The sequence below is a fragment of the Kitasatospora hibisci genome (assembly GCF_043950205.1).
GTDB classification, from domain to species: Bacteria; Actinomycetota; Actinomycetes; order Streptomycetales; family Streptomycetaceae; genus Kitasatospora; species Kitasatospora hibisci.
Map to the genome: position 1 here is coordinate 2,635,001 of NZ_CP171642.1, position 57,671 is coordinate 2,692,671.

General features: G+C 73.9%; 47 protein-coding genes (2 of these 47 running past the window's edge). 14 read left to right on the forward strand and 33 right to left on the reverse strand.

The features are described from left to right. A protein-coding gene (locus tag ACF9IK_RS11245) for a PaaI family thioesterase (protein ID WP_395298539.1) crosses the window boundary here: on the reverse strand, nt 1-567 show its 5' portion. It extends 6 nt beyond the left edge of the window; 567 of the gene's 573 nt are visible here — the first part of the coding sequence; its start codon is at nt 565-567; its stop codon lies beyond the left edge, outside the window. Between the two features lie 141 nt (nt 568-708). Between ACF9IK_RS11245 and ACF9IK_RS11250 the strand changes: the two genes are divergently transcribed. Beyond that, a complete protein-coding gene (locus ACF9IK_RS11250) occupies nt 709-1,158 on the forward strand; it encodes a DUF3093 domain-containing protein (RefSeq protein ID WP_395294097.1) in 450 nt (149 codons plus the stop codon). 295 nt (nt 1,159-1,453) lie between these two features. On the opposite strand, the gene ACF9IK_RS11255 is transcribed toward ACF9IK_RS11250, so the two are convergent. The 4 genes from ACF9IK_RS11255 to ACF9IK_RS11270 form a co-directional block, all read right to left on the reverse strand. Beyond that, on the reverse strand, nt 1,454-1,753 hold the full coding sequence (locus ACF9IK_RS11255; protein WP_148642658.1) for a DUF4193 domain-containing protein: 300 nt from the start codon (nt 1,751-1,753) through the stop codon (nt 1,454-1,456). A gap of 567 nt (nt 1,754-2,320) precedes the next feature. Continuing rightward, nucleotides 2,321-3,304: an acyl-ACP desaturase gene (locus ACF9IK_RS11260; protein ID WP_395294098.1), complete on the reverse strand. Its 984-nt coding sequence runs from the start codon at nt 3,302-3,304 to the stop codon at nt 2,321-2,323. A gap of 254 nt (nt 3,305-3,558) precedes the next feature. Next, on the reverse strand, nt 3,559-4,890 hold the full coding sequence (locus ACF9IK_RS11265) for a sensor histidine kinase (RefSeq protein WP_395294099.1): 1,332 nt from the start codon (nt 4,888-4,890) through the stop codon (nt 3,559-3,561). Between the two features lie 65 nt (nt 4,891-4,955). Next, nucleotides 4,956-5,609 (reverse strand): response regulator transcription factor, encoded by a 654-nt coding sequence (locus ACF9IK_RS11270; protein WP_238863910.1) that lies wholly within the window; start codon nt 5,607-5,609, stop codon nt 4,956-4,958. 462 nt (nt 5,610-6,071) lie between these two features. On the opposite strand from ACF9IK_RS11270, the gene ACF9IK_RS11275 reads away from it, so the two are divergent. Next, nucleotides 6,072-6,257 carry a hypothetical protein gene (locus tag ACF9IK_RS11275; RefSeq protein ID WP_030301315.1) on the forward strand — a complete coding sequence of 62 codons (186 nt, stop codon included), beginning with the start codon at nt 6,072-6,074 and terminating at the stop codon, nt 6,255-6,257. A 156-nt stretch (nt 6,258-6,413) separates the two neighbouring features. Here ACF9IK_RS11275 and ACF9IK_RS11280 read toward each other — a convergent pair whose 3' ends face one another. Both ACF9IK_RS11280 and ACF9IK_RS11285 read right to left on the reverse strand, forming a co-directional pair. Then, nucleotides 6,414-7,250: an inositol monophosphatase family protein gene (locus tag ACF9IK_RS11280; protein ID WP_395294100.1), complete on the reverse strand. Its 837-nt coding sequence runs from the start codon at nt 7,248-7,250 to the stop codon at nt 6,414-6,416. A gap of 43 nt (nt 7,251-7,293) precedes the next feature. Next, nucleotides 7,294-8,451 carry a ferrochelatase gene (locus tag ACF9IK_RS11285; RefSeq protein WP_395294101.1) on the reverse strand — a complete coding sequence of 386 codons (1,158 nt, stop codon included), beginning with the start codon at nt 8,449-8,451 and terminating at the stop codon, nt 7,294-7,296. A gap of 130 nt (nt 8,452-8,581) precedes the next feature. Between ACF9IK_RS11285 and ACF9IK_RS11290 the strand changes: the two genes are divergently transcribed. Further along, a complete protein-coding gene (locus tag ACF9IK_RS11290) occupies nt 8,582-9,838 on the forward strand; it encodes an MFS transporter (RefSeq protein WP_395294102.1) in 1,257 nt (418 codons plus the stop codon). A 115-nt stretch (nt 9,839-9,953) separates the two neighbouring features. After that, a complete protein-coding gene (locus ACF9IK_RS11295; protein WP_395294103.1) occupies nt 9,954-11,276 on the forward strand; it encodes a D-arabinono-1,4-lactone oxidase in 1,323 nt (440 codons plus the stop codon). A 6-nt stretch (nt 11,277-11,282) separates the two neighbouring features. On the opposite strand, the gene ACF9IK_RS11300 is transcribed toward ACF9IK_RS11295, so the two are convergent. Continuing rightward, nucleotides 11,283-12,224, reverse strand: coding sequence for a hypothetical protein (locus ACF9IK_RS11300; protein WP_395294104.1), 942 nt, complete (start codon nt 12,222-12,224; stop codon nt 11,283-11,285). Between the two features lie 516 nt (nt 12,225-12,740). Between ACF9IK_RS11300 and sepH the strand changes: the two genes are divergently transcribed. Then, a complete protein-coding gene (sepH, locus tag ACF9IK_RS11305) occupies nt 12,741-13,829 on the forward strand; it encodes a septation protein SepH (protein WP_395294105.1) in 1,089 nt (362 codons plus the stop codon). A gap of 27 nt (nt 13,830-13,856) precedes the next feature. Here the strand turns inward: sepH and ACF9IK_RS11310 are convergent, their stop codons facing one another. After that, complete coding sequence (locus ACF9IK_RS11310) at nt 13,857-14,717, reverse strand: sulfurtransferase (RefSeq protein WP_395294106.1); 861 nt, start codon at nt 14,715-14,717, stop codon at nt 13,857-13,859. A gap of 158 nt (nt 14,718-14,875) precedes the next feature. Between ACF9IK_RS11310 and ACF9IK_RS11315 the strand changes: the two genes are divergently transcribed. Continuing rightward, entirely contained in the window at nt 14,876-15,622 is a 747-nt protein-coding gene (locus ACF9IK_RS11315; protein WP_395294107.1) for a VOC family protein, read from the forward strand. A 19-nt stretch (nt 15,623-15,641) separates the two neighbouring features. On the opposite strand, the gene ACF9IK_RS11320 is transcribed toward ACF9IK_RS11315, so the two are convergent. The 4 genes from ACF9IK_RS11320 to ACF9IK_RS11335 form a co-directional block, all read right to left on the reverse strand. Then, nucleotides 15,642-16,298, reverse strand: a complete 657-nt coding sequence (locus ACF9IK_RS11320; protein WP_395294108.1) for a thymidine kinase — start codon at nt 16,296-16,298, stop codon at nt 15,642-15,644. Between the two features lie 34 nt (nt 16,299-16,332). Next, the gene (locus ACF9IK_RS11325; protein ID WP_395294109.1) at nt 16,333-17,517 is read right to left on the reverse strand and encodes an alkaline phosphatase family protein; all 1,185 of its coding nucleotides are present in this window, start codon (nt 17,515-17,517) and stop codon (nt 16,333-16,335) included. 82 nt (nt 17,518-17,599) lie between these two features. Next, nucleotides 17,600-18,199, reverse strand: coding sequence for a DUF5998 family protein (locus tag ACF9IK_RS11330; protein ID WP_238863920.1), 600 nt, complete (start codon nt 18,197-18,199; stop codon nt 17,600-17,602). Nucleotides 18,200-18,293: 94 nt separating this feature from the next. Beyond that, nucleotides 18,294-21,179 (reverse strand): GNAT family N-acetyltransferase, encoded by a 2,886-nt coding sequence (locus ACF9IK_RS11335; RefSeq protein WP_395294110.1) that lies wholly within the window; start codon nt 21,177-21,179, stop codon nt 18,294-18,296. A 241-nt stretch (nt 21,180-21,420) separates the two neighbouring features. Here ACF9IK_RS11335 and ACF9IK_RS11340 point away from each other — a divergent pair, with 241 nt between their 5' ends. Beyond that, nucleotides 21,421-21,702, forward strand: coding sequence for an HPr family phosphocarrier protein (locus ACF9IK_RS11340; RefSeq protein ID WP_395294111.1), 282 nt, complete (start codon nt 21,421-21,423; stop codon nt 21,700-21,702). Nucleotides 21,703-21,818: 116 nt separating this feature from the next. Further along, entirely contained in the window at nt 21,819-22,250 is a 432-nt protein-coding gene (locus ACF9IK_RS11345) for a hypothetical protein (protein ID WP_395294112.1), read from the forward strand. Nucleotides 22,251-22,306: 56 nt separating this feature from the next. Here ACF9IK_RS11345 and ACF9IK_RS11350 read toward each other — a convergent pair whose 3' ends face one another. The 3 genes from ACF9IK_RS11350 to ACF9IK_RS11360 form a co-directional block, all read right to left on the reverse strand. Then, on the reverse strand, nt 22,307-23,500 hold the full coding sequence (locus tag ACF9IK_RS11350) for an RtcB family protein (protein WP_395294113.1): 1,194 nt from the start codon (nt 23,498-23,500) through the stop codon (nt 22,307-22,309). Between the two features lie 322 nt (nt 23,501-23,822). Further along, on the reverse strand, nt 23,823-25,190 hold the full coding sequence (locus ACF9IK_RS11355; protein WP_395298540.1) for a M16 family metallopeptidase: 1,368 nt from the start codon (nt 25,188-25,190) through the stop codon (nt 23,823-23,825). 20 nt (nt 25,191-25,210) lie between these two features. After that, nucleotides 25,211-26,554: a M16 family metallopeptidase gene (locus tag ACF9IK_RS11360; protein ID WP_395294114.1), complete on the reverse strand. Its 1,344-nt coding sequence runs from the start codon at nt 26,552-26,554 to the stop codon at nt 25,211-25,213. 230 nt (nt 26,555-26,784) lie between these two features. Here ACF9IK_RS11360 and ACF9IK_RS11365 point away from each other — a divergent pair, with 230 nt between their 5' ends. Both ACF9IK_RS11365 and ACF9IK_RS11370 read left to right on the forward strand, forming a co-directional pair. Then, nucleotides 26,785-29,235, forward strand: a complete 2,451-nt coding sequence (locus ACF9IK_RS11365; protein ID WP_395294115.1) for a DNA gyrase/topoisomerase IV subunit A — start codon at nt 26,785-26,787, stop codon at nt 29,233-29,235. Nucleotides 29,236-29,321: 86 nt separating this feature from the next. Further along, complete coding sequence (locus ACF9IK_RS11370) at nt 29,322-30,227, forward strand: sucrase ferredoxin (RefSeq protein WP_395294116.1); 906 nt, start codon at nt 29,322-29,324, stop codon at nt 30,225-30,227. Nucleotides 30,228-30,433: 206 nt separating this feature from the next. Here ACF9IK_RS11370 and ACF9IK_RS11375 read toward each other — a convergent pair whose 3' ends face one another. The 3 genes from ACF9IK_RS11375 to ACF9IK_RS11385 all read right to left on the reverse strand — a co-directional run bounded on the left by ACF9IK_RS11375 (nt 30,434) and on the right by ACF9IK_RS11385 (nt 33,292). Further along, entirely contained in the window at nt 30,434-31,510 is a 1,077-nt protein-coding gene (locus tag ACF9IK_RS11375) for an ABC transporter substrate-binding protein (RefSeq protein ID WP_395294117.1), read from the reverse strand. Between the two features lie 86 nt (nt 31,511-31,596). Then, nucleotides 31,597-32,469, reverse strand: coding sequence for an ABC transporter permease (locus tag ACF9IK_RS11380; RefSeq protein ID WP_395294118.1), 873 nt, complete (start codon nt 32,467-32,469; stop codon nt 31,597-31,599). Next, nucleotides 32,459-33,292 (reverse strand): ABC transporter ATP-binding protein, encoded by an 834-nt coding sequence (locus tag ACF9IK_RS11385; RefSeq protein WP_395294119.1) that lies wholly within the window; start codon nt 33,290-33,292, stop codon nt 32,459-32,461. Before ACF9IK_RS11385 ends, ACF9IK_RS11380 begins: the two co-directional genes overlap by 11 nt. 209 nt (nt 33,293-33,501) lie before the next feature. Between ACF9IK_RS11385 and ACF9IK_RS11390 the strand changes: the two genes are divergently transcribed. Together ACF9IK_RS11390 and ACF9IK_RS11395 are read left to right on the forward strand one after the other, a co-directional pair. Next, nucleotides 33,502-35,145 carry an ATP-binding protein gene (locus ACF9IK_RS11390; RefSeq protein WP_395294120.1) on the forward strand — a complete coding sequence of 548 codons (1,644 nt, stop codon included), beginning with the start codon at nt 33,502-33,504 and terminating at the stop codon, nt 35,143-35,145. Beyond that, nucleotides 35,145-35,834, forward strand: coding sequence for a response regulator (locus tag ACF9IK_RS11395; protein WP_313765782.1), 690 nt, complete (start codon nt 35,145-35,147; stop codon nt 35,832-35,834). The genes ACF9IK_RS11390 and ACF9IK_RS11395 overlap by 1 nt, the downstream gene beginning before the upstream one ends. 135 nt (nt 35,835-35,969) lie before the next feature. Here the strand turns inward: ACF9IK_RS11395 and ACF9IK_RS11400 are convergent, their stop codons facing one another. From ACF9IK_RS11400 to ACF9IK_RS11425, 6 genes are all read right to left on the reverse strand, one after another. After that, nucleotides 35,970-37,676, reverse strand: coding sequence for a solute symporter family protein (locus ACF9IK_RS11400; RefSeq protein WP_395294121.1), 1,707 nt, complete (start codon nt 37,674-37,676; stop codon nt 35,970-35,972). After that, nucleotides 37,673-38,266: a DUF485 domain-containing protein gene (locus ACF9IK_RS11405; protein ID WP_395294122.1), complete on the reverse strand. Its 594-nt coding sequence runs from the start codon at nt 38,264-38,266 to the stop codon at nt 37,673-37,675. Before ACF9IK_RS11405 ends, ACF9IK_RS11400 begins: the two co-directional genes overlap by 4 nt. 124 nt (nt 38,267-38,390) lie before the next feature. Beyond that, on the reverse strand, nt 38,391-39,044 hold the full coding sequence (locus ACF9IK_RS11410; protein WP_395298541.1) for a response regulator: 654 nt from the start codon (nt 39,042-39,044) through the stop codon (nt 38,391-38,393). Between the two features lie 74 nt (nt 39,045-39,118). After that, nucleotides 39,119-40,276: a sensor histidine kinase gene (locus ACF9IK_RS11415; protein WP_395294123.1), complete on the reverse strand. Its 1,158-nt coding sequence runs from the start codon at nt 40,274-40,276 to the stop codon at nt 39,119-39,121. 78 nt (nt 40,277-40,354) lie between these two features. Further along, nucleotides 40,355-40,840 carry a DUF1453 domain-containing protein gene (locus tag ACF9IK_RS11420; RefSeq protein ID WP_395294124.1) on the reverse strand — a complete coding sequence of 162 codons (486 nt, stop codon included), beginning with the start codon at nt 40,838-40,840 and terminating at the stop codon, nt 40,355-40,357. 168 nt (nt 40,841-41,008) lie between these two features. Continuing rightward, a complete protein-coding gene (locus tag ACF9IK_RS11425) occupies nt 41,009-43,120 on the reverse strand; it encodes a DNA gyrase/topoisomerase IV subunit B (protein ID WP_395294125.1) in 2,112 nt (703 codons plus the stop codon). A 537-nt stretch (nt 43,121-43,657) separates the two neighbouring features. On the opposite strand from ACF9IK_RS11425, the gene ACF9IK_RS11430 reads away from it, so the two are divergent. Continuing rightward, entirely contained in the window at nt 43,658-43,888 is a 231-nt protein-coding gene (locus ACF9IK_RS11430; RefSeq protein WP_395294126.1) for a DUF7455 domain-containing protein, read from the forward strand. Nucleotides 43,889-44,096: 208 nt separating this feature from the next. On the opposite strand, the gene ACF9IK_RS11435 is transcribed toward ACF9IK_RS11430, so the two are convergent. From ACF9IK_RS11435 to ACF9IK_RS11465, 7 genes are all read right to left on the reverse strand, one after another. Then, nucleotides 44,097-45,050, reverse strand: a complete 954-nt coding sequence (locus tag ACF9IK_RS11435; protein WP_395294127.1) for a S1 family peptidase — start codon at nt 45,048-45,050, stop codon at nt 44,097-44,099. A 189-nt stretch (nt 45,051-45,239) separates the two neighbouring features. After that, nucleotides 45,240-46,895 (reverse strand): RNA polymerase sigma factor, encoded by a 1,656-nt coding sequence (locus tag ACF9IK_RS11440; protein ID WP_395294128.1) that lies wholly within the window; start codon nt 46,893-46,895, stop codon nt 45,240-45,242. A 533-nt stretch (nt 46,896-47,428) separates the two neighbouring features. Then, complete coding sequence (locus tag ACF9IK_RS11445) at nt 47,429-48,361, reverse strand: FadR/GntR family transcriptional regulator (protein WP_395294129.1); 933 nt, start codon at nt 48,359-48,361, stop codon at nt 47,429-47,431. 115 nt (nt 48,362-48,476) lie between these two features. Then, nucleotides 48,477-49,382 carry a hypothetical protein gene (locus tag ACF9IK_RS11450; RefSeq protein ID WP_395294130.1) on the reverse strand — a complete coding sequence of 302 codons (906 nt, stop codon included), beginning with the start codon at nt 49,380-49,382 and terminating at the stop codon, nt 48,477-48,479. A gap of 3 nt (nt 49,383-49,385) precedes the next feature. Continuing rightward, entirely contained in the window at nt 49,386-51,071 is a 1,686-nt protein-coding gene (locus ACF9IK_RS11455) for an ATP-binding cassette domain-containing protein (protein WP_395294131.1), read from the reverse strand. Nucleotides 51,072-51,274: 203 nt separating this feature from the next. Continuing rightward, nucleotides 51,275-52,033, reverse strand: a complete 759-nt coding sequence (locus tag ACF9IK_RS11460; protein WP_395294132.1) for an NUDIX hydrolase — start codon at nt 52,031-52,033, stop codon at nt 51,275-51,277. A gap of 231 nt (nt 52,034-52,264) precedes the next feature. Further along, nucleotides 52,265-54,406 carry a glycogen debranching N-terminal domain-containing protein gene (locus ACF9IK_RS11465; protein ID WP_395298542.1) on the reverse strand — a complete coding sequence of 714 codons (2,142 nt, stop codon included), beginning with the start codon at nt 54,404-54,406 and terminating at the stop codon, nt 52,265-52,267. A gap of 773 nt (nt 54,407-55,179) precedes the next feature. Here ACF9IK_RS11465 and ACF9IK_RS11470 point away from each other — a divergent pair. Beyond that, a complete protein-coding gene (locus ACF9IK_RS11470; RefSeq protein WP_395294133.1) occupies nt 55,180-56,490 on the forward strand; it encodes an alpha/beta fold hydrolase in 1,311 nt (436 codons plus the stop codon). 170 nt (nt 56,491-56,660) lie between these two features. On the opposite strand, the gene ACF9IK_RS11475 is transcribed toward ACF9IK_RS11470, so the two are convergent. Continuing rightward, on the reverse strand, nt 56,661-57,671 hold the 3' portion of the coding sequence (locus tag ACF9IK_RS11475; RefSeq protein ID WP_395294134.1) for a DUF4192 domain-containing protein. Its footprint extends 714 nt past the window's final position; 1,011 of the gene's 1,725 nt are visible here — the last part of the coding sequence; its start codon lies beyond the right edge, outside the window; it ends in the stop codon at nt 56,661-56,663.

A 57,671-nucleotide genomic window follows, 5' to 3' on the forward strand; every position in this document is an offset into this window, starting at 1 on the left:
GTTCACCTCAAAGGCTCGGGCGCGCTTCATCAGATCCGGATCGTCGAGGACCTTGTCGATGTCCTCGGGACGACCGTGCTTGGTGAAGTGTTCCAGCTTCACCTGGATGAAGAGTGCCTGCGCGCGCACGGCGACCGGCCCGTCCGGCCCGCCGATGCGCGCCTCGCCGGCGCTGTAGATCTTGCGGCCGTGCACGCCGGTGACCCAGGCGCGCAGGTGCAGCACCGAGTCGACGGGGACGGGGCAGAGGAAGTCGGTCTCCAGCCGGCCGGTGACGGCCGGGGCGTGCAGCAGCCAGTTCAGCGTGCCGAGCGTCTCGTCCATCGCCGTGGTGAGCAGGCCGCCGTGGGCGAGGCCGGGGCCGCCCTGGTGTACCGAGCGCACGGTGAGCTCGGCGGTGACGTCGAGCCCCTCTCCGGCAACGGCGTCGATCCGGAGACCGCCGGGGTGCTGCGGCCCGCAGCCGAAGCAGTGTTCGTAGTGCGAGCCGAGTCTGGTACCCGGCGCGGGGGCCTCCGGGGCGCGCGGCGGCAGCACGGCGTCCGGCGGGGGCGTGGTCGGCGACAGCGGCTGGGTCGGCGCCGGCTGCGCGGTGGGGGTGGTGGGGGCTATGGAACCGGTCACGGCGGACAACCCTACCGACCGGTAGGTGGCTTGGTTCCGGGGGTGGCGTCCCGGGCCGGCCGTAACGGCGCCCACAATGGGGGCATGTACGACGAACGCCTCACCGTGCCGCGCTCCTGGTGGCTGCTCCCGGTCGCGATCGGGCTCACGCTCGCGTTGATCATGCTGCGTCTCACCGCCGTGGGCGCGCTGGTCGGCCTGGTGGTCGGCATCGCCGCCGGCGCCGCCGCGATCAGCAGCTACGGCTCCGCCCGGATCCGCGTGGTGCAGGGCTCGCTGGTCGCGGGCACGGCCCGGATCCCGGTCGACGCCCTCGGCACCGCGCAGCCGCTCGGCCCCGCCGAGGCGGTGGCCTGGCGCGGGCCGAAGTCCGACCCGCGCGCCTTCATGCTGCTGCGCAGCTACGTGCCGACCGCCCTGCGGGTCGAGGTCAGCGATCCGGCCGACCCCACGCCGTACCTCTATCTCTCCACCCGTTCGCCGATGAAGCTGGCCGAGGCACTGGAGGAGGCCCGGCGCGGCGCCCGCACCTGAGCGGACGGCGGGCCCGAGCGGCACCGGCCGGAAGCCGGACAGCCGGAGAACGGAGAAGGGACGGTCCCGCGGTGCGGGACCGTCCCTTCGATTTCGGTAGCGCCCGGGGTGCCGCCCGAGGGGGCACCCGGTGCGGGACGCGGTACTGCGCTGGTACTACCCGGCTCCGTACTGCTGGTGCGTCCGCCTCGACGGCCGCCGAAACTGCCTTCCGGCCCCGCTGCCCGGGGCCGGAAGGGGCGGTGTGCCGGTCTCGCGGCAGGCCGCGAGGACCGGACCATGGCCGCCCTCGCGCTCAGGCGCCGCAGTCCCGGCAGATCGGGTTGCCGTTCTTCTCGCTGTACAGCTGGCTGCGGTGGTGCACCAGGAAGCAGCTCATGCAGGTGAACTCGTCGGCCTGGCGCGGCAGCACCCGGACGGAGAGCTCCTCGTTCGAGAGGTCGGCGCCCGGGAGTTCCAGGCCCTCGGCCGCCTCGAACTCGTCGACGTCGACCGAGCTGCCGGTCTTCTCGTTCCGCCGAGCCTTCAGTTCCTCGATGCTGTCCTCGTTGAGGTCGTCATCGGTCTTGCGTGGGGTGTCGTAGTCCGTTGCCATTGTTCGCTCTCCCCCTCCGGGTTGTGCGGTGTGCGGTATCTCCAGCGCACGTAACGCATGGGGGGTCGGTCTTGTGCCCGACCCGAGGCGGAGATTTTGCCTTACTTCAAGCCCTGTTACTCAATCGACACTCAGCCAGGGGTCCGTTGGGGTGATCCACTCGGGCTCGGGAGGCCTCACGCTGGGCCATCGTCGACCGGCGAGGAGGCCCGCCCGCCGGATACGCACAGTGATCATCGACCGCGCCGGCGTCCGCCAACTCCCTTGCCCACCAGCCATGAGAGTCGATCCGGCCGGACAGGGGCCGCCCGGGATTCCCTCACGCACGGCAACCTTGGGACCACCCACCATGATCACGCTCCGGGGTCGGGTCGACTCGCGGAGCGACACGGTGTGAGCTTGGTCACGTTCCGAATCTTCCGGGGCAAACCGCGGAAAATCCCCCCAAGCGGAACAGCCGGATCCCGGGCCCGCGGCACCCCGCGGTTCGTGTCCGGCCGCTCCTGCGGTCGGGGCCCCCGGACGGGCCCGCCGGGGGCCCGTCCGGCCCGCCGCCGGCGGCGCCCGCTACCGGCCGCCGGCCCGCGCGGCACGGCGGGCCAGCAGGGCGGCCTGACGCTCCTCGAACTTGCGCGCCTGCTCGTCCAGGCCGCCGAGGAAGGCGCCGAGCTCGTCCTGGGCCTGCTGCCCCGTCGGCCCCAGGTCGGCGACCTCCATCACCTTGAGGTGGCGCAGCACCGGCTGCAGCACGTCGTCGTGGTGGATGCGCAGGTTGTAGACGCCGCCGATGGCGATCTGGGCGGCGGCCCGCTCGAAGCCGGGGATGCCGTGGCCGGGCATCCGGAAGTCGGTGACCACGTCGGCGATGGCGCGCATGGCCTGGTCGGGCGCGATCTCCAGGGCCGCCTTCAGCAGGTTCCGGTAGAAGACCATGTGCAGGTTCTCGTCGTTGGCGATCTTCGCGAGCAGCTGGTCGCAGAGCGGGTCGCCGGCGAAGTGCCCGGTGTTGCGGTGCGAGATGCGGGTGGCCAGCTCCTGGAAGGCCACGTAGGCGACCGAGTGCAGCATGCTGTGGGAGTTGTCGGACTCGAAGCCCTCCGACATGTGGGCCATCCGGGCCCGCTCCAGCTCGTTCGGGTCGACGGCGCGGGTGGCGATCAGGTAGTCCCGGATGGCTATGCCGTGCCGGCCCTCCTCCGCGGTCCAGCGGTGCACCCAGGTGCCCCAGGCGCCCTCGCGGCCGAACATGGTGGCGATCTCGTGGTGGTAGCTGGGGAGGTTGTCCTCGGTCAGCAGGTTGACCACGAGCGAGACCCGCCCGAGCGGGGTCACCTTGGACTGCTCCACCGACCAGGCCTCGCCGCCCAGCACGCCGTCGAAGTCGCGGCCCTGGCTCCACGGGATGAACTCGTGCGGCATCCAGTCCTTGGCGACCTTCAGGTGGCGGTTGAGCTCCTTCTCCACCACCTCTTCGAGGGCCATGATCAGTCGCGCGTCGGTCCAGGCGCTCGAACCGAGCGAGGCGGTGCGCTGCACGGGGGCGATGGTCACGAGTCTTGCTCCTGGGGGACGGCACGCACGGGGACGGGCGCGTTGGGGGCGGGCGCGGGACGCGCTCTGTCGGGACGCACTTACGGTTGCGTAGGTTACGACACCGTAAGTTGCCCGGACCGGAAATGACAAGCCGCCCCCGCCAGGCCTTATGTCGTCTTGACAGGCCTGACGGGGGCGGCGGAATCGGTCGGCGCACGGAGCGCGGCACACCCGGACGGCGTAACGGGCCCAGGAGGGCCCTGCGGCGGCGGTCAGGCTCCCGGGATACGCACCCGCATGGTGAGGCCGCCACCGGCGCGCGGAGTGGCGTCGACGGTGCCTCCGTGCGCGCGGACGACCGAGCGGACGATGGAGAGGCCGAGACCGACCCCCTTGTCGCTGCGGGTCCGGTCGGCGCCCTTCACCCGGCGGAACGGCTCGAAGATGTGCTCCAGCTCGTAGCCGGGCACGACCGGCCCGGTGTTGGACACCACCAGCTCGCCGCCGCCACCGGGCACGCCGGCGGTGGTGATCTCCACCCAGCCGCCGGCGGTGTTGTAGCGCACGGCGTTCTGCAGCAGGTTGAGGGCCAGGCGCTCCAGCAGCACGCCGTTGCCGGCGACCACGGCCGGGCCGAGCTCGGAGCGCAGCTCCACATCGCGTTTGCCGGCCTCGGCCCGGGTCTGCTCCAGCGCCCGGGTGGCCACCTCGGAGAGCTCCACCGCACGGCGGTCGGTCAGCTCGTTCTCGCTGCGCGCGAGCAGCAGCAGGCCCTCGACCAGCTGCTCGCTGCGCTCGTTGGTGGCCAGGAGGGTCTTGCCGAGCTGCTGAAGGTCGGGGGAGGCGGCCGGGTCGGAGAGCTGGACCTCCAGCAGGGTGCGGTTGATCGCCAGCGGAGTGCGCAGCTCGTGCGAGGCGTTGGCGACGAAGCGGCGCTGGGAGTCGAACGAGCGGTCCAGGCGGTCCAGCATGTCGTCGAAGGTGTCGGCGAGCTCCTTGAGCTCGTCGTCCGGCCCGTCCAGCTCGATCCTGCGGTGCAGGTCGGAGGAGGCCACCTCGCGGGCGGTGCGGGTGATCCGCCCGAGCGGGCGCAGCACCCGGCCGGCCATCGCGTAGCCGGCCGCGAAGGCGATCACGGCCAGGCAGACCAGCACCGTGAGGGACTTGCGCAGCAGGGTGTTGAGGGCCGAGTTGGACGCCAGGTCGTGCCGGTTGGCGAGGTACTGGTTGAACTGCTCGCTGGTCATCGGCACGCCGTTGACGGTGATGTCCTTGCCGAACACGAAGGACGGCGGTGCGACGTCGTGCAGTGCCTGCCGGACGAAGAAGTACATCAGGAGCAGCAGCACCACCCCCGCCATCAGGAACATCCCGCCGTAGAGCAGGGTGAGCCGCATCCGGATGGTGGGGCGGAAGGGCAGCCAGGCGAGCATGCCGTCGCCGGGGACGTAGGTCTCGCGTGACGCGGAGTGCAGCCGGGGCACCCGTGGCAGGTGCGCGGGCTTGGGCGGGACCGGCTTGGGCTGGACCGGCTTCGGCGGAACGGCGCGCGAGCCGCCGGCGGGCGCGCCGGAGGGCCCGCCGGCCGGGGGCGGGGTCGTCATGGTGTTCCTCTCGGGACGTCCGCCGGGCGGCGGGAGCGGTGGGTCCGGCGCGGCGGCCGGAGGGGTCAGATCCGGTAGCCGGATCCGGGGACGGTGACGATCACCGGCGGGTCGCCGAGCTTGCGGCGCAGGGTCATCACGGTGACCCGGACGACGTTGGTGAACGGGTCGGTGTGCTCGTCCCAGGCCTTCTCCAGCAGCTGCTCGGCGGAGACGACGGCACCGCCGGCCCGCATCAGCACCTCCAGGACGGCGAACTCCTTGGGGGCCAGCTGGACGGTCCGCCCGTCGCGGATCACCTCGCGGCGACCGGGGTCGAGCGAGATGCCGGCGCGCTCCAGCACCGGCGGCAGCGGGACGGTCGCGCGGCGGCCCAGCGCCCTGACCCGGGCGACGAGCTCGCTGAAGGCGAACGGTTTCGGGAGGTAGTCGTCGGCGCCGATCTCCAGGCCCTCGACCCGGTCGCTGATGTCGCCGGAGGCGGTCAGCATGATCACGCGGGTGGCCAGGCCCTGGTCGACCACGCTGCGGCAGACGTCGTCCCCGTGGACCAGCGGCAGGTCGCGGTCGAGTACCACCACGTCGTAGTCGTTGACCGCGATGCGCTGGAGCGCGGCCTCCCCGTCGTACACCACGTCGACGGCCATCGCCTCGCGGCGCAGGCCGGTCGCGACGGCCTCGGCAAGCAGCTGCTCGTCCTCGACGACGAGAACCCGCACGGTCGTTGTCCCTTCTCCAGGCCGGCCCCGGAAGCGGACGCACGGCTCCGACGGTGCCTCCATCCTGCCTGGTCCCGCGGTAAAGCAGCGATAAGCTGCCCCGGAGGCAGGGACGCCGCTCCGACGTCGACCGCCGTGATCACCGCCCGGGGCCCGATTCGCACCCGGAGCACTCCGCTTGGCCTGTGACACAGGCAACTTTCTCGCGGCGGTAGGTTTCCCCGGGCCGGGGGCGGGGAGGACAGGTGCACACCCGCGATCTGGCTATTGGCCGATCGCACCCACCCGCCGTGCGTTCATCCGCGCCGGCCCTGGGGTTGGGGCGTCACCGGGAGCGGCCGAGGGCCGTCTCCGCGCCCGTCCGGAGCTCACCACCGACCGGACCGGGCGCTTCCGCTGGCCACCACGACCCTGGGGCGGGGGACGCACAACGTGCACGTCCGACACAGTAAGGGGGCCCGCATGGACGCCTTCACCGCCGGAATCCTGCAGCGCATAGCCAACGCCGAGCAGGATCTGCACCGCGCGATCGAGGCCGGGGACGAGTTCCTGGCCGAGGTGGAGCAGTCCGAGCTGGACGATCTCCGCCGGCTCGCCGCCGAACACGGCGTCGACACGGTGCTGGAACGCCACCGCACCGCGGCCTGAACCGCCCGACCCGCCCGACCCGACGCCGGTCCTCCGGCACCAGCGGCCCTGTGGGGGCCGTGCGAGATCCCAAGCCCTGGCATCCCCCGTATGCCAGGGCTCTTCGTTCGCCCGCGGGGCACCCGTCACCGGGTGTCCCGCGGTGACGGCCCGGACTCATTCCCGCCCGGGCTCAAGTCCACCCGGGCCCTGGTCCGCCCAGGCGCGGAGCTCGGCCAGGCGTTCCCGGAGCGGCTCGTAGACGCCCGGCGCGGCCGCGACGGTGAGGTCGCCGTCGGGGCCGTGCCCCGGGCGGCCGCCGACCAGGGCACCGGCCTCGGCGGCGATCAGGCAGCCCGCGGCGCGGTCCCAGGGGGCGAGCCCTCGCTCGTAGTAGCCGTCCAGGCGGCCCGCGGCCACGTCGCACAGGTCCACGGCGGCGGCCCCGCCCCGGCGGATGTCGCGGACCTCCGGCATCAGCGCGAGCAGGATCGCGGCCTGACGGGCCCGCACCTCGCGGACGTAGTTGAAGCCGGTGGCGATCAGTGCCTGCCCCCACGGCGGGGCCGGGCGGGCCGCAACCGGGCGGCCGTCCAGGAGGGCGCCACGGCCGAGGACGGCCTGGAACAGCTCGCCGCGCGCCGGCGCGTACACCACGCCGACGACCGCCCGGCCGTCGATCTCGGCGGCCACGCTGACGGCCCAGGAGGGCAGCCCGTACAGGTAGTTGACGGTTCCGTCGAGCGGGTCGACGACCCAGCGGACCCCGCTGGTGCCGGGCCGCTCGGCGCCCTCCTCGCCGAGGTAGCCGTCCGCCGGGCGGCGGTCGCCGATCAGCTCGACGATCAGCTTCTCGGAGGCGAGGTCCATCTCGGTGACCACGTCGACCGGGCTGCTCTTGGTCCCCGCCACGCTCAGGTCGGCGGGCCGGCCGTCGCGCAGCAGGGTGCCCGCCTGCCGGGCGGCGTCCAGGGCGACGTCGAGCAGTTCGTCGAGCAGTTCGGGGCTGGGCACGGGGTCCTCCTCGGGACGGGGTCGTCGGCTCGGGACGGGATCGTCAGCGCTCGGCGGCGGCCGGGCGCGGTGCGCGCGGGTTGGGGCAGCAGGCCACCGCGCAGACGTCGTGGCTGGGACCGAGCCTGCCGGTCGCGCACCGGGTCACGGCCTCGCCGCGTTCGGCGGCGGCCCGCTCCAGGACGAGCTCGCGCACCGCGGCGGTGAACCGCGGGTCGGCACCGACGGTGGCCGCACGCGCGACCGGCAGGCCCAGCTCCGCGGCCTTCGCCGCCGCCTCGGTGTCCAGGTCGTACTTGACCTCCATGTGGTCGGAGACGAAGCCGATCGGGACCATCACCACGGCGGGCGCGCCGTCGGCGTGCTGCGCCTCCAGGTGGTCGCAGATGTCGGGCTCCAGCCACGGGATGTGCGGGGCTCCGCTGCGGCTCTGGAACACCAGCTCGCAGCGCCGGTCGGCGACGCCGGTGCGCTCGGCGACGGCCTCGGCGATCAGCCGGGCGACGTCCCGGTGCTGGGCGACGTAGGCGCCGCCGGGCCGGCCGCGGGCCGGGTCCTCCGGGTCACCGGAGCTCTCCGCCATGGTCTCCGGGATGGAGTGGGTGGTGAACGCCAGCCGGGCGCCGTCGCGGACCTCCGCGGGCAGCCCCTCCAGCGCGGCCATGGTGGCGTCGATCATCGGCTCGACGAAGCCGGGGTGGTTGTAGAAGTGGCGCAGCTTGTCGACCGTCAGGGCGGGCAGCCCCTCCTCGGCGAGCGTCGTCAGGGCGTCCGCGAGGTTCTCCCGGTACTGGCGGCAGCCGGAGTAGCCGGCGTAGGCGCTGGTGGCGAGGACGGCGACGCGGCGGTGCCCGTCGGCGGCGATCTCCCGCAGGGTGTCGACCAGGTACGGCGTCCAGTTGCGGTTGCCCCAGTAGACCGGCAGGTCCAGGCCGTGCTCGGCGAAGTCCTTGCGCAGCGCGGCCAGCAGGTCCCGGTTCTGCTCGTTGATCGGGCTCACACCGCCGAACATGAAGTAGTGCTTGCCCACCTCCTTGAGCCGCTCCTTGGGGATGCCCCGGCCCCGGGTGACGTTCTCCAGGAAGGGCACCACGTCCTCCGGGGCCTCGGGCCCGCCGAAGGAGAGCAGCAGCAGGGCGTCGTACGGCGGGGCCGCGACCGGAGCGGCGCCGGAGGGCGAGGGATTGCGCACGTCGGACATGGGACCGATCCTGCCATTGAGGGGCCGGGCCGCGCGGACAGGGCCGCGTCAGGCGTCCGGAATATACCGATTGCCAAGGTACGTAAGCTGTGTTGACCAGCCTCGTTCCTTACTCCCGCGGAGCTCCCCCGTGCTGTCCAGCTACCGCCAGATCTTCGCCGCACCCGGCAGTCTGGCCTTCTCGTCCGCCGGCTTCCTAGCCCGGCTGCCGATATCGATGACCGGCATCGGCATCGTGACCATGCTCTCCGAGCAGAGAGGGTCGTTCGGCGTGGCGGGCGCGGTGTCGGCCACGCTGGCGATCGCCGCCGGCGTGCTGGGCCCGGCGGTCTCCTGGCTGATCGACCGCCACGGGCAGCGCCGGGTCGCCCTCCCCGCCGCCGCGCTCACCGTGGCCGCCGCGATCGGGCTGCTGCTCTGCGCACACTTCGAGGCACCGGCCTGGACGCTGTTCCTCTTCGCCGTCGGCATGGGCGTGATGCCCAGCGCCGGCGCGATGGTCCGCGCCCGCTGGGCCCACCTCTACCGGGACGAACCGGCCAAGCTGCACACCGCCTACTCCCTCGAAGCGGTGGTCGACGAGTTCTGCTTCATGGTCGGCCCCATCGTCGCCGTCAGCCTGGCCACCAACGCCTTCCCCGAGTCCGGCGTGCTCGCGGCCGTCGTCGCGTTCACCGTCGGCGTCGCCCTGTTCACCGCCCAGCGCCGCACCGAACCGCCGGTCCACCCGGCCTCCGCCCACAGCAGCAGCAGCGCCATCCGCAACGGCGGCCTGGCCGTCCTGGTGCTGACCTTCATCGCCACCGGCGCGATCTTCGGCTCGGTCGAGATCGTCACCGTCGCGTTCGCCAAGGCCCAGGGCCACGAGGGGCTCGCCGGCACGGTCCTCGCCGTGTGGGCGCTCGGCTCCGGCCTGGCCGGCATGGTCTACGGCACCCTCAAGCCGAAGGGCTCGCTGGCGAACCGTTTCTTCGCCGGGGTGCTGATGATGGCGCTCAGCATGATCCCGGTCCTGCTCGTCGCCTCGACCGTGCAGGGCATGACCGGCCTGCTCGCCGTCGGCGCCGCCCTGCTGATCGCCGGTGTCGCCATCTCCCCCACCCTGATCTCCGCGATGGCCCTGGTCGAACGCCTCGTCCCGGCCTCCCAGCTGACCGAGGGCATGGCCTGGACCACCACCGGGCTCGCCCTCGGGGTCGCGTTCGGCTCCGCGGCCGGCGGCTGGGTGGTCGACGCCGCCGGCGCGGCCGGCGGATACTGGGTGCCCCTGGTCGCCGGGGCGTTCGGCGTCCTCGCCGCCCTCACCGGGCTGCGCCGCCTGCAGTCCGGCATCGCCGCTCCCGAAGCCCCCGAGCCGGCCGGACAGACCGTAGACCTCGAACGGTGAACTGACTACTCTCTCCCTACCCGCGGCCCTACCCGCGGGTAGGGAGACCGCAGGGCGGGCCGACCGCCCCGGAGCGAGCCGACGCCGTTCGGCCACGGAGCAGGAGGCAACCGCAATGCCCCAGGCCAGTACCGCACCCCGCACCCGCTGGACCAACTGGGCCGGCAACCAGAGCGCCCACCCGTCCCGGGTGGTCACCCCCGGGACGGCGGAGGAGCTGGCCAAGGAGATCCTGCGCGCCGCCGACCAGGGCCGTACCGTCAAGGCGGTCGGTTCCGGCCATTCCTTCACCTCCATCGCTTCGGCCGGCGACGGCATCCTCGTCCGCCCGCACGCGATGACCGCCGTCCGGGCGGTCGACCGCGAGGCCGGCACCGTCACCGTCGAGGCCGGACTCCCGCTGGCCCGGCTCAACCGGCTGCTCACCACCGCCGGGCTCTCGCTCACCAACATGGGCGACATCGAGGTGCAGACCGTCGCCGGCGCGACCAGCACCGGCACCCACGGCACCGGCCGGGACTCCGGCTCGCTCGCCGCCCAGATCCGGTCACTGGAGATCGTCCTCGCCGACGGCGACATCCGGCACTGCTCCCCCACCGAGAACCCGCGGCTCTTCCAGGGCGCCCGGCTCGGCCTCGGCGCCCTCGGCGTGATCACCGCGCTCACCTTCGCGGTCGAACCGGCTTTCCTGCTCACCGCGCACGAACAGCCGATGAGCTTCGACGAGGTGCTCGACCGGCTCGACGACCTCACGGCCGTCAACGAGCACTTCGAGTTCTACTGGTTCCCGCACACGGACCGCTGCTCGACCAAGCGGAACAACCGCAGCCAGGGCCCGGCCGCCCCGCTCCCCCGGTTCAAGGAATGGCTGGAGGACGACTTCCTCTCGAACACCGTCTGGGAGGGTGCCTGCCGGATCGGCCGACGCTTCCCCGCCACCGTTCCCACGATCGCCTCGCTGGCCAGCCGCGCCTGGTCGGACCGCAGCTACACCGACACCGCGTACAAGGTGTACACCAGCCCGCGGAAGGTCCGCTTCACGGAGATGGAGTACGCGGTGCCGCGCGAGGCCGTCGGCGAGGTGCTGCGCGAGCTGAAGGCCATGGTCGAGCGATCCGACTGGCGGATCAGCTTCCCGGTCGAGGTGCGGTTCGCACCGGCCGACGACCTCTGGCTCTCCACCGCGAACGGCCGCGACAGCGCCTACATCGCCGTCCACCTCTACCGGGGCTCCGCCGAGCAGGGCTACTTCACCGAGGTGGAGAAGCTGATGACGGCCCACCGCGGCCGCCCGCACTGGGGCAAACTGCACACCCGCGACGCCGGCTACCTCGCCGGGGTCTACCCCCACTTCGCCGACTTCACCGCGCTGCGGGACGAGGTCGACCCGCAGCGCGTCTTCGGCAACGACTACCTGCGCCGGGTACTGGGCGCCTGAGCCGCGTCAGCCCCCGGTCGGTGCCGGGGCGGCCGGGGTGGCCGCCGCGCTCGGGGCCGGCGGCTGCGGGGTCGACCCGCCGGCTGGCTTCGACGCGCCGCCGCTCGGCGGGACCCCGCCCGTCGGGCCGGCCGTCGGGGTCGAGCTCCCGCCCGCCGACGGCGAGGAGTCACCGCCGCCGCCGGCGCTCGGGCTCGCACTCGGGGCGGCCGAGGGCGAGGCGGCGTCGCCCCGCCCGGCCGACGGCGACGAGCCGCCACCGCCCGGCGACGCGGTGCCCGACGGAGCACCGGCACCACCGGAGCCGTCCGGCGGAGCACCGGCCGGCACGTCGGCCGGCTTCGACGGGCTCCACGGATCCGGCCGGTCCGAACGCCCCGACGGACCCGACGGCTTCGGGGCGACCGTGCCGCCGAACGACGTGCCGCTGCCGGACTCCCCCTGCACCGTCGCCGACACCGGCTGACCGGTGGCCAGTTCGAAGGCGACGATCGGCGTCATCGCCAGCACGAACACCAGGCCGGACACGGCGGCGAGGGTCCTCCACGTCCACCGCCGGCGCGCCCGCGCCGTCCGCGGCTCGCTCCACTCCGAGGGGAGTCGTGGACGCCCCGCCGCGGACACCGACTCGAACGCCGCCCCGGACACCGACCCGGCCGGCACCTGGCGCAGCGCGTTCACCTCCACCCCCGGCCCGGTCCGCTCCACCGCCTCGCGCAGCTGCTCGCCGGTGCGTCTGAAGAGGTGTTGGAAGACCGCACTGCCCGTGGTCGCACCGGCACTCACCACCGCGGCGCCCAGAATGGTGCCGTAGACGCCGAGTTCGGAGGCGAGCACCGCCCCCACCACGGCGGCGAGTGCACTCGCGGCGACCTGAGCCACACTCAGATCAATTCGCCTGCGACCCACCTTCTTCTCCTCCTCGGCGGCGGGCTTCTGCTCCGGCATCGACATCCCTCGTCAGTACGACTGTCCTTCGAACAAGTCACTCCATCTTGCGCAAAGAAGGACACAAGGGACGAAAATGCGGTTGCAGGCCGGAGATATATGTGAAGATGATCACCGTTCCGTGGTCGATCGTCGACCATCGGGGGAGTGCGCTCTTGAGATTCCCGTGAATCGCGGGAGACTTGAGCGGCGAGCCGCCCCTTTGGATGCCACGAATGGAGTACTGTTCGTAAAGCCTGAGCCCTGGGTCGACTTGTCGACTGCCCATCAACCGGCAGCTTGACAAAGAGCCACGGGGCGGGCACGCACGGCGACGCCCGTCCCGGAACGTCGCGTTCACTGCTCGTGCGAGGACGGCCGGGACACCCAGGCGCGACGTCGACGGATGGCGTGGCAAAAAGGCAACCGTGCCACAGCGGCGTGGCCGGGCGTAAGCCCGACACGCCGGGGAACTCAGCAAGGTTGTGGCCAGTCGCGAGTGGGCAGGCCACACTCAGTACGGGAGCAGCGACGCAGGTGACGTCGGCAGGCACCACCCGGGAGGTAACCGTGCCCGAACTGCGGGTTGTGGCCGTCAGCAACGACGGCACACGGCTGGTGCTCAAGGCTGCCGACAGCACGGAGTACACCCTCCCCATCGACGAGCGGCTGCGCGCCGCCATCCGGGGCGACCGCCCCCGCCTCGGCCAGATCGAGATCGAGGTCGAGAGCCACCTCCGCCCCCGTGACATCCAGGCGCGGATACGAGCCGGTGCCTCCGCCGAGGAGGTCGCGCAGGCCGCCGGCATCTCCGTCGACCGGGTCCGCCGCTTCGAGGGGCCGGTGCTCGCCGAGCGCGCCTTCATGGCCGAGCGGGCCCGCAAGACCGCGATCCGCCGGCACGGCGAGTCCCCCGGCCCTCAGCTCGGCGAGGCCGTGGCCGAGCGGCTCGCGCTGCGCGGCGCCGAGAAGGACACCGAGCGCTGGGACTCCTGGCGCCGCGACGACGGCACGTGGGAGGTCATCCTCTCCTACCGCGCCGACGGCGAGGGCCGCTCCGCGTCCTGGACGTACGACCCGCCCCGACGCCTGGTCCAGCCCAACGACGACGAGGCCCGCGCGCTGATCGGCGAGAACGTCGAGCGCGAGGAGGAGTCGGTCTTCCCGTTCATCCCGCGGATCGCCCGGCTCCCCCAGGACCGGCCGCCCCGCCCGATGATCGACCGCCCCTCGGCCGACCGCATCATGTCCGGCCGCGAGGTGCGCGAGGCCCGCGAGGCCACCGCGGAGTCCCGCGACTCGCTGACCAGCCTGCTCGACGTCGTCCCCGCCTTCCGCGGCGACCTCGCGGTCGGCGCCCCGCCGTCCATCGAGCCGGTGCCGACCGAGGTCGCCGAGGAGAGCGAGGAGGCCGCCGCGGCGGCCGCGGCGGGCGCACCCGCCGTCGGAGCCGGCTCGGCGTACGCGGACATCCTGATGCCGCGCGCCGTCGCCCCGCACCGCGAGCGGCTCGTCGGCACGACCGACCGGCAGGCCGAGGCGGACGGCGTCCGCCCCGGGCGCCGGGCCACCGTGCCCAGCTGGGACGAGATCGTCTTCGGCAGCCGGCGCAAGAAACAGGAGTAGCGGAACACCACGCGTACGGCGGGCGGCTCAGCCCGGCTGGTCGGTGACCGCCACCGGCCGGCCGGCGTCGCTCGACCACTCGCTCCACGAACCCGGATACAGCGTGGCCGGCAGACCCGCCACCGCCAGGGCCAGGATCTGGTGCGCCGCCGTCACCCCCGAACCGCAGTACACCGCGGTCTCCCGCTCCCCCGCGCCCAGCGCACGGAACCGCTCGGCGAGCTCGGCGGCCGGTCGGAACCGCCCGTCCGGGCCGACGTTCCCGGTGGTCGGCGCGGAGACCGCCCCCGGGACGTGCCCGGCCCGCGGATCGATCGGCTCGGTCTCACCCCGGTACCGCTCCCCCGCCCGGGCGTCCAGCAGCAGACCGCTCCGCGCCCAGGCCGCGGCACCGTCACCGTCCACCGTCGGCAGCTGCCCCGGCACCGGCTTGAAGTCGCCCTCCTCCGACACCGGTACCTCGGTGGTCACCGGCAGCCCGGCCGCCTGCCAGGCCGCGAAGCCCCCGTCCAGCACCCGCACATCCCGGTGACCGGCCCAGCGCAGCAGCCACCAGGCCCTCGCCGCGGCCATCGAGGTGGCGCCGTCGTACACCACGACCGGCCGGTCCGCGCGGACCCCGAACCGGCGCATCGCGGCACCGAACTCCTCCGGGTCCGGCAGTGGGTGGCGGCCGCCGCGCCCGGGCGGGCCGGCCGGGGCCGCGAGGTCGGCGTCCAGCGCGACGAAGTGCGCGCCGGGCAGGTGGCCGACCGCGTAGTCCTCGATACCGGGCGGGCCGCCGAGCTGCCAGCGCACGTCGAGCAGGACCGGCGGGCGGGACGAGGCCAGCACCTCGCTCAGCCCGACCGCCGAAACCAGCGGGGATTCGTCGTAAGAGGTGGTCATGCCGGCCATTCTCGCGCAGCACCGCCAACTCGCCGCTCTTTGTGCGGTCTTTGCCGGACTTTCCGCGCGGCCCGAGGGTTCGACGTGCGCCAGGGTGGAACGATCACCCTCACGTGCGCCGCTCCGTGCGCCGACCGCCCCGTGAGGAGGAGGCCCGCATGCCTGCGGTGAAGCTCCGGCTGGCCCAGGGCACACCGTGCTGGTTCAGCCTGATGACCGACGACCTGGCCGGCGCCCGGGCGTTCTACGGCGAGCTGCTCGGCTGGACGTACACGCCCGGCCCCGGCCAGCTCGGCGACTACGTGCGGGCCGAATCGGCCGGGGAGCCGGTGGCCGGGCTGGGCGTCTCGTCGGTGCCGGGCTTCCCCGTGCAGTGGACCACCTACTTCGCCGTGGACAGCGCCGACCGGACGGCCCAGCTGGTGCACGAGTGCGGCGGCACGGTCGCGGTCGGCCCCCTCCAGGCCGAACGGGCCGGGCGGCTGGCGATCGCGGCCGACGTGTCCGGCGCGGTCTTCGGACTCTGGCAGGGCGAGGAGCACACCGGCCGGGAGGCCGGCCCCGAGCCCGGCGGGCCAGCCTGGGCCGAGCTGCTCACCCCGGACGAGGCGGGCGCGGCGGCCTTCTACGGCACGGTGCTGGGCCGACCGGTCACCGCCGCCGACGGCGGGTCCGCACTGCTGGTGGACGGGCGGCCGGTGGCGGGTCTGCGCCCCGGCACCGAGCTGCGCGGTCACCCGCCGCGCTGGCGGGTCCACTTCGCCGTCCGGGACGCCGGGTGGACGGCGCGTCGGGCGGTCGAGCTCGGCGGTCGGGTGCTGGTGGAGCCGCACGCGACCGCGCGCGGCCGGGCCGCCCGGCTGGCCGACCCGCAGGGCGGCCACTTCTCGGTCCTGGAGCCCTGACCCGGGGGCGTCCCCGGTCTCAGGCCTGCTGCTCCTCGAACGGGAGCACGTCCGGGGAGAGCACCGAGGCACGGGCGGTGGCCGCGGTCAGCCGACGGCGGTGGTGGCGGCGGCAGAGCACCTCGTAGCCGACCTCGTCCTCGCTCACCGAGATGTCGCCGATGACGACCTGGGCGCCCTCGACCACCATCACGCCGCCCACCGTGCGGGCGTTGTGGGTGGCCCGCGCACCGCACCAGCAGAGCGCCTCGACCTGGAGCACCTCGACCCGGTCGGCGAGCTCGATCAGCCGCTGCGAGCCGGGGAAGAGCCTGGTCCGGAAGTCCGTGGTGATCCCGAACGTGAAGACGTCGATGCCGAGTTCGTCCACCACCCGGGCCAACTGGTCGACCTGCTCGGCGGCGAAGAACTGGGCCTCGTCGCAGATCAGGTAGTCCACCCGGCCGCCGGCCGAGAGCCGGTGCACCACATGGGCGTGGAAGTCGAAGTCGTCCGCGACCTCGACCGCCTCCGCACGCAGCCCGAGCCGGCTGGAGATGGTGGCCGCACCGGCCCGGTCGTGACGGGTGAGGATGATCCCCTGTCGGCCGCGGGCGGCGTGGTTGTGGTCCATCTGGAGCGCGAGCGTCGACTTGCCGCAGTCCATCGTGCCCGAGAAGAACACCAGTTCAGCCATGGGTGGTGCAGAGGCCTTTCAGAGGAAGGGGGGTTCAGCGGCGGACTTCGAGCAGCGGCACGAACTGCTCCACCGCGGTCATCGAGCCGTGCAGACCGATCATCGCGGACTCACCGGGCTCGTTGCGGGAGGCGATCACGGCGACGTCGTCACGGGCGGCGGCCACCACGTCGCCGATCCGGTGGTAGACCCGCTCGTCCACCGACGGGCCGAACCAGCCGGCGGCGATCGCCTCGTCCCGGGTGGCCACCCACATCCGGTCGCCGAGCACCTCGCTCCAGACCGTGTGCACGTCGGTGGCCGCCCCCGGCACGGCGTACACGTGCCGGGCCCGGCCCTCCCCGCCGAGCAGCGCCACGCCGGCCCCGAGCTCCCAGTCCTCGTCGAAGTCGATCCGGTCCTCCGGCGCGATGTCGATCATGCCGTGGTCGGCGGTGACGTACATCGCCGAGCGGGGCGGCAGCTGCTCGGCGAGCCGGCGGGCCAGGCGGTCCACCGCGTCCAGCGTCATCCGCCACTCGTCGGAGTCCACCCCGAACCGGTGACCGGCGCCGTCCAGCTCGCTCACGTAGGTGTACACGAGGGCGCGGTCGTGCTCGGCCAGCCAGGCGGCGGCCCGGTCCATCCGCTCCTCGCCCGTGGTGCGGCCGAGGAAGCTGCCGCCCGAGAGCGCCACCCGGGTCAGCGGGGTCTGGGCGAACAGCGGTGACGAGACCTGCGCCGTCGCCACCCCCGCCAGATGGGTCTGCTCGAACACCGTCGGATAGGGCTGCCAGACCGCCGGGTCCGTGTGCGGCTGCCAGCGGAGCTGGTTCATCAGGTAGCCTGCGCCCGGAACGGCCACCGTGTAGCCGGCCAGACCGTGCAGGCCGGGCGGCGTCCCGGTGCCCACCGAGGCCAGCGAGGTGGCGGTGGTGGACGGGAAGCCCGCGGTCAGCGGGCGGCCGGAGCCGCCGAGCGAGCTACCGGCCAGCGAGGAGAGGAACGGCGCGTACTCGGGGTGGCGCAGCAGTAGCTCCCAGCCGAGGCCGTCGACCAGGAACACCACCACCCGGTCGGCGGGCTCGATCGGCAGCGTCGCCGTGAAGCCGGGCACACCGAGGCCGGCCGCCACCGAGGGCAGCAGGTCGCAGAGCGAGCCGCCTCCGTACGGGGGCGCCGGGGCGGTGGCGGGGTCGAGGATCTCGAAGGCGTCGTGGCCGTCGGGTGCGAAGGACATGGCTGAGAGGCTGGCTTCCTGGCTTCCGTTGCGTGGCCGGTGGGTCGCACGGCCGTGCGGCGCGTGCCGCACGGCCCGGGACTCAGACCCGCGGGCCGTTGCTGATCGTCGCGTCGGAGAGCGCGCGGGCGAACACCAGTGCCTGGGCGACCGTCTCCGGGCCGTCGCCCGCCTCACTGACCCGAAGTGACAGGTCGTCAGCGGTGGCCGACCCGGTGTAGCCGTGGTCCGCCTCGCAGTTCGGGTCCGAGCAGCCGGCCGGCTCCAGGTCGAGCCGCTGCACCGCGCCCCAGCCGATGGTCAGCACGACCTCGCGCGGCAGCGTGCCCGGGGTGTACGTCTCCGGGTTGGCGACCATCCGGCTCACCACGACCGAACCGATCCGGTCCAGCCGGACGCTCTCGGTGGAGGTCGTCGCGAAGGGCACCGCCGCACCGGCGCCGTCACCGGACTGCTCGTCGGTGTGGCTCACCACGAAGCGGGTCGGGGTCAGCACGAGCACGGTGACGTGCCGGCGGACCTCGTTGGCGTCGAAGGTGGTCTCCTGGTGCACCAGGTAGGAGCTGATCGGCTCGGGACCCACCGCGGACTCGACCGCCTCGGACACCAGGGCCGGGTAGTAGCCGCTGCGCTCGATCGCCGAGCGCAGGTCCTGAGTGGTGGTGGTACCGGTCTTCGCCATAACTCCATCCTGGCATGGTCCGCCGACGAAGCGGGCGGCGCGGCGCCGAGCTTCCGGGCAACAGCGCCCCGGGGCGGGGCGCAACCAAGGAAGGTTACAGGGTGCTCATGGCGCGCGGGCCCAGATCGCTGCGGACGGGCAGGGGCGCGAGCCGCACTCGCGCCCCCAGGATCGCCAGTCCGTGCGGGGCCACGACCACGGGTTCGAGATCCACCGAGGTGACCTCCGGCAGGTCGTCGACCAGCCGGGAGACCCGCAGCAGCAGCTCCTCCAGGGCACCGGTGTCCACCGCCTCGGCCCCGCGCCAGCCGAACAGCAGCGGCGCCGCCCGGACCTCGCGGATCAGCCCTGCCACGTCCTGGTCGGTGGCCGGGACGAGCCGGTGCGCGACGTCGCCGAGCAGCTCGGCGGGGGCGCCGGCCAGACCGAAGGAGAGGATCGCGCCGACCGCGGGGTCGACCGTGGCGCCGATCACGGTGTCCACCCCGCGCGGGGCCAGCCGCTGGACGACCAGCTCCGCCTGGGCGGCCCCGCCGAGCAGGGCGTCCAGCTCGCGGTGGGCGCGGCGCAGCCCCGGTTCGCCGGTCAGGTCCAGCCGGACGCTGCCCAGGTCGGGCCGGTGGCGCAGGTGCGGGGCGGTGGCCTTGAGCGCGACGGGGTAGCCGATCGCCGCCGCGGCGCGGACGGCGGACTCCTCGTCGGGGGCGGGCAGGGTCGGCGAGACGTCGATGCCGTAGTCGGCCAGCAGCGCGGCGGCCTCGGTGTCCGGCAGGGTGATCCGCGCCCCGCCGGGCTGGGTGCGGGCGAAGAAGCCCTGGCGCGCAGCGCCACGGTCAAGGGTGGTGGCGGGCGACGGGCGGGCAGCCGTGCGGGTGGAGAGCACGGCCCCGACCCGGGCCCGGGCGGCGCCCTCGTCGATCCGGTCCAGCTCGGGAACGCGGGCGGTCTCCTCGGCCACGACCGTCCGGCGGCGCCAGTGGGCGTAGTGCACCGCGTGGGCGAGGGCGCGGACGGCCCGCTCGGGGGCCGGGTAGGCGGGGATGCCGCCGGGCCGCAGCCGGTTCGGCAGGTCGGTGAGCGCCAGGTGGGTCAGCAGCAGCGGCTTGCCCAACTCGCGGGCGCGGTCACCGGCTTCGAGCAGGGCTGCGGCGATCTCGGGGTCGTCGGAGCCCATCTCCGGGTCGTCCGGGCCGGCCAGCCGGCCGCCCATGAAAGCGTGCGCGGAGGTGCCGATCGGCGGGATGGCCACCGCGATCACCGCGTCCACGGCCTGGTCCTCCAGGGCCACGTCCAGTGCGATCCGGAAGTTCTCGCCGGTGGCGGCGGTGGTCAGGTCGACGGGGGTGCGGGGGCGCAGCCCGGCGCTGAGGCAGGCGTCGTGGGTGAGCAGGCCGAGCGAGTCGGAGTTGCCGACGACGGCGACCCGGTCACCCGGCGGCAGCGGCTGCAGGGCGAGCAGTTCCCCGGTGTCGTACAGCTCGGTGATGGTCTCCACCCGGGTGACGCCGGCCTGCTCGAACAGCGCGTCGACGGTGGCGTCGCGCAGCCCGGTGGCGGTGGCCGGGACGGTGTGGCCGGGGGGCAGGCTGCCGGTGTGGCGGGCGCCCTTGACCACCACGATCGGCTTGGCGGCGGCCAGCCGGCGGGCGATCCGGGTGAACTTGCGGGGATTGCCGAAGGACTCCAGGTAGAGCAGCACCACGTCGGTGGCCGGGTCCTCGGCCCAGTACTGGAGGAGGTCGTTGCCGGAGACGTCGGCGCGATTGCCGACCGAGGCGAAGGAGGAGACCCCGAGGCCGCGGCGGTGGGCGGCCTCCAGCAGGGCGACGCCGATCGCGCCCGACTGGCAGAAGATCCCGAAGCCGCCGCGCTGCGGCAGGGCGGGCGCGAGCGAGGCGTTGAGCGGGTGCTCGGGATCGGTGTTGATCAGGCCGAAGGCGTTCGGCCCGATCACCCGCATGCCGGCCGCACGGGCCTGGCGGACCAGGGCGCGCTGGCGGTCGCGGCCCTCGGGGCCGGTCTCGGCGTAGCCGGCCGTGACCACCACCAGGCCCTGCACACCGTGCGCGCCGCACTCGGCGACGGCGTCGGGGACGGCGCCGGCCGGGACGGCGATCACCGCGAGGTCCACCGGGCCTGGGATGTCCAGGATCGAGCGGTGCACCGGGACGCCGTCGACCTCGGTACCGGCCGGGGCGTTGCGGTTCACCGCGTAGATCCGGCGGTCGTCGTCCTTGCCGCCGGCCTCGAAGCCGACCAGCAGGTCGCGCAGGAGCGCCCGGCCGACGGTCTGCGGGTTGCGCGAGGCGCCCAGGACCGCCACCGAGCGCGGGGTGAGCAGCCGCTGCACCGACCTCGCCTCGGCGCGGTGCTCGCGCGCCCGCATGACGGCGAGCGAGGCCGCGGTCGGCTCCAGGTCGAGCTCCAGGTGGACCACGCCGTCGGCGAAGCTGCGGTGCTGGGTGTAGCCGGCGTCCGTGAAGACCTTCACCATCTTCCGGTTCTCCGGCAGCACCTCGGCCTGGAAGCGGCGGATCCCGCGCTCCTGCGCGACCGCGGCGATGTGCTCCAGCAGCGCGGAGGCGACCCCGCGGCCCTGGTGGGCGTCCTGCACCAGGAAGGCGACCTCGGCGTCGGTACCGGTCTCGGAGGGGCGGCCCTCTGCGTCGATCCGGTCGTAGCGGACGGTGGCGATGAAGCGGTCGCGGATCACCACGGCGAGGCCGACCCGGTTCACGAAGTCGTGGTGGGTGAAGCGGCGGACGTCCTTGTCGGAGAGCCGGGGGTAGGGCGCGAAGAAGCGGAAGTACTTGGACTGGTCGGAGACCTGCTCGTAGAACTCGACCAGGCGGCCGGCGTCGTCGGGCGTGATCGGCCGGATCCGGGCCGTGCCGCCGTCACGCAGGAGGATGTCGGCCTCCCAGTGCTGCGGGTAGTCCGGCTCGCTCTGCTCGGGGTGCGGTACCGCGGCGTCGTCCACATTCGTCAGGTTATCCGGCGACGAGCCGAATGGCGCCGGGCATGCACCCGGGGCAGGGTGGACAGGGCCCGAGGGGTCCGCCGGCCGGGTCTTGAGCCCCTTCTTATGCCCCCGAAAGAAACAATCACAACTCCCGAACGGGGCGGCTCGGAGAAGTCCCCTGCGTGCAACACTGGTCTAGACAACATGGCCGCCTCCCCCAAGCCCGGCCATGACCAGCTTCACCGGAAAGGCACGTCTCATGGCTGAGCGCCGCGTCACCATCGGTTGGGCCGAGGGCCTGCACGCCCGTCCCGCCGCCGTCTTCGTCAAGGCCGTGGCGGCCACCGGCGTGCCGATCACCATCGCCAAGCCGGGCGGCGTCCCGGTCAACGCCGCCTCGCTGCTCGGCCTGCTCGGCATCGGCGCCCAGGGCGGCGACGAGGTCGTCCTCGCCTCCGACGCCGACGGCGCCGACCAGGCCCTGGACCGCCTCGCCAAGCTCGTCACCGAAGGCCTCGACGAACTCCCCGCCGCCGCCTGAGCGGGTCCGGCCAGCAGAAAGCGTCCGGCAGTGCCTAGCACTGCCGGACGCTTCTGCTCGCACACCCGGCCGCATCCACACCATCGGGCGAACCGGTGAGCGATCGGCCCACAGCGGTGACCGATCGCACAGATGCTCGCCGCAGGACGTTCCTCGACCTCGAACGACCCGACCACGCACACCTGTCCGCCTTTCTCCGGGCGGACGGACACCTCACAGAGCAGTCCCGCAATCGCGGCCGGCTCACCGTGGGGCTCCCGGCGCGCGCCGCCCCGATCCTGGAGGAGTTCCAGCGGCTCTGCCCGTACAACGGGAGCATTCGCCACCGGACCCGCGACACGCATTCCAAGGCGGAGTACACCTCGGCGGTGTGGACCGTCTGCGCCCGCGGGTTCCGGGAGGAGCTTCAGGCACTGGGCCTGCCCGCGGGGCGGCAGTCCGAGACCGTCGTGCCACCGACCGTCCCCTTCTCCGAGCGCGACTACGCGAGGGGCTTGGTCGATGCCGACGGCTCGGTGGGACGCACTCGCAGGACCTCCCGTTCGTGAGCCTCGAAGGCCCCATGGAGGAGGCCCCCGGGTCCCCCGGGGGCCTCCTCCATGTATCAGCCCTTGACGCAGACGACCTGCTTCAGGTGGGCCACGATCTCGACCAGGTCCTTCTGCTGCTCGATGACCTTCTCGATGGACTTGTAGGCACCCGGGATCTCGTCCACGACACCGGAGTCCTTGCGGCACTCCACGCCCTTGGTCTGCTCGACCAGGTCCTGAGTGGTGAACCGCTTCTTCGCCGCGCTGCGGCTCATCTTCCGGCCGGCACCGTGCGAGGCCGAGTTGAACGCCGCCTCGTTTCCGAGGCCGCGGACGATGTACGAACCCGTCCCCATCGAGCCGGGGATGATCCCGTAGTCGCCGGAGCCAGCCCTGATCGCGCCCTTGCGGGTCACCAGCAGGTCGACGCCGTCGTACTGCTCCTCCGCCACGTAGTTGTGGTGGCAGCTGATGACCTCGTCGAAGGCGACCCTCGCCTTGGCGAACTCTCGGCGGACGACGTCCTGGAACAGTGCCATCATCACCGCGCGGTTGTTCTTGGCGTACTCCTGCGCCCAGAAGAGGTCCTGACGGTAGGCCGCCATCTGCGGGGTGTCCGAAATGAACACCGCGAGATCACGGTCGACCAAGCCCTGGTTGTGCGGAAGTGAGCGCGCCACCCCCATGTGGTGCTCGGCCAGCTCCTTACCGATGTTGCGCGATCCGGAATGCAGCATCAACCAGACAGAACCGGTGTCATCAATGCACAACTCCGAGAAGTGGTTTCCACTTCCGAGCGTTCCCATCTGCTGCATGGCCCGTTCGCGGCGCCACTTGACCTCCGGGGCCACCCCGTCGAAGCGCTGCCAGAAGTCGTCCCAGCCCGCCGTCGCGAAGCCGTGCAGCTTGCGCGGGTCGACCGGGTCGGTGTGGAGACCGCGGCCGACCGGGATGGCCTGCTCGATCTTGGAGCGGAGGCGGGACAGGTCGTCCGGCAGGTCCTTCGCGGTCAGCGAGGTCTTCACCGCACTCATCCCGCAGCCGATGTCCACGCCGACCGCCGCCGGGCAGACGGCACCCTTCATCGCGATCACGGAGCCGACGGTCGCGCCCTTGCCCAGGTGGACGTCCGGCATCACGGCGAGGCCGTGCAGCCAGGGCAGCGAGCTGATGTTGCGCAGCTGCTGCATGGCCTGGCCCTCGACGGTGGCCGGGTCGGTCCACATCCGGATCGGGACCCGGATGCCGGGCACCTCGGTGTACGACATGGTTGAACGACCTCCAAAGGTCGGTTGGTTCAAGCGTAGGTGTGGTGCCGCGCGAAGAGTCCCGGCGCGGCTCGGGGAAGATCAGGGGCAGTGCTCAGACTGCGGAGGGGCGGCGTCGGGAGGACGACGGCCTCGGGGAGCGCAGTATGGTCGGCTCGACCCGCATGGTGACCGCCTCCTCTCCGTGTGTGTGCCGGTGTGTACCGGCTGCCCGGGGGATATCTACCCACAGCGCGCTCGCGCCCCGCAAGGCATTAACGACGGCGGGCCCGGCGGAGCGGAGTGCTCCACCGGGCCCTGCCCGTACCGGGGTTCGGCGGTCTCAGGCGCTGATCACGGTGACCTCGCCGATGCCGAGCCCGCGCACCTGCTCCGCGAACGCCGACGCGTCGCCGACCAGCACGGTGACCAGGCGGTCCGGCGGGAAGGCGGCGACCACGGCATCGGTGGCGGCGGCGGTGGGGAGTTCGGCCATCTGCCGGTAGACCTCGGCCTGGTAGTCGTCCGGCAGGTGCTGCTCGACCTGGTCGGCCAGGGTGCCGGCGACGGAGCCCGCGGTCTCGTACTTCAGCGGCGCGACGCCGACCAGGAACTGCACGGCCTCGTCGCGCTCGGCGTCGGTGAGGCCCTCGGCGGCGAGGGTGCGCAGGATGGTCCAGGTGTCGGCGAGCGCCGGGGCGGTGGAGGCGGTGTCCACCGAGCCGCTGATCGCGAGCAGCGCGCGGCCGCTGCCGTCGGCGGCGGAGCGCAGCGGCTGGGCGAAGGCCCGGACTCCGTAGGTGTAGCCCTTCTCCTCGCGCAGCACCCGGTCGAGGCGGGAGGTGAGGGTGCCGCCGAGGCAGTAGGTGCCGAGGATCTGGGCGGCCCAGGCGGGGTCGTGGCGGTCCGGGCCGATGCGGCCGATGAGCAGCTGGGTCTGGACCGAGCCCGGCCGGTCGACGATGACGACGCGGCCGGTGTCGTCGGCGGTGACCGGGGCGTGGACGCCGGCCTCGGCGGGGGCGGCGGTCCAGGTGCCGAGGGTGTTCTCCAGCAGCGCGGGCAGGTCGGTGCCGGTGAGGTCGCCGACCACGACGACGGTGGTGGTGGCGGGCCGGATGTGGGTGTCGTAGAAGGCCTTGACGCCGCCGCGGTCGATGGACTTGACCGTCTCGGCGGTGCCGCCGCGGGGGCGGGAGAGGCGGTCGGCGCCGTCGAAGAGCTCGGCGTAGAGGGCCTTGGCCGCACGGCGGGCGGGGTTGGCCTGCTCGTGGACGATCTCGTCGAGGCGGTTGGCGACGAGGCGCTCGATCTCGTCCTCGGGCAGTGCGGGGGCCCGCAGGGCGTCGGCGAGCAGGCTGAGCCCGCGCTGGAGCCGGCTGGCGGGGACTTCGAGCGAGACCCGGATGCAGGGGTGGTCGGCGTGCGCGTCGAGGGTGGCGCCGGCGCGCTCCAGCTCGGCGGCGAACTCCTCGGCGGTGAGGGTGTCGGTGCCCTCGCTGAGGGCGCGGGCGAGGATGCCCGCGATGCCGTCGAGGCCGTCGGGTTCGGCGGCGAGCGGGGCGTCGAGCAGGACGTCGACGGCGACCAGCTGCTGGCCGGGGCGGTGGCAGTGCAGGACGGTGATGCCGTTGCCGAGGGCGGCGCGTTCGGGGGCCGGGAAGGCCCACGGGCTGGGGGTGCCGGGCTTGGGCTGGGGGTGGAACGTCATGGCGGGGACGTGGTCCGTGCTCATGCGGCGGTGCCCTCCTCGTCGGTGGCGGCGGTGGTGTCGGTGTCGTCGGCGGGGGTGGGCTCGTAGACGAGGACGGCCCGGTTGCGCGGGTGCAGGCGGGCCTGGGCGACGGCCTGCACCTCCTCGGCGGTGACGTCGAGCACCTTGGGGAGGGCTTCGTTGAGCAGCTTCGGGTCGCCGAAGAGGACGGCGTAGCGGCAGAGTTCGTCGGCGCGGCCGGCGACGGTGGTGAGCCGGTCGAGCCATTCGCGCTCGATCTGGGCCTGGGCGCGCTCAAGTTCGGCGGCGGTGGGGCCTTCGGCGGCGAAGCGGGCGAGCTCCTCGTCGACGGCGGTGTCGATCTGCTCGACGGTGGCGTCGCCGGAGGTCTTGACGTCGAGCCAGCCGAGGCTGGGGGCGCCGGCGAGGCGGAGCAGGCCGAAGCCGGCGGCGACGGCGGTGCGGTCGCGGCGGACGAGGCGGTTGTAGAGGCGGCTGGACTCGCCGCTGCCGAGGATGGTGAGGGCGAGGTCGGCGGCGTCGGCCTCGCGGGTGCCGTCGTGCGGGAGGCGGTAGGCGGCCATCAGGGCGCGGGAGGGGACGTCCTCGCGGATGAGTTCGCGCAGTTCGCCGCCGATGGTGTCGGGCAGGGTGCCGTCGCGCGGGGGCTGTTTGGCGTCGTGGGCGGGGATGGTGCCGAAGTACTTCTCGACCCAGGCGATGGTCTGCTCGGGGTCGATGTCGCCGACGACGGAGAGGACGGCGTTGTTGGGCGCGTAGTAGGTGCGGAAGAACGTGCGGGCGTCCTCCAGCGTGGCGGCGTCCAGGTCGGCCATCGAGCCGATGGGGGTGTGGTGGTAGGGGTGGCCGTCGGGGAAGGAGAGCGCGGTGAGCTTCTCGAAGGCGGTGCCGTAGGGGACGTTGTCGTAACGCTGGCGGCGCTCGTTCTTGACGACGTCGCGCTGGTTCTCCATCGAGGCGTCGTCGAGGGCGGCGAGCAGCGAGCCCATCCGGTCGGCCTCCAGCCAGAGGGCGAGCTCCAGCTGGTGGGCGGGCATGGTCTCGAAGTAGTTGGTGCGCTCGAAGCTGGTGGTGCCGTTGAGCGAACCGCCTGCGCCCTGGACGAGCTCGAAGTGGCCGTTGTTCGAGACGTTGGCGGAGCCCTGGAACATGAGGTGCTCGAACAGGTGGGCCAGGCCGGTACGGCCCTTCACCTCGTGGCGGGAGCCCACGTCGTACCAGAGGCAGACGGCGGCGACCGGGGTGAGGTGGTCCTCGGAGAGGACGACGCGCAGGCCGTTGGCCAGGCGGTGCTCGGTGATGGCGATGCCTCGGGTTGAGGCGGGGGCCGGGTTGGCCATGCGCTCGGGTCCTTCCCGTCGTCGATGTCGGGGGTTCGTGTGGCGTCCCCATTGTGGTGCAACGCGCGAAGGGCGCGGATGTGTCCGCGCTGGCGGGGCGTTCGCCAGGGGCGGAAGAGGGGCGGCGGCGGGGATTGTCTGCGGGAGGGTCCACAATGGGGGCGCTGAGCCGTGATCCGAAGCAGAGCAGAACCGCAGACGCAGACAAGACGCAAGGGAGCCCCGCCGCGATGGCCCGCCGCAGTTCGCAGACCCCGCCGCCCGGAGATTTCGAGGAGCGGATCCTCGACGTCGACGTCGTGGACGAGATGCAGGGCTCCTTCCTGGAGTACGCCTACTCGGTGATCTACTCGCGCGCGCTGCCGGACGCGCGGGACGGTCTGAAGCCGGTGCACCGGCGGATCCTGTACCAGGCCAACGAGATGGGACTGCGCCCGGAGCGGGGGCACGTGAAGTGCGCCCGCCTGGTGGGCGAGGTGATGGGCCGGCTGCACCCCCACGGTGACGCGTCGATCTACGACTCGGTCGTCCGCATGGCGCAGCCGTTCTCGATGCGGCTGCCGCTGATCGACGGCCACGGGAACTTCGGTTCGCTGGGCAACGACGACCCGCCGGCCGCGATGCGCTACACCGAGTCGCGGCTGACGGCCGCGTCGATGGCGATGGTGGAGTCGATCCACGAGGACACGGTCGACTTCGGTCCGAACTACGACGGCAGCGAGCAGGAGCCGATCGCGCTGCCGGCCGCGTTCCCGAACCTGCTGGTGAACGGCGCGACGGGGATCGCGGTCGGCATGGCGACCAACATGCCGCCGCACAACCTGTCCGAGGTGGTGGCGGCCGCCCGGCACCTGATCAAGCACCCGAACGCGGACCTGGACACGCTGATGCGGTTCGTGCCCGGTCCGGACCTGCCGACGGGCGGGCGGATCGTCGGCCTGTCGGGGATCCGGGACGCCTACGAGTCGGGCCGCGGCACCTTCAAGATCCGGGCGACGGCGACGGTGGAGGCGGTGACGGCCCGCCGCAAGGGCATCGTGGTCACCGAGCTGCCGTACAACGTCGGCCCGGAGAAGGTGATCTCGAAGATCAAGGACCTGGTCAACGCGAAGAAGCTGCAGGGCATCGCGGACGTCAAGGACCTCACCGACCGCGAACACGGGCTGCGGCTGGTGATCGAGGTGAAGAACGGCTTCGTGCCGGAGGCGCTGCTGGAGCAGCTGTACAAGCTGACGCCGATGGAGGAGACCTTCGGCATCAACAACGTGGCGCTGGTGGACGGCCAGCCGCTGACGCTGGGTCTGAAGGAGTTGCTGGAGGTCTACGTCGACCACCGCTTCAACGTGGTGCGCCGGCGCAGCGACTTCCGCCGCCGCAAGCGCCAGGAGCGGCTGCACCTGGTCGAGGGCCTGCTGGTGGCGCTGGTCGACATCGACGAGGTCATCGCGATCATCCGGTCCAGCGACAACGCGGCGCAGGCGAAGGAGCGCCTGATGGAGCGCTTCTCGCTGTCGGAGACGCAGACGGCGTACATCCTGGACACCCCCCTGCGGCGGCTGACCCGGTTCGACCGGGTGGAGCTGGAGGAGGAGCAGGCGAAGCTGACCGCGGAGATCGCGGAGCTGACGGAGATCCTGGAGTCGGACGCGCGGCTGCGCAGCGTGGTGTCGGGCGAGCTGGGCGCGGTGTCGAAGCAGTTCGGCACCGAGCGGCGGACGGTGTTGCTGGAGGCGGGCGCAGCGCCGTCGGCGGCGCTGTCGGTGCCGCTGGAGGTGGCGGACGACCCGTGCCGGGTGCTGCTGTCGTCGACGGGTCTGCTGGCGCGGACGGCGGACGGCGAGCCGTTCGAGCTGTCCGAGAAGCGGGCGAAGCACGATGTGATCGTGTCGGCGGTGCCGGCCACGGCGCGGGCGGACGTGGGCGTGGTGACGTCGGCGGGCCGGGTGCTGCGGCTGCCGGTGATCGATCTGCCGGCGCTGCCGCCGACGCCGTCGCCGACGCTGGCGGGCGGTGCCGCGGTGGACGAGTTCCTGCGTCTGGAGGCGGGTGAGCGGGTGCTGGCGCTGACCACGCTGGACGAGTCCTCGCCGGGGCTGGCACTGGGCACCGTGCAGGGCGTGGTGAAGCGGGTGGTCCCGGAGTGGCCGGCGAACAAGGACGAGTTCGAGGTGATCGCGCTCAAGGAGGGCGACGAGCTGGTCGGCGCGGTGGAACTGCGCACGGGTGAGGAGGACTTGGTCTTCATCACCTCGGACGCCCAGCTGCTGCGCTATCCGGCGGGCCAGGTCCGTCCGCAGGGCCGGCCGGCGGGCGGCATGGCGGGGATCAAGCTGTCGGACGGTGCCCGGGTGCTGTCGTTCACCGCGGTCGATCCGGCGGCGGACGCGGTGGTCGTCTCGGTGGCCGGTGCCTCGGGCACGCTGACCGGCGAGGCGCAGTCGACGTGGAAGGTCACGCCGTTCGAGCAGTACCCGCGCAAGGGGCGGGCCACCGGCGGTGTCCGCTGTCAGCGCTTCCTGCGCGGTGAGGACGCACTCTCCTTCGCCTGGGCGGGCGCGGCGCCGGCCAAGGCGGCGTCGGCCAAGGGCGCGCCGGTCGAGCTGCCGGAGCGGGACCCGCGGCGGGACGGCTCGGGCACGCCCGTGACGGCGCCGATCGCGGTGGTGGCCGGCCCGGCGTAGCGGCGCCCGGTACGGGTTCGCGGCCCGCGGCGGGACATCTCCGGGTGGTCCGCCGCGGGCTTTTCGGTACGGGTAGCCTTTCCTGCGTGAGCACGTGTGCGACGTTGTCGCGGGAGCTGTCCGAGCCGCTTGCCGCCACCGCGGCGACCGCCACCACCTGGCTGCTGGTGGAACAGAACGGTCCGTGGGGGGCGAAGGCGCTGGGTGAGAGCCATCTTGACGCTGCGGTGGGGCGGGCGCTGGAGGCGGCCGCCGCCGGGACCGGGGTGCGGGTGGCACTGATCCGCCGGCCCGGGCGGCACGCGGACTGCCTGCCGGCCGCGCGGCACGAGGTGCTCGTGGCGCACGCGGTGCCGGGCCGGAGCTGGGTGCGCCGGGCGGCGGTGGCCGATCCGGCGGAGTTGCTGGAGCTGGACTTCGAGGCGCTGGGCGCCGGTGATCACGGCGGGTTCGGCGCCGAGCACGTGGGCGGGCCGATCGCGCTGGTCTGCACGAACGGGCGCCGGGACCGCTGCTGCGCGCTGCTGGGACGGCCGCTGGCGGCGGAGTTGGCGACCGCCGGGCACAGCGAGGTGTGGGAGGTGACGCACCTCGGCGGGCACCGCTTCTCCCCCACGATGCTGGTGCTGCCGTACGGCTACGCGTACGGGCGGCTGACGGCGGGGAGCGCCAAGGACGTGCTGGCGGCGACTGCGGCCGGGCACATGGTGCCGGAGTGGTCGCGGGGCCGCTCGGGCTGGGACCGTCCGGGCCAGGCGGCCGACCATGCGGTACGGGTGGCCACCGGGGAGACCGCGGTGGACGTGCTGACGGTGACGCAGCGGTCGGCGGGCGAGGGGCGCTGGCTGGTCGGGGTGGTGCACGAGGACGGCCGCGTCTGGGAGGTCGAGGTGGTCGAGGGCGTGAGCGAGCCGGCCCGGCCGGAGAGCTGCGGCAAGGCGGCGGGGACGCCGTCGCGGATGGACGTGACGGCGGTGCGGCAGGTGGCGTAGCCGGGGCGCCGGTCCCGGGCGCGTGCCGGCCTCGCACCGCGACGGCCCGGCACCGCGACGGCCTCGCACCGCGACGGCCCCGCGGGACAACGGCTCCTCGGTGCAACGGCCCCGCGCCCGTGGGGGTGGGCGCGGGACCGCCGGTGAGGTGAACGGCCCCGCGCCCGCTGTCCGGGGTGGCGCGGGGCCGTTCCGTCGGGGGCGGCTCAGCCGGTGGCGGCCTTGCCGACGAACTCGGTGGTGTAGGTGCGGGCGAGGTCGATCGTGGCCTCCTTGCCCCTGACGTCCGGGTGGAACGCCGCGAGCACGGCGAGCACCGTCCCGGGGCCGTCGGCCGGCATCACCCCGTCGGTGGTGAACATCGGCAGCGTCGCCTTGATCGCGGCCGCGTACTGCTCGGCCCCGCCCTGCGCGTAGTCGGCGGGCATCTTCGCGGCGATCTCCTCCGGGGTGTGGCTGGACATCCACTTGAGGGTCTTCACGAAGGCGTTGGCGAGCTTCTGGGTGGTGTCCTTGTTCTTCTCCACCCAGTCGGTCTTCATGTAGAGCGAGGACGACGGGTAGAGCCCGCCGAGCGCGTCGCGCGAGCCCTGCGGGGTGCGCATGTCGTAGAGGATCTTGCCGAGACCCTTGTCCAGCACGGTGGCCACCGTCGGGTCGGTGGTCATGCCGGCGTCGATGCTGCCCTGCTGGAGGGCTGCGATGAAGGTCTGGCCGGCGCCGACCGCGATCGGGCTGAACTCGCTGACGGCCGTGCCGTTCTTGACGGCGAGGTACTTGGTGAGGAAGTCGGTGGAGGAGCCGATGCTGGTGACGCCGAGCTTGCGCCCCTTGAAGTCGGCACCGGACCCGATGGCCCCGGCCTGCTTGGTGGAGACGATCTCGACCTCGCCGGGGGCCTGCGAGAACTGGACCACGGACTCGACGTTCTTGCCCTTGGCCTGCAGGTCGATGGTGTGGTCGTAGAAGCCGACCGCGCCCTGGACGTCGCCGGCGAGCAGCGCCGTGGTGGCGTTGACGCCGGCGGGCTCGCTCAGCAGCTCGACGTTGACGCCGGCCTCGCCGAAGTACCCGAGGCGCTGGGTGAGCATGGCGGGCAGGTAGATGACCTTGTCCAGGCCGCCGACCATGATCTTGACCTTGGGGCCGTCGACCTGCTGCCCGGCCGGGACGGCGGCGGCGTGGGAGGCGGAGGCGGCGTCGTTGGCGCAGGCGGTGAGGGGGAGCAGCAGGACGGCGGCGAGGGCGGTGGCGGCGGCTCTGCCGGTCGGGTTCGGGCGCATGGGTGGGGGCCTCTCTGCGGAGGGACGGGGCGGAGGGATGGAGGGGGCGGAGGGTGGGCGGGACGGTGACGGTCGCGGGGTGGGGGTCAGCGGCCGTCGCCGGAGTCGGCGGGCTTCCAGCGGAACAGCTTCTTCTCGGCGAAGGTCAGCAGCCCCTCGGTGAGTAGCGCGACGACGGCCAGGATCGTCATCGCGGCGTACACACCGGCCGCGTTGAAGGTGCCCTGGGCAGCCGCGACGAGCAGGCCGAGGCCCTTGGTGGCACCGATGTACTCGCCGACGATGGCGCCGATCAGCGCGAAGCCGAAGCTGACGTGCAGGCTGGTGAAGATCCAGGTGGTGGCGGCGGGGATGACCACCTGCAGGGTGACCTTGCGGTTGTTCGCACCCAGGATGCGGGCGTTGGCGACGAGGTTGCGGTCCACCTCGCGGGCGCCCTGGAAGGCGTTGAAGAAGACCGGGAAGAACACCAGCACGACGGCGGAGGCGACCTTGGAGGCCGGGCCGAGGCCGAACCAGATCAGGAAGATCGGCGCCAGCACGATGCGCGGGATGGCGTTCAGCACCTTGATGTAGGGCCCGAACACGTCGGCCAGGAAGCGGATCCGGCCGAGCGCGATGCCCAGCAGCACGCCGCCGGTGACACCGAGCACCCAGCCGCTGAGGGCCTCGTAGAGGGTGTAGCCGATCTGTTCGGCGAGCGAGCCCTGGGCGGTGCCGTGGGTGATCCACTGCCAGATCTGCGCCCAGATCCGCGACGGCTGGGAGAAGTTGAACGGGTCGACGACCTCGGTGCGGGCGCAGAGTTCCCAGAGGCCGAGGAAGGCGAGCAGGACGGCGACCCGGGCCCCGTGGACGCTCAACCTGCGGTTGCGGGCGGCCCGTTCGCGGGCCTCGGTACGGCTGGCGGGGGCGGCGGCCGGGGGCTTGGCCGCGGCCACGGTGGTCTCAAGCGGCACGACCCGCTCCTCTCTCGCGGGTGATGCGCACCTCTTCGCCGAGCGAGGCCCAGATCTCGCGGTACAGCTCGACGAACCGCGGCTCCAGCCGGACGGCCTCCACGGTGCGCGGGCGGGGCAGGTCGACGGTGAAGACCTCCTTCACGGTGGCCGGGCCGGCGGTCATCACGACGACCCGGTCGGCCAGCGCGATGGCCTCGTCCAGGTCGTGGGTGACGAAGACGACCGACGAGCCGGTGCCGGCCCAGAGCTCCAGCAGTTGGTCGGACATCAGGGCGCGGGTCTGCACGTCGAGCGCCGAGAACGGCTCGTCCATCAGCAGGATCCCCGGGTCGTTGACGAAGGTCTGGGCCAGCGCGACCCGCTTGCGCATGCCGCCGGAGAGCTGGTGGGGGTAGCGGTCCTCGAAGGCGGCCAGGCCGACCCGGGCCAGCCAGTCGCGGGCCCGTTCCCGGGCCTCGGCGGCCGGGACGCCGCGGAACCGCGGGCCGGCCGCGACGTTGGACAGGACGGTCCGCCAGGGGAAGACGGCGTCCTGCTGGAAGACGAAGCCGACCTGCGGGTTGATCCCGCCGACCGGCTCCCCGTACACCCGGACGTCGCCCTCGGTGGGCTCCTCCAGGCCGCTGACCAGCGTCAGCGTGGTGGACTTGCCGCAGCCGGTGGGGCCGACGACGGCGACGAACTCGCCCTGCGCGACGGTCAGGTCGAGATCGCGGACGGCGGTGTGCAGCGCCCCGGACGGGGTTCGGAAGCGCTTGGTGGCGCCGCTCAACTCGATCGCGGGAGCCGGCGTCGGATCCGGCACCGGGGTTGTGCGCATGTGACCTCCCGGGTCTGTGCTTGCCCCGGGAGGCTAGGAGCGGGCCGGGCGGCGGCGGGAGCCTTCTCGGCGTAGTGCGGGTTCTCCGCGTTGAGGGGTGTTCTGCTCGTTTTGCTTCCGCTACAACAGCGGGGACGCGGCTGACAGGAGCACCTCGGAAACGTAGGGTGTGCCGACCACAGGGCCGACCACAGGAGAGGAGGCCCCGGATGAAGCACCCCCGCCGCCCCCGCCGGGTCTTCGCCCAGCTCCTGCTGAGCCAGACCGTCGTCACCGTCGGCGTCACCGTGGTGACGGCCGGGCTGTTCCTCGCTCCGGTCAGCTCCGAGCTGGACCACGACGCGATGCAGCGCGCGCTGTCGATCGCCCAGGCCACCGCAGGCGACGAGACGATCGCCCGGGCCGCCGAGGCCCGCGACTCCGCCACCGCGCAGCGCAACGCCGAGGAGATCCGGCTGGCCACCGGCGCCAGCTTCGTCGTGGTCACCGACGTGGACGGGATCCGGCTCTCGCACACCGACCCGGGCCGGATCGGCCAACGGGTCTCCACCGACCCCGAGCCCGCGCTCAGCGGCCGCAGCATCACCGCCATCCAGGAGGGCACGCTGGGCCGCACGGCCCGCGGCAAGGTGCCGCTGCGGATCGCCGACGGGCGGATCGTCGGCGAGGTGTCGGTCGGCATCAGCGACGACTCGATCCGGCGCCGGCTGCTGAAGATGCTCACCGGCATCCTGCTCTGCGCCGGCGCCGGCCTCGCCGCCGGCACCGTCGCCACCCTGGTACTGGCCCGGCGGATGAAGCGCCGCACCCACAACATCGCGCTGGCCGACATCTCGGCGCTGCTGGTGGAGCGCGAGGCCATGCTGCACGGCATCCGCGAGGGCATGGTGGCGCTGGACGAGCACGGCCGGATCCGACTGGCCAACGACGAGGCGGTACGTCTGCTCGGCCTGCCCGCGGGCAGCGCCGGCCGGCCGATCGACGCAGTGCTGCCGCCCGGGCGGCTGGCCGACGTGCTGGCCGGGCGGATCGCCGGCACCGACCTGCCGGCCGTCCGGGACGACCGCGTGCTGGTGGTGAACCGGATGACCACGGCCGAGGGCGACGCGGTGGTGACCCTGCGCGACCGCACCGAGCTGGAGTCGCTGGTCCGCGAGCTGGACACCACCCGCAGCCTCACCGAGGCGCTGCGGGCCCAGGACCACGAGCACGCCAACCGGATGCACACCCTGCTCGGCCTGCTGGAGCTCGGCCGGCACGAGCAGGCCGTGGAGTTCATCTCCGAGCAGTCGGGCTCGCACGCGGCGGTCGCGGCCCGGATCGCCGAGCAGGTCCAGGACCCGCACGTGGCCGCGCTGCTCGCGGGCAAGACCGCGGTGGCCGGCGAGCGCGGCGTCCGGCTGGCGGTCACCCCGGCCACGCACCTGCCGGACGCGGTGGTGGACGCCCGGGCGTTGGTCACCGTCCTCGGCAACCTGGTCGACAACGCCGTGGACGCGCTGGCGCCGGGCGGCGGCCGGGTGGAGGTGGTCCTGGCCGCGGCCGGCGCCACCCTGGTCGTGGAGGTCTCCGACAGCGGCCCGGGGGTTCCGGAGGGGCTGCGTGAACGGGTCTTCGAGGAGGGGTGGAGCAGCAAGGACGCGCCCGCTCACCGGCCGCGCGGGCTGGGGCTGGCCATGGTGCGGCGGCTGGTCGAGCGGACCGGCGGCCGGATCGTGCTGGACGCGGGGCCGCTCGGCGGGGCCCGGTTCACCGTGGAGCTGCCCGAGGCCCTGCACACCGCGGCTCTGCCCGGCGCGGGCCCGGACGCCCGTGAGGGCCATCGGCCCGCCGGACCGCTCGTGGAGGCGTGATGATCGACGTACTCGTGGTGGACGACGACTTCCGGGTGGCCGACGTGCACGCCGCGTACGTGGCCAAGGTGCCCGGCTTCCGGGTCACCGGCACCGCGCACTCGGCCGCCGAGGCGCTGGCCGCCCTGGAGCGGCGCCCGGTCGACCTGCTGCTGCTCGACCACCACCTGCCGGACGAGACCGGCCTCGCCCTCGTCCGGCGGCTGCGCGAACGGCAGGTGGCCTGCGACGTGATGATGGTGACCGCCGCCCGGGACGTCTCCACCGTGCACGCGGCCATGCAGCACGGCGCCCTGCAGTACCTGGTCAAACCGTTCACCTTCGCCGGTCTGCGGGAGAAGCTCGTCGCCTACGCGCAGCTGCGGCACGCGCTGGCCGGACCGGCCGCCCGCGAGGCCGGCCAGGACGAGGTGGACCGGCTGTTCGCCACCCTGCGCAGCGCGGCGGCCCCGGCGGCCGCACTGCCCAAGGGGCACTCGGCGCCCACCACCGACCTGGTGCTCGGGGTGCTGCGCCGGGCCGGCCGGCCGCTCTCCGCCCAGGAGGTCGCGGACGCCACCGGGCTGAGCCGCTCCACCGCGCAGCGCTACCTCAAGCAGCTGGAGCGCGACAGCCGGCTGCGGCTGACCCTGCGCTACGGCGACACCGGCCGCCCCGAGCACCGCTACGGGCTGGCCGCCCGCAGCTGAGCCGGGAGCCCGGCCGGCGGTGACGGCCCGGGTGCGCCGGCCTCCCGGAGCGGAGCCCGAGCCGGACCCGCCGTGGACGCACCGCACCCCGGCGGTCCTGGGACCACCGGGGTGCGCGCCTGCGGGGTGTTCGGCTCAGGCCGCCCCGGCTCCGGTGAGGGAGCGGACCTCCAGCTCGGCGTAGCGGTCCGCGTCGGCCGGCTCGGGCGAGGTGAGGGTGCCGATCCAGCCGGCCAGGAAGCCCAGCGGGATGGAGACGATGCCGGGGTTCTCCAGCGGGAACCAGTGGAAGTCCACCCCCGGGAAGAGCGCCGCCTTGCTCCCGGAGACCACCGGGGAGAAGGCCACCAGCAGCACCGCCGGGACCAGCCCGCCGTACACCGACCAGACCGCGCCGCGGACGGTGAACCGCCGCCAGAACAGGCTGTACAGCAGCACCGGCAGGTTGGCCGAGGCCGCGACCGCGAAGGCCAGGCCGACCAGGAAGGCGACGTTCATCTGCTGGGCGAAGAGGCTGAGCGCGATCGCGACCGCCCCGATCACCACCGCGGCGATCCGGGCCACGCCGACCTCCTCGCGCTCGGTGGCGCCCCCGAGTACGTGCTCGCCGCGTGCCCGTCCCCCGCGCGTCCTCCGGGAGGCCGGCACGGCGGCCCGGCGACCGCCGCGACGCGGACGGCCGCGCCAGGCGCCCGCCCAGATGTCGTGCGCGAAGGCCGCCGAGGAGGCGAGCGTCAGACCGGCCACCACGGCCAGGATGGTGGCGAACGCGATCGCCGAGATCAGCGCGAACAGCACCACGCCGCCGGTGCTCCCGTTTCCGCCGCCCAGCACCAGGGCGAGCAGCGGCACGGCGGTGTTGCCCGCCGGGTTCGCTTGCCGCACCTCGGCCGAGCCGACCAGCGCGGTGGCGCCCAGGCCGAGCGCGATGGCCATCAGGTAGAAGCCGCCGACCAGCCCGATCGCCCACATCGTGGAGCGCCGCGCGGCCCGTGCGGTGGGTACGGTGTAGAAGCGGGAGAGGATGTGCGGCAGGCCGGCGGTGCCCAGCACCAGGGCCAGTCCGAGGCTGAAGAAGTCCAGCCGGCTGGTGCCGCTCGCGCCGTACTTGAGCCCCGGCTCCAGGTACCGCCGCCCGGCGCCGCTGTGCTGCGCGGCCTGCCGCATCAGCTCGGCGACGTCGCCGTGGAAGCGCACCATCAGCAGCACGGTGAGCAGCACCGAACCGGCGACCAGCAGGACGGCCTTGACGATCTGGATCCAGGTGGTGGCCCGCATGCCGCCCACCGTGACGTAGACGATCATCAGGCCGCCGACCGCCACGATGGTCCAGGTCCGCGCTCCGGAGCTGTTGGTGCCGAGCAGCAGGGCCACCAGGCTGCCGGCGCCGACCATCTGGGCGACCAGGTAGAAGAGCGTGACGACGACGCTGGCGCCGCCGGCGGCCGCCCTGACCTTCCGCCGGCGCAGCCGCAGCGCGAGCACGTCGGCCAGGGTGTACCGGCCGGCGTTGCGGACGAGCTCGGCGACGAGCATCAGCACCACCAGCCAGGCGACCAGGAAGCCGATGCTGTAGAGCACGCCGTCGTAGCCGTAGAGCGCGATCAGCCCGGCGACGCCGAGGAAGGAGGCGGCGGAGAGGTAGTCGCCGGAGAGCGCGAAGCCGTTCTGCAGCGGGGTGAAGTCGCGCCCGCCGGCATAGAAGTCCTCGGCGGCGCTGCCGCGGCGGCCCACCCAGACGGTGATGGCCAGGGTGACCAGGACGATCACGGCGAACAGTGCGATGGCCAGGTCGTGGTGGTCCCCGGTGGGGGCGACGGGCGGCGGGGTGGCGGTCCTCATCGCAGCTGGTCCTGGGTGTCCCAGCGCAGCGACAGGGCGGCGCGGTCGCGCTTGGTGCGGGCGTTGCGGGCGTAGAGCCAGGTGAGCAGGAAGGTCGTGGCGAACTGCATCAGGCCGAGCAGCCACGCCACGTTCACCGGGCCGGCCACCTGGCTGCGCATCACCGCGGGGGCGACCGCCTGGGCGGCCACGTACATCAGGTACCAGCCGAGGAAGGCGCCGCCGGCGGGGAACACGAACGCCCGGTAGCCGCGCTTGATCTCCTGGAACGCCTCACTGGCCTGGACCGCCCGGTACACCTCGGTTCTGCTGTCGGCGGCCGGCTCGGTCTCCTCGGCGAGGGGCCGGAGCCGGGCGGGCGGAACGGGGTGGGCGGACGCCACCGGCTGGGCGGCCCGGACGGGCTGCACGGGTCCGGCGGCGGGCCGGACCGGCACCGGCCGGCCCGGCTCGGCCACCGAGCGGTCGTGCTGTGGCATCCGCCGCGCGGCCTCGGGCTCCGGCCGTTCGGCCCGGGGTGCGCCGGCGGGAGCGGCCCACCAGCCGAAACGCTGCCCCTGCCCGGGACTGCTCGTCTGCTGCTGTGGCACTGCTGCTCCTGGACCGGGGGGTGTGCTGACCGAACCATGATGGAGGCCCGCCAACCCCGCCAACTCCCAATGCAGATACGTTCACTCGATGAGGTGATCGATGATCCGACAGACGCTCATGCGACTACTGCTGCGTACCGGTGATTCCGTGCCGGAAGGCGTACGCGACGGCCTGCGCCCGGTCCCGGACGGCCGTTTTGGCGAAGAGGTTGTTGATGTGGGTCTTCACGGTGGCCGGGCTGACGAACAGCCGTTGGGCGATCTCGGTGTTGGAGAGTCCCTCGGCGATCAGCGCCAGCACCTCGGCCTCACGGGCGGTCAGCCCGTCCGGCAGCTCCGCCGACGAGGCGGCGGCCGGGCCCGGCGGAGCCGCGGCGGGCGGTACGGCGGGCGGCGGGGCGGCGGCCCCGGCCGCGTCCGCCAGCCGCTCCAGCAGGCGCAGCTGGACCTGCGGTGAGAGCCCGGCAGCACCCGAGCGGACGTCCGCGATGGCGCGGGCGATCTCCTCGCCGCCCGCGTCCTTGGTGAGGTAGCCGCGCGCACCGGCCCGCAGCGCGGGGAACAGCGAGTCGTCGTCGGCGTACGTGGTGAGCACGACCACCTCGGTCTCCGGATGAGCGGCCCGGATCCGCCTGGTCGCCTCGACGCCGTCGCAACGGGGCATCCGCAGGTCCATCAGCACCACGTCCGGGTGGTGTCGCTCCACCAGGGCGACGGCCTCCACGCCGTCCGCTGCGGCGCCCACCACCTCGATGCCGGGCAGCAGTCCGAGCAGCATCACGATTCCCTCGCGCACCACCGTCTGGTCGTCCGCCACCAGCACCCTGGTCGGGCCCGGCCCGTCCTGCCCGCTCACGCCGGCACCCGCAGCAGCACGCGCCACCCTCCCTCGTCCCGGCCCGCCAGCAGCGTGCCGCCGAGCAGTTCCGCGCGTTCGCGCATCCCCAGCAGACCGTACCCGCTGCCGCTGGCGGCCAGCTCACCCGTGCGGTCGGGGCGGGCCGTGGTGTTGCGGACCTCCAGCTCCACCACCTCGGGCAGGTAGCGCAGTTCGACGGTGCAGCGCGCTCCGGGGGCGTGCTTGCGCACGTTGGTCAGCGCTTCCTGCACCGTGCGCCGCACCGCGAGCCCCGCCTCGGCGGCGAGCGGGCGCGGCGTCCCGGTCACCGAGAACGCGGCCCGCTCACGCGTCGTCAGGTCCACCAGGAACTCCCCGACCGGAGTGAACTCGCCGCGCAGCGCGGAGAGCGCCTGCCGGGTCTCGGCCAGTCCGTCCTGCGCCATCCGGCGGGCGGCGACCACCCGCTCGCGGACCTGCTCCCGGTCGGTGCCCGCGTCCAGCATCAGCCGGGCCGCCTCCAGGTGGACCAGCTGGGCGGAGAGGCTGTGGGCGAGCACGTCGTGGATCTCCCGGGCGATCCTGGCCCGTTCGGCGAGGGCGGCGGCCTCCGCCTCGGCGGCCCGGGCGGCCCGCTCCTGGGCGAGCAGCCGGCGCGCGGTGCCGCGGGCCTCGGTGTCGAGGCGCAGCAGGTAGCCGAGGACGGTCAGCCCGCCGACCGTGGCGCAGACGGCGAGCCAGCTCTCCCAGCTGGCGGCCGTGTACGAGCCGAAGGCGGCCGCCGCCGTGGCCAGCGCGGCGCCCATCGGCAGCCGGACCAGGGCGGCCACGGCGAGCCCGGCCCAGGTGAAGTCGGCCAGGACGTACGCCCGCCCCCACTCGGCGAGCCAGGCGCCGCCGATCAGGACGCCTGCCAGGGCGAGCGAGGCGAGCAGCCGCTGTTCCCGGCTGACCCGCAGGAAGGCCGCCACCACCAGGATCGTCGCGATCAGGCCCGCGACCGCCGCGACCGCGGTCCACCCGGTGTACCCGCCGCGGGAGTACATCCCCCAGATCACCGTGACCAGCAGCACGAGCCGGCCGGCCACGGTGAGGATCCGCCGCGGTCGGCTCTCGGCCTCCCGCTCCAGCCCCTCACGGGACGGCCAGCGGGTCCAGGACCACTCGGGCACGGGCGTCTCCTCCGGGGCTCTTCGGTGGTGCGGTCGGCGGGCGCCGGTCGGGCCCGCGACCGCGCGGGTCGGGTGCGGTCAGTGGGCCGCGGTGGCCCCGTACGAGGGCGCCAGGGTCCGCGCCCTCCAGTTCACCACGAGCGACCTGACCAGCAGCAGGACCGCCAGGCCGAGCAGCAGCGCGCTGCCGGTCTGGCGGACGTGCAGGGCCGCGCCGAGGCCGAACAGGCAGAGCCGGATCGCGATCATGCCCGACCAGGCGGCCACCGTGGCCTTGGTGCCCTTGGCCCAGACCGCGCCGTCCTCGCCGCGCCAGAGCCGGACGGTCCAGCCCCAGACGCAGCCCATCGCGAGCACGGCCAGCAGCGAGCAGGCCAGCAGGGCGACGGACGTCCCGGGGTGGGCGCGGTCGACGAGCTGCGGGTCCCGCAGCGCGAGCACGCCGAGGACCACCGGGAGCAGCCAGGCGCGGCGGCCGGAGTCCAGGCGTTGCGCACGCATCTGACGTTGGACCACCAGGACCATCACCACGATGATCACAAGGACGTTGGCGAGGGCGGTCATCGGACTCTCCGTCCCGACGGAAGGCTGGCTGGGCTGACCTCACCGACGCTACGGATCCGGCCCCGCCGGGTGATCGGAGCCGGGGTGGACCGGGGACGGACCCGGGTGGAAACGACGGCAGAGGGCCCTCCACCCGTGGGTGGAGAGCCCTCGTGGTCGGTGCCGGGATCAGGCGTCGATGCGGGAGCGGTCCAGGGTGGCCGCCGAGTCCACGATGAACTCCTTGCGCGGGGCGACGTCGTTGCCCATCAGCAGGTCGAAGATCCGCTCGGCCTGTTCCAGGTCGCCCAGGTTGATCCGGCGCAGGGTGCGGTGGCGCGGGTCCATGGTGGTCTCGGCCAGCTGGTCGGCGTCCATCTCACCGAGGCCCTTGTAGCGCTGCACCGGGTCCTTCCAGCGCAGGCCCTTGCGCTGGAACTCCAGCAGGGTGGAGCGCAGCTCGGCGTCGGAGTAGGTGTAGTGGTACTTCTCCTGGCCGCGCTTGGGGTTGGTGAGCTCGATCCGGTGCAGCGGCGGGACGGCCGCGAAGACCCGGCCCTGCTCGACCATCGGCCGCATGTACCGCTGGAACAGCGTCAGCAGCAGACAGCGGATGTGCGATCCGTCGACGTCGGCGTCGGCCATGAAGATGACCCTGCCGTAGCGGGCCTGGTCGATGTCGAAGGTGCGGCCCGAACCGGCCCCTATCACCTGGATGATTGCGGCGCACTCGGCGTTCTTGAGCATGTCGCTCACGGACGCCTTCTGCACGTTGAGGATCTTGCCGCGGATCGGCAGCAGGGCCTGGAACTCGGAGTTGCGGGCGAGCTTGGCGGTGCCGAGCGCGGAGTCGCCCTCGACGATGAAGAGCTCGCTGCGGTCGACGTCGTCGCTGCGGCAGTCGGCCAGCTTGGCCGGCAGCGAGCTGGTCTCCAGCGCGGTCTTGCGGCGCTGGGCCTCCTTGTGCTGGCGGGCGGCGACGCGGGTGCGGGCAGCCGCGACGACCTTCTCCAGCACGGCGCGGGCCTGCAGCTTCTCGTCCTTCTTGGCCGAGGTGAGGAAGGCCTTGAGCTCCTTGGCGACCACGGCCGCGACGATCCGGTTGGCCGCCGAGGTGCCCAGCACCTCCTTGGTCTGGCCCTCGAACTGCGGTTCGGCGAGCCGGACGGTGACCACGGCGGTGAGGCCCTCGGTGGCGTCGTCCTTGGTGATGTCGTCCTCGGCGACGCGCAGCAGCTTGGCGGAGCGCAGCACCTCGTTGACCGTCTTGGCGAGTGAGCGCTCGAACCCGGTGACGTGGGTACCGCCCTTGGGGGTGGCGATGATGTTCACGAAGGAGCGCAGGGTGGTGTCGTAGCCGGCGCCCCAGCGCAGCGCGATGTCCACGCCGAGGTGGCGGGTGACCTCGGTGGGCGTCATGTGCCCGAGGTCGTCGAGGACGGGGACGGTCTCCTTGAAGGTGCCCTCCCCGCGCAGTCGCAGCACGTCGCAGACCGGCTTGTCGGGCGCCAGGAACTCGCAGAACTCGGCGATGCCGCCGTCGTAGCGGAACGTCGCCTCCTCGACCTGGTCGCTCTCGGTCAGCCGCTCGTCACGGACGACGATGGTCAGGCCGGGGACCAGGAAGGCGGTCTGCCGGGCCCGGTTGTGCAGGTGCTCCAGCGAGAGCCGGGCGTCCTTGAGGAAGATCTGCCGGTCCGCCCAGTAGCGGATCCTGGTCCCGGCGCGGGCCTTGGGCACCTTGCGGACCTTGGTCAGCCCGTTGGCCGGCTCGAACGGGGCATCCGGGCTGGTCTCGGTGAAGATGCCGGGGGTGCCGCGGCGGAAGCTGATCGCGTGGGTGTGGCCGCCGCGGTCGACCTCGACGTCCAGGCGGGCGGAGAGCGCGTTCACCACGGAGGCCCCGACGCCGTGCAGACCGCCGGAGGCCGCGTAGGACCCGCCGCCGAACTTTCCGCCGGCGTGCAGCTTGGTCATCACGACCTCGACACCGGACAGCCCGGTCTTGGGCTCGACGTCTACCGGGATGCCGCGGCCGTTGTCCCGGACCTCCACCGAGGCGTCGTCGTGCAGGACGACCTCGATACGGTCGCAGTGGCCGCCGAGGGCCTCGTCGACCGAGTTGTCGATGATCTCCCAGAGGCAGTGCATCAGGCCGCGGCTGTCGGTGGACCCGATGTACATGCCGGGGCGCTTGCGAACCGCCTCCAGGCCCTCCAGGACGAGCAGGTGCCGAGCGGTGTAGTTGGAACCGTCGTCGCCGGCCAGCAGTGCGGACGGCACGGTCGTTTCGGCACTCACGCGGCACTCTCCTCAGGTCAGGTTCTGTCTCGTCGGTCACACCGGTCGCATCCGGCTCGGCCGCCAGTGCAGCACATCGCACCGACAGCCGCTCCGCTGCGTGTGCACACCCCTCCGGTGGGTGCACAGCACGGCGAGCCGGTCCCGCGCAGCTTGTACGCGCTGCGCGAACAAGCGCCGCACCCGACGGGGGGCGCCGGGGCGCCATCTCCTCCCGGTACCACCGGTCCTGGCGGACCGTGGGGCCGGGTGCAGGCTCCGGAACTGCCGTTATGCAGGCTACCGGGGTCCGGGACGGGGCTTATGCTCCAACCCGGCAGAGGATTATGCTACGCGGACCCCGCACCCCGTTCCGATCGGGCGTTCGAGGGGTGGGCGGATCCTGGGACCCGGCACGCATGAACCACCGGCCCCCGGGGCACGTCCTCATCAACACAGCAGAATCCTCAAAGAAGAAAAGCCACGAGCGGGAACGTTTTCGGCCTGGTTGGATGTTGACCCTGGTACGACAGCTCGTCGAGCTAGAGAAGAGGCGACGTGACTACTGTTCTGACACCTGCGAGCCCGCTCACCGCGGCTGACCGCTGCGACCGCTGCGGCGCCCAGGCCTACCTGCGCGTCGTACTCGCCAGCGGCGGAGAGCTGCTCTTCTGTGCCCACCACGGCCGGAAGTTCGAGCCCGAGCTCAAGAAGATCGCCGTGGAGATACAGGACGAGAGCGGCCGTCTCACCAGCACCACGGCCACGGCCGCGGACGACGAGCGCTGATTCCGGGCGCCACAGCAGCAGCCAGACCACGAGCTGTGTCCGGTCGCACACTGCGCGCGACCGGTCGGGCCGGGCGGCGGGTCCCCCTCCGGGGACCGGTCGCCCGGCTTCGCTGTTTCCACGCCGGCAGGCGATCGCACGACCACGGGTCGCAGGGCCGCGTTGCCGACACGGCCACCGGGCGACCGGCTACGGCGGTGACAGGCCGCTACAGCACGGAGCGCACGGCGTCCGCGACGCTGCTCACCCGGGTGTAGACGCCCGGGTGCGCCGCCTCCGCACAGCCGGTCCCCCAGGAGACCAGCCCGACCAGCCGGCCCGCGACGACCAGCGGGCCGCCGCTGTCCCCCTGACAGGCGTCCCGGCCACCCTTCTCCTCCCCCGCACAGACCATGCCGCGGGCGTCGAACCGCCCGTCCGGCCCGCCCGGGTAGGCCTTCGCACAGGTCTGGTCGGCGATGGTCGACACGTCCACGCCGCGCAGCGTGGGCGAGTAGTCACCCCTCGCGGTGGTGTCCCCCCAGCCGAAGACCCGGGCCGGCGTCCCCGGCCGGTAGGGCTCGGTCTCGCCCTGGCCGACCAGGTCGAGCACCTGCCGGGCACCCTGCGACTCCGCGAGCGAGAGCACCGCGATGTCGTTCATGTTGGCGGAGAACGAGTAGTCGGGGTGGATCCAGACCGACTCGACCGGCACCTCGCGGCCGGCGGAGCCGCGCAGGTCGTCCCGGCCGAGCACGACCTTCAGCGCCGGCCGGTCGACCCGCCTTCCCCTGGACTCGTCGTAGAAGCAGTGCGCCGCCGTCACCACCTTGGTCGGGGTGACCAGCGCGCCGCCGCAGAACTGGCCGGACCGGCCGTTGCCGAACTGCGGCCGGCTGGAGAGCGCCACCATCCACGGGTGGTCGGCCGTCGACGCCGCGTTCCCGCCGATGATCCGGCGCTGTGCCTCCGCGGATGCGGCTCCGGGGCCGAGCACGACCAGCGGCGCGGGCAGCGCCGCGAGCAGCGCCAGTGCGGCGGCCCGCCGCCGCCGACCGCCGGGCCGGGCGGTCGCGCGTACCGGCGGCCCGGCCGGGGCGCCGGCGGCGGTCGGCAGATCCGGGCGGTCCGGACGATCCGGGGTGGGCAGCACCGTGACTCCAGGTGGCTCGGCAGCAGGCAACCGGCACAGCGTAGGTGACCGACTACGCGCCGCGACCGCGTCCCGCCGCGCGGCCACCCGGACGAGCGACAACGGCCACCCGGACGCTGACGCACCCGGCCCCGAGCCGCCCGGACGTGCGAAGGGGCCCGGAGCGACGTGCTCCGGGCCCCTTCGCCGCAGGGCCGGGCCCTGCGGAAGGTCTGCCGATCAGTCCAGGTAGTCGCGCAGCACCTGGGACCGCGACGGGTGGCGCAGCTTCGACATGGTCTTGGACTCGATCTGGCGGATGCGCTCACGGGTGACCCCGTACACCTTGCCGATCTCGTCCAGCGTCTTCGGCTGACCGTCCGTCAGACCGAAGCGCATCGAGACGACGCCGGCCTCGCGCTCGGACAGGGTGTCCAGTACCGAGTGCAGCTGCTCCTGGAGCAGCGTGAAGGAGACCGCGTCGGCCGGGACGACCGCCTCGGAGTCCTCGATCAGGTCACCGAACTCGCTGTCGCCGTCCTCACCCAGCGGGGTGTGCAGCGAGATGGGCTCACGGCCGTACTTCTGGACCTCGATGACCTTCTCGGGGGTCATGTCGAGCTCCTTGGCCAGCTCCTCCGGGGTGGGCTCGCGGCCCAGGTCCTGGAGCATCTGGCGCTGGACGCGGGCCAGCTTGTTGATGACCTCGACCATGTGCACCGGGATACGGATGGTGCGGGCCTGGTCGGCCATGGCTCGGGTGATCGCCTGACGGATCCACCACGTCGCGTAGGTCGAGAACTTGTAACCCTTGGTGTAGTCGAACTTCTCGACCGCACGGATCAGGCCGAGGTTGCCCTCCTGGATCAGGTCCAGGAAGAGCATGCCGCGGCCGGTGTAGCGCTTGGCCAGCGAGACCACCAGGCGGAGGTTGGCCTCCAGCAGGTGGTTCTTGGCCCGGCGGCCGTCCTCGGCGATGATCTCCAGCTCGCGCTTGAGCTTCGGCGCCAGCTTGTCGGCGGCCGAGAGCTTGTCCTCGGCGAACAGACCGGCCTCGATGCGCTTGGCGAGCTCGACCTCCTGCTCGGCATTGAGCAGCGGGACCTTGCCGATCTGCTTCAGGTAGTCCTTGACCGGGTCGGCGGTGGCACCGGCGACGGCGACCTGCTGGGCCGGCGCGTCGTCCTCGTCGTCGTCGGAGAGGACGAAGCCCTCCGACTCCTCCTCCGGGGCGTCGCCCTCGGTGCCGGACTTGTCACCGGGCAGGGCCACGTCCTCAAGCAGCTCCTCCTCGCCGAGCAGCTCCTCGTCCGCACCCTTGCCGGCCTTGGCGGTGGTGGTCTTCTTGGCCGCGGCCTTCTTGGCCGGGGCGGCGGTCTTCTTGGCCGCGGCCTTCTTCGCCGGGGCGGCCTTCTTCGCCGGCGCCGCCTTCACCTCGGTGGCGGCCGAGGCCGCCTCTCCGGCGGTGATGTCGGCGGACACCGTGCCGACCGGGGCCGCAGCGGCCGCGACCGCCGGGGCGGAGACGGTGGCGCCGGGCGCGATCCGCACGGGGGGCTTGGTCGGGGCCGACGACGCGGCCGGGGTCCGGGTGGTGACCGCCTTGGTGGCGGTGCGCTTGGTGGGGCTCTTGGCCGCAACGCTCTTGCGCTTGGCGCCGGCCGGCTCGGCCGCGCTGACCATGAGGTCCACCCCCTCCTCAATCAGCACCTGGTTGAGGCTGCGCATGACGTTCTTCCACTTGGTGACCGGGATCTGGTCCGCCTCGAACGCCTGGCGCACGTCGTCACCGGCGATCTGCCCCTGGGCCTTGCCCCGCTCGATGAGCGCCAGCAGTGCCGCGGACTCGGCGATCTCGGGGGGAAGCGAACGGGATGTGCTGGCCGACACGAACAACCTCTCGGACGATGAGTGGACTCGAACCCGTACCGGCCGCCCGAGCGGGCGGGGAAGGAAATCGCGCATCGGACGCGCGGTGTCGATTCCGACCGACTCGGGCTTGAGGACTGGGTTTGCAGGACGGCAGCAGCGCCGCAGACCAACACAGCATTCTGACATGTTGGGGTATTCCGGAGCTGCTTCCGCTCAGGACACATCGCTGCTACGCGTCAAGTGTTACGCATGGCCTTCGTGTCGCGGGTCACACCACTCGGCGCCTGCGGCCCGGGGCCGACTTCCATCATCGCGCACTCGCGCCGAAGACGGTTGACATGGGCAGGATATTTCCTGGAGCGTCTCGCCGGTGCGCGGCGGGGCCCGGCGGAGCGGGGCCGCGGGGAGGCCTCGCGGCCAGCGGGTGCGGACCGGAGGGCGGAGGCGGACGAGCCCGCGCGCCGGCGCGCGGGAAGGCCCTCCGACCGCGCCGTGCGATGCGGTGCGGCCGGAGGGCCGGGGGTTCGCGGGAGCCGCTCGGTCGCCGGATGGGCGGCTCAGTGCTCGCGGGGCGCCGGGACGGACGGCTCGATCTCGGGGTGCACGGTGAGCAGCGCCCGCATCGCGACCTCGCCCGCGGTGCCGTCGCCCGTGCCGAGCGCGTCGACCAGCCGGGCGTGGAGGCTGACCGAGGCCTCCGAGGGCCGCTCGCAGGAGGTCGCCGGACCGCCGGACACCTGGAGCGCGCAGGAGACGATCCCGGAGAGGTGCTCCAGCATGCGGTTGCCCGCCATCTGCAGGACCAGGGCGTGCAGCTCGGCGTCGGCCCGGGTGTAGGTGGAGTGATCCGCCTGCGCGGACGCGTGGCCCATGATCTCGACCAGCTCGACCAGCCGCTGCTGGACGTCCTCGCGACCGTGCCCCGCGGCGAGCCGGGCCGCGAGCGGCTCGATCGCCCAGCGGAGCTCGAACAGCTCCCTGCGCTGCTCGTCGCGCTGCGGGCCGAAGGCGCGCCACTCGATGATGTCCGGGTCGAGGAGGTTCCAGTCGCCGACCGGGCGGACCCGGGTGCCGACGTTCGGCCGGGCGCTGACGAGGCCCTTGGCCTCCAGCACGCGCAGCGACTCGCGGACGACGGTGCGGGAGACCTCGAACCGCTGGCCGATCTCCTCCGGGACGAGCGGGCGGTCGGCACCGAGGTCGCCGGAGACGATCATCTGACCGAGCTGCTGGACGAGCTGGCCGTGCAGGCCGCGGCCGCGGCTGCTGGTGGTCTTGCGGCCGACCCGGGCCAGGTCCGACTCGGCGCCCTCCCAGCGGGGCGCCGGCGGGGTCGGCCGGTCGGCGTACGAGAAGCGGTCCAGTTCGCCGGCGCCGGGGATGGCGCTGTCGGCGGAGCGGGCGGGGGTCATGGTGGGGTGCGCAAGGGTACTCACAGGTCCTTTGTCGGCGATCGGCGGGCGCAGCTTGAGAATTCTCGTGAAAAGCACACGAAAGGGTGATCGACCGCGACTGGATAATTGACTTCTTATCAGGAAGAACCGCGCATTGCGGTCACAGGTGGTCGATCTTGGCGGAGCGTCAGCCGAACCACCGCCCGAGGGGTCAGAGCGCGCGACGGCGGACCTGTACCAGGAGGGCGGCGAGCAGCAGGACGAACGCCGGTGCCGACACCGCGGCCAGCAGCGCGGGATCCGTCAGCGCCGACCCGCTCGCCGCAACCCGGCGGTCCCCGCCGTACACCCATCCGTACGCCCACTCCACACCCGACTGGAACGGCAGCAGCTCCACCGCTCGCGACGGCCAGGGCGTGCCTGTCTGGCGCAGCAGCAGCGCCACCCCGGTCTCCAGCAGCGGCGGCAGGGCGCAGAGCAGCAGGACGCCGGCCGCGGCGCTCCGGGTCAGCGAGGCCGTCAGCACCCCGGTCCAGGCCGCCACCACGGTCAGCAGGACGAAGGCCGCCAGTGCGGCCGGGCCGCCGTGGCCCGCTCCGAGCGCCGCCGGGGCGAGCGCTGCGGGCAGGTCGGCGGGCGCCGCGAGACCGGCCGAGGAGAGCGCCGCGGCGAGCCGGTCCGAGAGCGCACCCGGATCCGACCAGGCCGCCACCGTCACCCCGCCCGGCAGCGCGAGGTGGGCGGCCACGGCGTCGACCGCCAGCGTGAGCGGTGCGAGCAGCAGCGCGGCCGCCCCGGTCACCGTCAGCTTGGCCAGCAGCAGCCGGACCCGGCGCAGGTACGAGACCCGGGAGGCCGGCAGCCCCGGGTACCGGACCTCGTGCCCGTAGGAGAGGGCGCCCAGGATCCCGGCGCCGAGCGCCGCGAACGGCAGCGGGATGAGCGGCACGGCAGCCGTCAGCAGTCGGACACCGGCCGGCCCGGAGAGCGACCCGGAGGGTGTCTGGGCGGCCAGGACCGCGGCCACCACGGCGTCGCAGAGCAGCACGGCGGCGAGGAGCAGCCAGGTGGAACGGAGGCCGCGCAGCCGGCGCAGCTCGTAGGCCAGGGCACGCACGGTTCACTCGCTCCGGGGGTCGGGGGTGCTGGGGGTGGTGGGGGTGGTGGTCGCCTCGGTGGGGACCGCCGGCCGGCCGAGGCGGACGGTGTCGGCGGTCAGCAGGTCACCGGCCGAGGCGTCCTCGCGCCGGCCGGTGGCGGGGGCGGGCGGACCGCCGTCGCCGCCGCTCCCGTCGCCGCCACCCTCGGACCAGGCCAGGCTGTTGAGGCCGTCCCGGAAGAGGCGGTCCACGGCGACGCTCGGCTTGGTCTCGTCGAAGGGGTCCGACTCCGGCCGTGCGGGCCGCGGCGCTCCGGCGACGGGTCGGACCGACGCGGTGGCCGCGGTGGCCGCGGTGGCCGAGCCGGCCGAGGTGCTGGAGGAGGCCGTGGCGGTCATGGCGGCCGGGGCGACGCTCACGGCAGCGGCCGCGGGGAGGGCGAGGGCGGGCAGCACCCCGCCGCCGGTGGGCGGAGGCGAGGACGACGCTTCAGCGGCCGGCCGGGGCATCCTGGCAGACGCGGCCCCGTGCGACTCCGCCGTACGGACCGGACCGGCAGGCGTGGGCCCGGACTCGGCGCCCGCCGCGTCCTCGGGCTGACGCTCGCGCAGCGGCTCGGGCCCGGCATCGGACTGGAGCGACGGCCGGTGCTCGGGCTCCGCCGACCGCTGCCCGGACAGCACCGCGCCGGCCGGCCGCGGCTCGACCGGCACCGGGCCGGAGGCCGAGTCGGCGGGCAGCGGGCCGGCGGGCGGCGGCTGGACGCGGACGCGCCCCGAACGGCCCGAGGCCACCGGCAGCGTGACGCGCGGGGCGGGCTGCTCGACCACCCGGTCCGCGAGTTCGTGCAGCAGGATGCCGTTGCGGTAGGCGAGTTCACCGATCTCGGTCCGGCCGATCCCGGCGACCGCGATGCCCGCCCCGCCGTCGCGCCGCACCTTCGCGCCCTGGCCCACAAGCAGATCGGCGAGCCGGGCCATCTGCGGTCCGCGCACCGCCACCTCGGGGCTGAGCCGCGTGCGGCGGAACTCGTTCACCGGCTGGTCGGCCACCAGCCGACCCCGGTCGAGTGTGATCACCCGGTCCGCGAGCTCGGCCGCCTCCTTCGGCGCCCGGGTGGTCACCAGGACCGTCCCGCCCGCGGCTCCGAAGGAGCGCAGGAAGGAGTGGAACCACTCCGCGTTGCGGGGCGAGAGGCCGTCGGTGGGCGCGTCGAGGACGAGGGTGCCGGGGTCTCCGAGCAGAGCCGCGGCGAGCGCGAGCCGGCGGTGCATGCCGGGCGAGAAGGTCCGCAGCCTCTGGTCGCCGACGGCGGCCAGCCGGGTCTGCTCCAGCAGTTCGTCGGCCCGGCGGGACGGGACGCCCACCGCTGCCGCCAGCATCCTCAGGTGGTTCTGCGCCCGCAGGCCCGGGTGCCCGGCCGCGACCCCGGCGGAATTCGCGGCGCCGGTGCCGCCGGGCCCCGCCAGCAGGACGCCGACCTCACGCTCGGGCCGCCGCATCCGCCGGTACGGACGGCCGTCGAAGAGCGCCAGGCCCTGGCCGCGTTCGAGTCCGAGCATGAGCCGCAGCGCGGTGGACTTGCCCGCGTCCTCGGGGCCGAGCAGCGCCGTGACGGCTCCCGCCCGGGCGTCGAAGGTCAGATCGAGCACCGCCGGCGGAGTACCTCTGCGGTAGACCTTGGTCAGTCCGGTGATCTGGATCATCGCTGGCTGCTCCCATGCCCTCGGCCGACCGGCGCCTGTACGGCGCGGGACGCCCCGCGCCGCCCCCGCGCCAGCACACTAGGGGGCTGCGGGGACGATTCCGGGCATTGCGGGAGCGGCACGGGCCCGCCGTCCGCGCACCTCACCCGATCAGGGGACAATCCGATCCTGCGACCGAGCGGCGGACCCTCCGGTCGGCCGTGTCAGGACTCCGGGCGCAGCATGGGCGGGTTGAGGACGGTGGCGCCGCCGGCGGTGAACAGCTGTGCCGGGCGGCCGCCCTGACGGGTCGTCGTACCGCCGGAGGGCAGCAGGAAGCCCGGCGTGCCGGTGACCTTGCGGTGGAAGTTCCGCGGGTCGAGCACCACGCCCCACACGGCCTCGTAGACCCGGCGCAGCTCGCCGACGGTGAACTCGGTCGGGCAGAAGGCCGTGGCGAGCGAGGAGTACTCGATCTTGGAGCGGGCGCGCTCGACCCCGTCGGCCAGGATGAGGCCGTGGTCGAAGGCGAGCGGGACACCGTCCGCCGGGCTCTTCCCGAGCAGCTCGGTGACGGGTGCCCAGCGGGCGCTGCTGGCGTCGCCGCCGGCCCGCGGAGTCGGCAGGTCGGGCGCCAGGACGAGGTAGGCGACGCTGACCACCCTCATCCGCGGGTCGCGCTGCGGGTGACCGTAGGTGGCGAGCTGTTCAAGGTGGGCGCCGGCCGCGCCCGGGCCGGCCGTCTCGTGGCCGGGGGCGGAGTACGCACGCAGGCCGGTCTCCTCGGCGAGTTCCCGGGAGGCCGCCTCGGCCAGGCCCTCGTCCGGGCGGACGAAGCCGCCGGGCAGGGCCCAGTAGCCCTGGAAGGGCGGCTCGCCCCGGCGGACCAGCAGGGCGCAGAGCTCATGGTCCCGAACCGTCAGCACCACCAGGTCGACCGTGACAGCGAACGGGGGGAAGGCCGACGGGTCATAACGCGACATGGCGACGATCATAGTCGTCTTTCTGACGATAAGCACAGGCCCTGTGCACGGACCGTGCCGCGGCGGTACCTGACCGCTTCCGGCGGCGCTGCGGGGCGGACGACACAGCGCCGCCGACGGGCGGGCCGCGCGGGGGCGGCCGGGCGAGGCCCGCCCTCCGGCCCCGACCAGCTCCGCTCCGACCGGCCCCCGCCCCGCCCGTGCGGCGGAGGGCGCGTCAGCGGGCGGCCGTCAGCGGGCGACCAGCTGCAGGTCGGCGGACGCCTCCTCCACCATGGCCACGCCGATCCGGCTCACCCGGACCGAGAACGGCTCACCGGCCACCCGCAGCCCGGTCAGCTGCAGCTCGCCGAGCGGTGCCGTGCTGGCCGGGCGGACCAGCACCCGCCCGCCCGGGGCATCGGGCCGGACCCCGGCGAGCGCGAACACCGCGTGCACCGCCCCGGCCGCCGACACCGCCGCCGGCCGGCAGGCTCCCGGATGCGGCACCGGCGGGCAGCCCGGCGTGCGCTGCTCCCCCGCGTACATCTCGGGCAGTCGCCCCTCGAAGTGGGCGGCCGCGCCCAGCAGGCCCTCCAGCAGGGCGCCGGCCTCGTTCTCGTGGCCGGCCTCCGCCAGCCCGGCGACGGCCAGGGCGGTCTCGTGGACCCGCACCGCGCCGCTCCGGTGGCCGAGCGGGTTGAACCGGGGCGATTTGGCGCTGAGCGTGCGCAGGCCCCAGCCGCTGTCCAGCTCGGGCGCGGCCAGCCGCTGGGCGAGCAGCCTGGTCTGCTCGCGGTCCAGCAGGCTCTCGTGGCGACCGCCGTCGGCCGAGAGCCCCGGATCGAGGAGGTGGACGATGGTGGAGGCGACCGCGGGCAGCGGCTGGCCACCCGGGGCGAGACCGGCCGCCGGGCGCCCGCCGGAGAGGTCGTCGATCCAGAACCGGTCCCGGAAGCGCCCGCGCAGCTCGGCGGCCCAGCCGCGCCACTCCTCGGCGCCCGGGCGGCCGAAGGCCTCCAGCAGCTCGGCCCCGTGCAGGGCGGCCCGGTGCGCCTGCGCCTGGACCTCGGCTCGGGCCGCCACCGGGTGGGCGGAGCGTTCCTCCACCGGTCGGCTCAGGTCCGTGACGAAGCCGTCGACCAGGCCACCGCGCAGGGCGCCGAGGGCGCGCTCGGCGGCCGGGAGCAGCTCGGTCACCTCCTGCCGGGGCAGGCCCCACCGCCAGGCCTCGGCCAGCACCGTGACGAACAGCAGGGTCGCTTCGGTGGCGGTGCAGGTGGGAGGCAGCTCGGGGCCGCCGTGCCGGAGTGCGCCCGGCAGCAGTCCCTCGGGACGCCGGCCGGGGCCGCCGGGCGCGCCGGGGCCGGCGGCGGGGTGCAGCTGCTGGCGGCGGGCCAGCGCCCGCAGGGTGCCGGCGGCCAGCCGGGTGCCCAGCGGGAGGGTCAGCCGGGCCGCCCAGAGCGCGTCGGCCGGGGTGAGGCCGAACCGCCAGGGCGCGCCGGAGGCCGGATAGAGGTCGGTGGGGCGGTCCGGGTCGGCGAACAGCAGGCCGCCGAGCGCCTCCAGCGAGCGGGCGACCAGCGTTCCGGCCCGGGAGTCGTCGCTGCGGACCTCGGGCTCCGCCCAGGGCAGCGGGACGCCGGTGCCCCGGCCGCCCGGCGGGCGCGGCCCGGGGGCGGTGGTCTCCAGCTCGACGCGGAGCTCCACCGACCAGCGGGCGCCGGGCTGCACTTCGAGGTCCCAGCGCAGCACGCCCGCGCCCGCGAGCACGGCGTGCGGCGACGGCTTGGCGCTGACCACCGCGCTGTGGGTGGGACCGACCCAGCGCAGCCCGGCGGACTGCACCTGCCCGGGCAGGTCCGGCGGGCGGTGGCCGGCGGCGATCTCGCCGACCGGGCCGAGGTCGGTGCCGAGCGCGATCTCCAGCGGCAGCCGGGCAGGACGGCTGCCGGTGTTGCGCACGGTCACGGTCTCCACGCCGTCGGCGTGACGCAGCCGCTCGACGGTGAGCGCCGGGTCCGGGTCGAGGTCGCCGGGGATGCGGACGGCGCCGAGGAAACGGGCCTGCGCCGACGTGGTGAGGGTCCCCTGGAGCGGCAGCGGCTCCATGCCGCCGATCCGCAGCTCCATCCGCGCCACCACCCGCAGACCGGAGCGGTAGAAGCCGTGGAGGCCGTGGCCGCGCAGCTGTCCGTCCGGGCCCGAGGCGGCCATCGCGGGCGCGTTCACGCAGAGCACCGCGTGGTGGGCGGCGGCCGGCTGGGGACGCGGCGGTGCGGCAGGCCGGGCCTGGCCGGCGGGTCCGGCCCCCTGGGCCTGGTCGGGCCGGCCGACCGGCCTGGGGGGCGCGCCGACCACGCTCTCGGCCGGCACGGCCTGTGGTGGCCTCATCGCGGTCACCGGACTCTCCTCCCTCGGCGGTCCGGTGGCCGGTCAGGCCGGTGGGCCGCGAGATGCTCTATCGCGTACTGATGGTGCCGGGCCGACGGGGGTGCCCGTCGGCATGTGTGCCGTGCTGGCCGTACCCGCCGAGGGGTCGTGCCATGCGGTGCGCGGTACCGCTGCGGCACCCGCTCCGCCTCCCGCCCCGGGCACCCCTTTGTGCCCGGCACGTCGTCATGTCCGGTGTCCGGCACCACCCTGACGCCGCACCACGGCCGGAACCGCCGCACCGCCGACCACCGGGACGGGTTCGGCGGTGCATCCCCGTCCGGCGCTCCGGAGTCCGGCGCGCCGACGACGGCCCGGCCGGCTCGCCGCCGACCGACCGCCGTGGACGCCCCGGCCACGCGTGCCCACCGGTGGGCCGGAGGCCGTCCGGGCGCAGTGCCCCCGGGTTGAACGCCGCAGACCGGGCCCAGGTAACGCCCTGCGCTCCGATCCGGCCGGCCGGACCCGGGCGCGCTCGCCCGGGGCGCCGCTGCCGTCGGGCGGTGCGCGCCCGAACGGTGACGTTGCGAAACGAACCCGCCCGGGGCGGATCCCCCCTGGTGGAGCCGACGTCCGTTCCGCCCCCGGTGCCGTCGGCCGGTGACCGACGACGGGCCACCGCCGAACCGGTCTCCGACCGCCGTCAGGATACGGTGCGGGGGTCGCGGCGCCTGCACCGGCGACACCGCTGACGGCGACGCGACCGCTGTGACCTGCACATACCGAGGAGTTGTATGTCTACCGCCAGCCGGCTGCCCGGGATCGTCACGACCGACCACGTCTTCCAGCTGCCCCTCGACCACGCCGCCCCGCAGGGGGAGCAGATCGACGTGTACGCCCGCGAGGTGGTGGCGTCGGGCCGCGAGAGGGACGACCTGCCCTGGCTGCTCTTCCTCCAGGGCGGACCGGGCGGCAAGGCCGGGCGCCCGCTCGGCCGGGACGGGTGGCTGGAGCGCGCCCTCGACGACTACCGGGTGCTCCTGCTCGACCAGCGCGGCACCGGGCGGTCCACGCCCGCCAACCGGCAGAGCCTCGCCCGGCGCGGCGGCGCCCGGGAGCAGGCGGACTACCTGGCGCACTTCCGCGCGGACTCGATCGTCCGGGACGCCGAGCTGATCCGCCGTCGGCTGGTCGGCGACCGCCGCTGGAGCGTGCTCGGCCAGAGCTTCGGCGGTTTCTGCACCCTCACCTACCTCTCGATCGCGCCCGAGGGCCTGCACGAGGCCTTCGTCACCGGCGGTCTGGCCGGCCTGCGCAGCTCGGCCGACGACGTCTACCGGGCGGCCTACCCCCGGGTCGTCCGCAAGAACGAGGAGCACTACGCCCGCTACCCGCAGGACGTCGGGGCGGTCCGGCGGATCGCCGCGCACCTGGCCGACTCCCCCGCGACCCTGCCGGACGGCGGACTGCTCACCGTCGAGGCGTTCCAGTCGCTGGGGCTGATGCTCGGCGCCGGGAGCGGATCCGGCACCCTGCACTACCTCCTGGAGGAGGCCTGGGTGGAGGGTGCGGCCGGGCCGGAGCTGTCGGACACCTTCCTCGCCGGTGCGCAGGCCAAGCTCTCCTTCGCCGAAGGACCGCTCTACGCCGTGCTGCACGAGTCGATCTACGGCCAGCGCTCGGTGGAGCCGGGCGGGACGGCCTGGTCGGCCGACCGCGTCCGCAAGGAGTTCCCGGAGTTCGACGCCCGCACGGCTCTGGAGTCCGGCGCGCCGGTCCTGTTCACCGGGGAGATGATCTACCCCTGGATGTTCGACACCGACCCGGCGCTGCGCCCGATCAAGGAGGCCGCGGACCTGCTCGCCGCCCGCACCGGCTGGGCCGACCTCTACGACCCGGCGCGGCTGGCCGCCAACGAGGTGCCGGTGGTGGCGGCCGTCTACCACGACGACATGTACGTGGACACGGCCGATTCCCTGCAGACCGCCCGCGCGGTGCGCGGCCTGCGGACGTGGATCACCAACGAGTGGGAGCACGACGGCCTGCGGGTGAGCGGGGGCAAGGTGCTCGACCGGCTGATCGCCATGATGCGCGACGAGGTGTAGCGGGCGGGAGCGTCCCGGGGCGGAGCACGGGCCGGATCGGCGGACCCGCCGGCGGATCGGCGGGCCCGCCGATCCGGGTGACCGCCCGGCCCGGCCGGAGCCGGGTGCTCCTGCCGGCACGGGTGCTCCTGCCCGCACCGGCGCTCCGGCCGGCACCGGTGCCCCGGGGCTCACAGCGCGTGCCGAGGCCCGACCCCCGGGCCCCGGACGCCGTGGCACCGGCCCCGCCGGCCGGCCTGCGGGGCGGGCGCGAGCACGCCGGCCACCCGGGGCGAGGGGCGGCCGAGCCGCTGCCCGGGGCCGTGGGCCGCGGAGGAGGGCGGGCGACGCCCCGGCGGCACGCCTCGGCGCGGCAGCGGCCCGGCGCTCGGGCAGCCCCCGGCGTGCCCGTGGCCCGTCCCGTGGTCGGCCCCGGCCGGGCGGCGGGCGGGCGGGAGGCTCGGCCCGGGCGCCTGACCGGGATCAGGAGCCCCGGGTGCGGGCGGTGCCGTGGTCTCCCGCCGGGCACGACGCCGGCGGGCACGCGCGGAGCCCGGCCCTCCCGGCCCTCCCGGCCCACCCGGGCCGTGCGCCGGATCGGCCCCCGGCCCGGCCGCGGGCCCTTCGTCCCGTTCCGGCTCGGCCGCCCCGACCGTCGAACCGGGCCCCGCAGCACCGCGCGCCGGCCCGCCGGGCGACACCGGCACCGCCGACGGCTCCCCGTCCGCGTCCGGCCCACCGCTCCCGGCCACGCCACCGTCCTCCGTCGCCTCGGCGGCCGCGCACCCGGTGGCCCCCGGGCCACCCCCGGCCGGGCTGCTCCGGCGACGCCGCTCGGCGTCGGCGCGGGCGAGGAGCGGGGCCGGCGAGAGGCCGGCGTTCAGCGACTCGTGGAGCAGCTGGGCCAGCAGGTACGAGGGATCGAGGCGCAACGTGTGGGCGAGCACCACCCTGGCCGTCGCGGTGTCCCCGGCCACCCAGGACAGCCAGGCGAACAGGGTGAGCGGGGGCGAGGCGTAGCCCGTGTAGGGCGGCACGCAGCGCCGGGCGAGGAAGCGCCAGAGCCGCTGGGCGGGCGCGAGCTCGGCCGGCCTCGTGTACTCCGCGGCGCGGTCCCGGACCCGGCGGTCCTGGAGTGCGACGAGCAGGCGGGCCGCCCGGAGCTCGTCGAGCTCGCCGGCGCCGGTCGCGAACTCGGCGAC

Bases quoted from the DNA above. Each gene is read 5' to 3' on its own strand.
- ACF9IK_RS11250 (WP_395294097.1), top strand. From the start codon at position 709: ATGTACGACGAACGCCTCACCGTGCCGCGCTCCTGGTGGCTGCTCCCG.
- ACF9IK_RS11315 (WP_395294107.1), top strand. From the start codon at position 14,876: ATGCCTGCGGTGAAGCTCCGGCTGGCCCAGGGCACACCGTGCTGGTTC.
- ACF9IK_RS11400 (WP_395294121.1), bottom strand. From the start codon at position 37,676: ATGAGGACCGCCACCCCGCCGCCCGTCGCCCCCACCGGGGACCACCAC.
- ACF9IK_RS11265 (WP_395294099.1), bottom strand. From the start codon at position 4,890: ATGACGACCCCGCCCCCGGCCGGCGGGCCCTCCGGCGCGCCCGCCGGC.
- ACF9IK_RS11310 (WP_395294106.1), bottom strand. From the start codon at position 14,717: ATGACCACCTCTTACGACGAATCCCCGCTGGTTTCGGCGGTCGGGCTG.
- ACF9IK_RS11275 (WP_030301315.1), top strand. From the start codon at position 6,072: ATGGACGCCTTCACCGCCGGAATCCTGCAGCGCATAGCCAACGCCGAG.
- ACF9IK_RS11350 (WP_395294113.1), bottom strand. From the start codon at position 23,500: ATGTCGTACACCGAGGTGCCCGGCATCCGGGTCCCGATCCGGATGTGG.
- ACF9IK_RS11410 (WP_395298541.1), bottom strand. From the start codon at position 39,044: ATGCTGCTCGGACTGCTGCCCGGCATCGAGGTGGTGGGCGCCGCAGCG.
- ACF9IK_RS11455 (WP_395294131.1), bottom strand. From the start codon at position 51,071: ATGATCCAGATCACCGGACTGACCAAGGTCTACCGCAGAGGTACTCCG.
- ACF9IK_RS11330 (WP_238863920.1), bottom strand. From the start codon at position 18,199: ATGGCGAAGACCGGTACCACCACCACTCAGGACCTGCGCTCGGCGATC.
- ACF9IK_RS11295 (WP_395294103.1), top strand. From the start codon at position 9,954: ATGCCCCAGGCCAGTACCGCACCCCGCACCCGCTGGACCAACTGGGCC.
- ACF9IK_RS11365 (WP_395294115.1), top strand. From the start codon at position 26,785: ATGGCCCGCCGCAGTTCGCAGACCCCGCCGCCCGGAGATTTCGAGGAG.
- ACF9IK_RS11255 (WP_148642658.1), bottom strand. From the start codon at position 1,753: ATGGCAACGGACTACGACACCCCACGCAAGACCGATGACGACCTCAAC.
- ACF9IK_RS11420 (WP_395294124.1), bottom strand. From the start codon at position 40,840: ATGACCGCCCTCGCCAACGTCCTTGTGATCATCGTGGTGATGGTCCTG.
- ACF9IK_RS11385 (WP_395294119.1), bottom strand. From the start codon at position 33,292: ATGCGCACAACCCCGGTGCCGGATCCGACGCCGGCTCCCGCGATCGAG.
- ACF9IK_RS11465 (WP_395298542.1), bottom strand. From the start codon at position 54,406: ATGAGGCCACCACAGGCCGTGCCGGCCGAGAGCGTGGTCGGCGCGCCC.
- ACF9IK_RS11360 (WP_395294114.1), bottom strand. From the start codon at position 26,554: ATGGCCAACCCGGCCCCCGCCTCAACCCGAGGCATCGCCATCACCGAG.
- ACF9IK_RS11395 (WP_313765782.1), top strand. From the start codon at position 35,145: ATGATCGACGTACTCGTGGTGGACGACGACTTCCGGGTGGCCGACGTG.
- ACF9IK_RS11375 (WP_395294117.1), bottom strand. From the start codon at position 31,510: ATGCGCCCGAACCCGACCGGCAGAGCCGCCGCCACCGCCCTCGCCGCC.
- ACF9IK_RS11470 (WP_395294133.1), top strand. From the start codon at position 55,180: ATGTCTACCGCCAGCCGGCTGCCCGGGATCGTCACGACCGACCACGTC.
- ACF9IK_RS11285 (WP_395294101.1), bottom strand. From the start codon at position 8,451: ATGTCCGACGTGCGCAATCCCTCGCCCTCCGGCGCCGCTCCGGTCGCG.
- ACF9IK_RS11340 (WP_395294111.1), top strand. From the start codon at position 21,421: ATGGCTGAGCGCCGCGTCACCATCGGTTGGGCCGAGGGCCTGCACGCC.
- ACF9IK_RS11320 (WP_395294108.1), bottom strand. From the start codon at position 16,298: ATGGCTGAACTGGTGTTCTTCTCGGGCACGATGGACTGCGGCAAGTCG.
- ACF9IK_RS11325 (WP_395294109.1), bottom strand. From the start codon at position 17,517: ATGTCCTTCGCACCCGACGGCCACGACGCCTTCGAGATCCTCGACCCC.
- ACF9IK_RS11460 (WP_395294132.1), bottom strand. From the start codon at position 52,033: ATGTCGCGTTATGACCCGTCGGCCTTCCCCCCGTTCGCTGTCACGGTC.
- ACF9IK_RS11390 (WP_395294120.1), top strand. From the start codon at position 33,502: ATGAAGCACCCCCGCCGCCCCCGCCGGGTCTTCGCCCAGCTCCTGCTG.
- ACF9IK_RS11355 (WP_395298540.1), bottom strand. From the start codon at position 25,190: ATGACGTTCCACCCCCAGCCCAAGCCCGGCACCCCCAGCCCGTGGGCC.
- ACF9IK_RS11300 (WP_395294104.1), bottom strand. From the start codon at position 12,224: ATGCCGGAGCAGAAGCCCGCCGCCGAGGAGGAGAAGAAGGTGGGTCGC.